The organism is Gilliamella sp. ESL0405 (assembly GCF_019469205.1).
Lineage (GTDB): Bacteria > Pseudomonadota > Gammaproteobacteria > Enterobacterales > Orbaceae > Gilliamella.
In genome coordinates this window covers 2,595,215-2,652,885 of record NZ_CP048265.1, presented here as the reverse complement: position 1 = coordinate 2,652,885, position 57,671 = coordinate 2,595,215, and the positions used below count along the sequence as shown (strand labels likewise).

52 protein-coding genes (2 of these 52 running past the window's edge) are annotated in these 57,671 nt (G+C 38.2%); 28 read left to right on the top strand and 24 right to left on the bottom strand.

Translation table 11 applies throughout. The annotated features are described in order from the left end of the window. Positions 1 to 442, bottom strand: partial view of a flagellin gene (locus tag GYM74_RS11535; protein WP_220218346.1) — the 5' portion only. The gene continues 371 nt to the left of window position 1, outside the view; only the first 442 of its 813 coding nucleotides appear in the window; it begins with the start codon at positions 440 to 442; the stop codon falls past the left edge of the window. A 325-nt stretch (positions 443 to 767) separates the two neighbouring features. On the opposite strand from GYM74_RS11535, the gene fliD reads away from it, so the two are divergent. Genes fliD through GYM74_RS11520 form a run of 3 tightly spaced genes read left to right on the top strand, consistent with a single transcriptional unit; the run spans position 768 to position 2,957 of the window. Continuing rightward, a complete protein-coding gene (gene fliD / locus GYM74_RS11530) occupies positions 768 to 2,201 on the top strand; it encodes a flagellar filament capping protein FliD (RefSeq protein ID WP_220218345.1) in 1,434 nt (477 codons plus the stop codon). Positions 2,202 to 2,215: 14 nt separating this feature from the next. After that, positions 2,216 to 2,596 (top strand): flagellar export chaperone FliS, encoded by a 381-nt coding sequence (fliS, locus tag GYM74_RS11525; protein WP_220218344.1) that lies wholly within the window; start codon positions 2,216 to 2,218, stop codon positions 2,594 to 2,596. A gap of 13 nt (positions 2,597 to 2,609) precedes the next feature. Then, a complete protein-coding gene (locus GYM74_RS11520; protein WP_220218343.1) occupies positions 2,610 to 2,957 on the top strand; it encodes a hypothetical protein in 348 nt (115 codons plus the stop codon). Positions 2,958 to 3,110: 153 nt separating this feature from the next. On the opposite strand, the gene fliE is transcribed toward GYM74_RS11520, so the two are convergent. After that, entirely contained in the window at positions 3,111 to 3,422 is a 312-nt protein-coding gene (gene fliE, locus GYM74_RS11515) for a flagellar hook-basal body complex protein FliE (RefSeq protein WP_220218342.1), read from the bottom strand. A 178-nt stretch (positions 3,423 to 3,600) separates the two neighbouring features. Between fliE and fliF the strand changes: the two genes are divergently transcribed. From fliF to GYM74_RS12430, 15 genes are all read left to right on the top strand, one after another. Further along, complete coding sequence (gene fliF, locus GYM74_RS11510; protein WP_220218341.1) at positions 3,601 to 5,307, top strand: flagellar basal-body MS-ring/collar protein FliF; 1,707 nt, start codon at positions 3,601 to 3,603, stop codon at positions 5,305 to 5,307. Then, positions 5,304 to 6,305 (top strand): flagellar motor switch protein FliG, encoded by a 1,002-nt coding sequence (fliG, locus tag GYM74_RS11505; RefSeq protein WP_366915682.1) that lies wholly within the window; start codon positions 5,304 to 5,306, stop codon positions 6,303 to 6,305. Before fliF ends, fliG begins: the two co-directional genes overlap by 4 nt. After that, complete coding sequence (locus GYM74_RS11500) at positions 6,298 to 7,062, top strand: flagellar assembly protein FliH (protein ID WP_220218339.1); 765 nt, start codon at positions 6,298 to 6,300, stop codon at positions 7,060 to 7,062. The genes fliG and GYM74_RS11500 overlap by 8 nt, the downstream gene beginning before the upstream one ends. Next, the gene (fliI, locus tag GYM74_RS11495) at positions 7,046 to 8,425 is read left to right on the top strand and encodes a flagellar protein export ATPase FliI (RefSeq protein ID WP_370634012.1); all 1,380 of its coding nucleotides are present in this window, start codon (positions 7,046 to 7,048) and stop codon (positions 8,423 to 8,425) included. The genes GYM74_RS11500 and fliI overlap by 17 nt, the downstream gene beginning before the upstream one ends. Positions 8,426 to 8,446: 21 nt before the next feature. Then, complete coding sequence (fliJ, locus tag GYM74_RS11490) at positions 8,447 to 8,911, top strand: flagellar export protein FliJ (protein ID WP_220218337.1); 465 nt, start codon at positions 8,447 to 8,449, stop codon at positions 8,909 to 8,911. Next, positions 8,901 to 10,085: a flagellar hook-length control protein FliK gene (locus tag GYM74_RS11485; protein ID WP_220218336.1), complete on the top strand. Its 1,185-nt coding sequence runs from the start codon at positions 8,901 to 8,903 to the stop codon at positions 10,083 to 10,085. Before fliJ ends, GYM74_RS11485 begins: the two co-directional genes overlap by 11 nt. Positions 10,086 to 10,265: 180 nt before the next feature. Then, entirely contained in the window at positions 10,266 to 10,733 is a 468-nt protein-coding gene (locus GYM74_RS11480) for a flagellar basal body-associated FliL family protein (protein ID WP_220218335.1), read from the top strand. A 77-nt stretch (positions 10,734 to 10,810) separates the two neighbouring features. After that, positions 10,811 to 11,776 (top strand): flagellar motor switch protein FliM, encoded by a 966-nt coding sequence (gene fliM / locus GYM74_RS11475; protein WP_370634073.1) that lies wholly within the window; start codon positions 10,811 to 10,813, stop codon positions 11,774 to 11,776. Further along, the gene (gene fliN / locus GYM74_RS11470) at positions 11,769 to 12,149 is read left to right on the top strand and encodes a flagellar motor switch protein FliN (protein ID WP_366915680.1); all 381 of its coding nucleotides are present in this window, start codon (positions 11,769 to 11,771) and stop codon (positions 12,147 to 12,149) included. Before fliM ends, fliN begins: the two co-directional genes overlap by 8 nt. After that, positions 12,149 to 12,565: a flagellar biosynthetic protein FliO gene (gene fliO, locus GYM74_RS11465; protein ID WP_220218332.1), complete on the top strand. Its 417-nt coding sequence runs from the start codon at positions 12,149 to 12,151 to the stop codon at positions 12,563 to 12,565. Before fliN ends, fliO begins: the two co-directional genes overlap by 1 nt. Before the next feature lie 6 nt (positions 12,566 to 12,571). Beyond that, positions 12,572 to 13,312 (top strand): flagellar type III secretion system pore protein FliP, encoded by a 741-nt coding sequence (gene fliP, locus GYM74_RS11460; protein WP_305054781.1) that lies wholly within the window; start codon positions 12,572 to 12,574, stop codon positions 13,310 to 13,312. Positions 13,313 to 13,335: 23 nt separating this feature from the next. Next, complete coding sequence (fliQ, locus tag GYM74_RS11455) at positions 13,336 to 13,605, top strand: flagellar biosynthesis protein FliQ (protein WP_220218331.1); 270 nt, start codon at positions 13,336 to 13,338, stop codon at positions 13,603 to 13,605. A 5-nt stretch (positions 13,606 to 13,610) separates the two neighbouring features. Continuing rightward, on the top strand, positions 13,611 to 14,399 hold the full coding sequence (fliR, locus tag GYM74_RS11450; protein WP_220218330.1) for a flagellar biosynthetic protein FliR: 789 nt from the start codon (positions 13,611 to 13,613) through the stop codon (positions 14,397 to 14,399). Between the two features lie 86 nt (positions 14,400 to 14,485). Beyond that, complete coding sequence (locus GYM74_RS11445; protein ID WP_220219666.1) at positions 14,486 to 14,659, top strand: flagellar biosynthetic protein FliR; 174 nt, start codon at positions 14,486 to 14,488, stop codon at positions 14,657 to 14,659. A gap of 94 nt (positions 14,660 to 14,753) precedes the next feature. Next, complete coding sequence (locus tag GYM74_RS12430) at positions 14,754 to 14,918, top strand: hypothetical protein (RefSeq protein ID WP_220219665.1); 165 nt, start codon at positions 14,754 to 14,756, stop codon at positions 14,916 to 14,918. 198 nt (positions 14,919 to 15,116) lie between these two features. On the opposite strand, the gene GYM74_RS11435 is transcribed toward GYM74_RS12430, so the two are convergent. The 3 genes from GYM74_RS11435 to GYM74_RS11425 all read right to left on the bottom strand — a co-directional run bounded on the left by GYM74_RS11435 (position 15,117) and on the right by GYM74_RS11425 (position 16,798). Continuing rightward, a complete protein-coding gene (locus tag GYM74_RS11435; RefSeq protein WP_220218329.1) occupies positions 15,117 to 15,452 on the bottom strand; it encodes a zinc ribbon domain-containing protein YjdM in 336 nt (111 codons plus the stop codon). Positions 15,453 to 15,677: 225 nt separating this feature from the next. Continuing rightward, positions 15,678 to 16,442: a class I SAM-dependent methyltransferase gene (locus tag GYM74_RS11430; protein WP_220218328.1), complete on the bottom strand. Its 765-nt coding sequence runs from the start codon at positions 16,440 to 16,442 to the stop codon at positions 15,678 to 15,680. 20 nt (positions 16,443 to 16,462) lie between these two features. Continuing rightward, the gene (locus GYM74_RS11425) at positions 16,463 to 16,798 is read right to left on the bottom strand and encodes a cupin domain-containing protein (protein ID WP_220218327.1); all 336 of its coding nucleotides are present in this window, start codon (positions 16,796 to 16,798) and stop codon (positions 16,463 to 16,465) included. A gap of 161 nt (positions 16,799 to 16,959) precedes the next feature. Between GYM74_RS11425 and GYM74_RS11420 the strand changes: the two genes are divergently transcribed. Beyond that, positions 16,960 to 17,679 carry a Crp/Fnr family transcriptional regulator gene (locus tag GYM74_RS11420; RefSeq protein ID WP_220218326.1) on the top strand — a complete coding sequence of 240 codons (720 nt, stop codon included), beginning with the start codon at positions 16,960 to 16,962 and terminating at the stop codon, positions 17,677 to 17,679. 63 nt (positions 17,680 to 17,742) lie between these two features. Here GYM74_RS11420 and GYM74_RS11415 read toward each other — a convergent pair whose 3' ends face one another. From GYM74_RS11415 to rpsL, 5 genes are all read right to left on the bottom strand, one after another. Continuing rightward, positions 17,743 to 19,812, bottom strand: a complete 2,070-nt coding sequence (locus tag GYM74_RS11415; RefSeq protein ID WP_220218325.1) for a TonB-dependent receptor domain-containing protein — start codon at positions 19,810 to 19,812, stop codon at positions 17,743 to 17,745. 517 nt (positions 19,813 to 20,329) lie between these two features. Beyond that, positions 20,330 to 21,514, bottom strand: coding sequence for an elongation factor Tu (gene tuf / locus GYM74_RS11410; protein ID WP_220218324.1), 1,185 nt, complete (start codon positions 21,512 to 21,514; stop codon positions 20,330 to 20,332). A 69-nt stretch (positions 21,515 to 21,583) separates the two neighbouring features. Further along, positions 21,584 to 23,686 (bottom strand): elongation factor G, encoded by a 2,103-nt coding sequence (gene fusA, locus GYM74_RS11405; RefSeq protein WP_220218323.1) that lies wholly within the window; start codon positions 23,684 to 23,686, stop codon positions 21,584 to 21,586. Between the two features lie 109 nt (positions 23,687 to 23,795). After that, a complete protein-coding gene (gene rpsG, locus GYM74_RS11400; protein ID WP_034883788.1) occupies positions 23,796 to 24,266 on the bottom strand; it encodes a 30S ribosomal protein S7 in 471 nt (156 codons plus the stop codon). A gap of 100 nt (positions 24,267 to 24,366) precedes the next feature. Further along, positions 24,367 to 24,741, bottom strand: a complete 375-nt coding sequence (rpsL, locus tag GYM74_RS11395; protein ID WP_034883792.1) for a 30S ribosomal protein S12 — start codon at positions 24,739 to 24,741, stop codon at positions 24,367 to 24,369. Positions 24,742 to 25,176: 435 nt separating this feature from the next. Here rpsL and GYM74_RS11390 point away from each other — a divergent pair, with 435 nt between their 5' ends. After that, positions 25,177 to 26,370, top strand: a complete 1,194-nt coding sequence (locus GYM74_RS11390) for a DNA-binding transcriptional regulator (RefSeq protein ID WP_220219664.1) — start codon at positions 25,177 to 25,179, stop codon at positions 26,368 to 26,370. 75 nt (positions 26,371 to 26,445) lie between these two features. On the opposite strand, the gene GYM74_RS11385 is transcribed toward GYM74_RS11390, so the two are convergent. From GYM74_RS11385 to parE, 10 genes are all read right to left on the bottom strand, one after another. Further along, positions 26,446 to 27,681, bottom strand: a complete 1,236-nt coding sequence (locus GYM74_RS11385) for an MFS transporter (protein ID WP_220218322.1) — start codon at positions 27,679 to 27,681, stop codon at positions 26,446 to 26,448. 18 nt (positions 27,682 to 27,699) lie between these two features. Next, positions 27,700 to 29,346, bottom strand: coding sequence for a family 43 glycosylhydrolase (locus tag GYM74_RS11380; protein ID WP_220218321.1), 1,647 nt, complete (start codon positions 29,344 to 29,346; stop codon positions 27,700 to 27,702). A 375-nt stretch (positions 29,347 to 29,721) separates the two neighbouring features. Further along, a complete protein-coding gene (gene xylB, locus GYM74_RS11375; protein ID WP_220218320.1) occupies positions 29,722 to 31,179 on the bottom strand; it encodes a xylulokinase in 1,458 nt (485 codons plus the stop codon). Between the two features lie 76 nt (positions 31,180 to 31,255). Further along, the gene (gene xylA, locus GYM74_RS11370; protein ID WP_220218319.1) at positions 31,256 to 32,575 is read right to left on the bottom strand and encodes a xylose isomerase; all 1,320 of its coding nucleotides are present in this window, start codon (positions 32,573 to 32,575) and stop codon (positions 31,256 to 31,258) included. Positions 32,576 to 32,905: 330 nt separating this feature from the next. Further along, positions 32,906 to 34,216 carry an NCS2 family permease gene (locus tag GYM74_RS11365; protein ID WP_220218318.1) on the bottom strand — a complete coding sequence of 437 codons (1,311 nt, stop codon included), beginning with the start codon at positions 34,214 to 34,216 and terminating at the stop codon, positions 32,906 to 32,908. Positions 34,217 to 34,722: 506 nt separating this feature from the next. Beyond that, positions 34,723 to 36,291 carry a TerC family protein gene (locus GYM74_RS11360; protein ID WP_366518726.1) on the bottom strand — a complete coding sequence of 523 codons (1,569 nt, stop codon included), beginning with the start codon at positions 36,289 to 36,291 and terminating at the stop codon, positions 34,723 to 34,725. A 488-nt stretch (positions 36,292 to 36,779) separates the two neighbouring features. After that, positions 36,780 to 38,222 carry a TrkH family potassium uptake protein gene (locus tag GYM74_RS11355; protein WP_220219663.1) on the bottom strand — a complete coding sequence of 481 codons (1,443 nt, stop codon included), beginning with the start codon at positions 38,220 to 38,222 and terminating at the stop codon, positions 36,780 to 36,782. A gap of 14 nt (positions 38,223 to 38,236) precedes the next feature. Continuing rightward, positions 38,237 to 39,073: a co-chaperone DjlA gene (djlA, locus tag GYM74_RS11350; protein WP_220218316.1), complete on the bottom strand. Its 837-nt coding sequence runs from the start codon at positions 39,071 to 39,073 to the stop codon at positions 38,237 to 38,239. 1 nt (position 39,074) lies between these two features. Beyond that, complete coding sequence (parC, locus tag GYM74_RS11345; RefSeq protein ID WP_220218315.1) at positions 39,075 to 41,303, bottom strand: DNA topoisomerase IV subunit A; 2,229 nt, start codon at positions 41,301 to 41,303, stop codon at positions 39,075 to 39,077. Between the two features lie 27 nt (positions 41,304 to 41,330). After that, entirely contained in the window at positions 41,331 to 43,220 is a 1,890-nt protein-coding gene (gene parE / locus GYM74_RS11340) for a DNA topoisomerase IV subunit B (protein WP_220218314.1), read from the bottom strand. 235 nt (positions 43,221 to 43,455) lie between these two features. On the opposite strand from parE, the gene GYM74_RS11335 reads away from it, so the two are divergent. From GYM74_RS11335 to GYM74_RS11310, 6 genes are all read left to right on the top strand, one after another. Beyond that, positions 43,456 to 45,903: a DMSO/selenate family reductase complex A subunit gene (locus GYM74_RS11335; protein WP_220218313.1), complete on the top strand. Its 2,448-nt coding sequence runs from the start codon at positions 43,456 to 43,458 to the stop codon at positions 45,901 to 45,903. Positions 45,904 to 45,924: 21 nt separating this feature from the next. Continuing rightward, positions 45,925 to 46,539: a DMSO/selenate family reductase complex B subunit gene (locus GYM74_RS11330; RefSeq protein WP_267338058.1), complete on the top strand. Its 615-nt coding sequence runs from the start codon at positions 45,925 to 45,927 to the stop codon at positions 46,537 to 46,539. A gap of 1 nt (position 46,540) precedes the next feature. After that, positions 46,541 to 47,380, top strand: coding sequence for a DmsC/YnfH family molybdoenzyme membrane anchor subunit (locus GYM74_RS11325; RefSeq protein WP_220218311.1), 840 nt, complete (start codon positions 46,541 to 46,543; stop codon positions 47,378 to 47,380). 35 nt (positions 47,381 to 47,415) lie between these two features. Continuing rightward, on the top strand, positions 47,416 to 47,991 hold the full coding sequence (locus GYM74_RS11320) for a molecular chaperone (RefSeq protein WP_220218310.1): 576 nt from the start codon (positions 47,416 to 47,418) through the stop codon (positions 47,989 to 47,991). 184 nt (positions 47,992 to 48,175) lie between these two features. Next, positions 48,176 to 49,006: a 4-hydroxybenzoate octaprenyltransferase gene (gene ubiA / locus GYM74_RS11315; RefSeq protein ID WP_220218309.1), complete on the top strand. Its 831-nt coding sequence runs from the start codon at positions 48,176 to 48,178 to the stop codon at positions 49,004 to 49,006. Between the two features lie 700 nt (positions 49,007 to 49,706). After that, positions 49,707 to 51,197 carry a hypothetical protein gene (locus GYM74_RS11310; protein WP_220218308.1) on the top strand — a complete coding sequence of 497 codons (1,491 nt, stop codon included), beginning with the start codon at positions 49,707 to 49,709 and terminating at the stop codon, positions 51,195 to 51,197. A 197-nt stretch (positions 51,198 to 51,394) separates the two neighbouring features. Here GYM74_RS11310 and folP read toward each other — a convergent pair whose 3' ends face one another. From folP to rlmE, 3 genes are all read right to left on the bottom strand, one after another. Then, positions 51,395 to 52,231 (bottom strand): dihydropteroate synthase, encoded by an 837-nt coding sequence (gene folP / locus GYM74_RS11305; protein WP_220218307.1) that lies wholly within the window; start codon positions 52,229 to 52,231, stop codon positions 51,395 to 51,397. Between the two features lie 182 nt (positions 52,232 to 52,413). Then, complete coding sequence (gene ftsH / locus GYM74_RS11300) at positions 52,414 to 54,291, bottom strand: ATP-dependent zinc metalloprotease FtsH (protein WP_370634010.1); 1,878 nt, start codon at positions 54,289 to 54,291, stop codon at positions 52,414 to 52,416. A gap of 76 nt (positions 54,292 to 54,367) precedes the next feature. After that, complete coding sequence (rlmE, locus tag GYM74_RS11295) at positions 54,368 to 54,994, bottom strand: 23S rRNA (uridine(2552)-2'-O)-methyltransferase RlmE (RefSeq protein WP_220218305.1); 627 nt, start codon at positions 54,992 to 54,994, stop codon at positions 54,368 to 54,370. 97 nt (positions 54,995 to 55,091) lie between these two features. Here rlmE and yhbY point away from each other — a divergent pair, with 97 nt between their 5' ends. After that, complete coding sequence (yhbY, locus tag GYM74_RS11290) at positions 55,092 to 55,385, top strand: ribosome assembly RNA-binding protein YhbY (protein WP_220218304.1); 294 nt, start codon at positions 55,092 to 55,094, stop codon at positions 55,383 to 55,385. 65 nt (positions 55,386 to 55,450) lie between these two features. Here yhbY and greA read toward each other — a convergent pair whose 3' ends face one another. Continuing rightward, positions 55,451 to 55,927: a transcription elongation factor GreA gene (greA, locus tag GYM74_RS11285; protein WP_220218303.1), complete on the bottom strand. Its 477-nt coding sequence runs from the start codon at positions 55,925 to 55,927 to the stop codon at positions 55,451 to 55,453. Between the two features lie 244 nt (positions 55,928 to 56,171). Between greA and GYM74_RS11280 the strand changes: the two genes are divergently transcribed. Beyond that, positions 56,172 to 57,671 carry the 5' portion of a hypothetical protein gene (locus GYM74_RS11280; protein WP_220218302.1) on the top strand. The gene runs 108 nt beyond the window's last position, so the window shows 1,500 of its 1,608 coding nt (coding positions 1–1,500); the start codon lies at positions 56,172 to 56,174; its stop codon lies beyond the right edge, outside the window.

Genomic DNA, 57,671 nt, shown 5'->3' with positions numbered 1-57,671 from the left:
CTTGAATTTTAAGTGTTTTATCTGCTGATAATACTTTAGAACCATTGAAATCAGTTTGTTTAGATACACGGTCAATCTCTTCTAAACGTTGATCGATTTCGTTTTGGATTGACTCTAAATCGCTTTGAGAGTTAGTGCCGTTTGCTGCTTGAACAGTTAGTTCACGGATACGTTGAACGTTGTTGTTAATTTCGTTTAATGCACCTTCAGTTGTTTGCGCTAAAGAGATACCGTCGTTAGCATTACGAGCTGCTTGAGTTAATCCTTTGATGTTTGAAGAAAAACGGTTAGCAATAGCTTGACCTGCCGCATCATCTTTAGCACTGTTAATACGCATGCCTGAAGAAAGACGCTCAATAGCTGTACCAAGAACGCTTTGAGAATTATTAAGATTATTTTTTGCCATTAAAGACATAGTATTAGTATTAATTACTTGAGCCATTTTTATCTCCTTAAATATGATTAGTAAAATCAACGATATATTGAAATAATCTTCAATATCCTTGCTGATAGTTAATGTATCGGTAGTAAAAAAAGAAACTTTAATTTTTTTAATTATTAAGTTGTCGAAGTGAGCAAGTTAATTAGAATGTTCGATTTATATGTTGATATTAATCATAATGTTATGATTGGTTTTCTAATTTTATTTAATTAAAAATAATAATGTCCTTATGTGCCTATAATAAAGATCATTGTAAATCGTTAAACTTTTTGCTCAATTGGCCGATATACAAAATATTGAATAAAGACAAAAGATGGGTTTAGTTATGTCAATGAGTATTTTGGGAATAGGTTCAGGCATTGACCTTAATGAAGTTTTAAATCAGTTAGAAGCAGTTGAAAAAGCACGTTTAACCCCTATTGCTGCTCAACAAAAGGCGATTAATGCCAAAATTAGTGGTTTTGGTAAATTAAAAAGTGCATTAACAACTTTTAATACTGCCACTCAAAAGCTTCAAAATAAAGAACTCTTTAATAGCCGAACAGCAACCGGTAATGACAATTTCTTTACCACTAATGTAAATAGCAAAGCTATCTTAGGCAACTATGCAGTTAGTGTTGACCAATTAGCCACCGCTCATAGTGTGTCAACAACGGCAGTTAATGATAAAAATAGTGCTTTAGGTAACGGCAATCAAACACGAACAGTTACCATTGAACAAGCAAATGGCAAAAGCCTGAGTGTTACTTTAAATAATGATGAAACATCGCTTGAGTCAATTGCTAATGCCATTAATCAAGCCAAAGTAACTAATGAGGACGGTAGCCAAACTGACTCAACCATGAATGCTTCAGTGGTACGTTCGGGAACAGGTAGCTATCAATTGGTTATTACCTCAAAAGAGACAGGTGAACAGCAGACAATTACCTCGATTTCATCTGATGATGAAGTATTAAATAATACTATTGGATTTGACATTAATCAGCCTGAAGCGTCAAGCATGACACAAGTTGCAAAGGCGCAAGATGCGAAATTTACCTTTAATGGTGTTGCCATTACCAGTGCTTCAAATACGGTTAAAGAAGTTGTTGCTGGTGTGGATATCACGTTAAAGGCGACCACAACAACCAGTCAAACGTTAGCTATCACCGCCGATAATGAAAAAGCGCAAGAGGCAATTAAACAATGGGTTGAGGCATTTAACCAATTACAATCCACCATTTCAACTTTGACGCAGTTTACGGCTAAAGACGGAAATTCAAGCGAATTAAACAATACAAATGGCCCACTTATTGGTGACTCGACATTGCGTAATATTGATCAAAGTATCCGCTCAATATTTGCAAAAGGACAATCGGGCGAATTTTCTGTTTTAGCTCAAATTGGCATTAATATGGATAATAGTGGCACTTTAACCATTAATCAAAATCAACTACAGAAAGTACTCAATGAAAATAGTGACGCAGTGGCGGGCTTATTTATTGGTGATGGTGAAACAACCGGTATTGCCAATGAAGTTTTCGCTAAAGTAAGTAGTTTTATTGATAGTGATGGGATGATTGATTCTGCCACTAATGGTTTAAATTCAACATTAAAATCATTGGATAAACGCTATGAACAGGTCAATAATTCAATAGAACAAACAGTTGAGCGTTATCGAGTTCAATTTACAAAATTAGATGTATTAATCAGCTCTTTAGATAGCATGAGTAACTATTTGACCACACAATTTGAAATGATGGCAAATTTGAAAAAATAAAGTAAGGAATAAAGATGTATAAAGTTGGCTCTCAAGCATATCAGCAAGTTAATTTAGAAACCTGTGTTAGTCAAGCCTCACCTCATCAACTAATCGTTTTATTATTTGATGGGGCACTTAATGCCATAAAGTTAGCTAACTTATATATCCAAAAAGGCGACATTGCCGGTAAAGGTAAAGCGATATCCAAAGCGATTAATATTGTCGATAATGGTCTTAAAAGCGCTTTAGATCTTGAACAAGGTGGTGAAATTGCCGAAAACTTAGATCGTTTATATCACTATATCAGTCAACAATTAGTTTTAGCCAATCTACATAATAGCCAAGATAAGCTACAAACTTGTTATGATTTGTTAAACAACATTGCTGATGCTTGGCGTGAGATTGCAAAATAAAAAGGAATTTATTGTGAACACTACTGCATTATTAGAAAAATATGAACAGTTTAATTATGTCATTGAACAGATGTTAATTAATGCGCGTAATAATGATTGGGAATTATTATTAAGTTGGCAACCAAAATATGTTCAACTAGCCAAACGTATTATGTTCAACGAAGATTTAACTGAAATTGATAAAATACCGCAACAACATCAAGATATGGTGAAAATGTACGTTAAAAATATATTTAGCTATCAACAACAATTAACTCAACTGGTTATCACTCGCCATACTCAGCTCAAAGAGTTGATTGGTGAACAGGTTGATTATCAAAATAAAATAAGTCGTTATCAAGAAATTGCCAGCTTAATGTAAGTCGGGCAATAGCGTTGATAAAATCCTACCACTAAACTGTTGAAGCTGATTTTTGCTTATTAGCTGCTGCGATTAGCAATAAATTGGCTTTTACATCAAATCAGCAAATACCTAAAAAACAAAAAGTTAATTATTGATAATAAACATCAATAATTAAACATTCATATTCATTATCTCTTGATATGCCGAAACCAGTTTATTACGAACTTGAATACCAAATTGTAACGATACTGAGGATTTTTGGAGATTGACCATAACTTCATTCAATGAAATATTGGGCTCTCCCATTTCGAAAGCTTTGGCTTGATTATTTGCCAAAATTTGTGCATCACTAATTTTGTTTAAAGCTAAATTTAAATGCGCAGCAAAACTTTGATTATCTGACAAAGGTTGTTTCGAGAAGGTATTGGTTGCTGGTGATAATGCTATTAGCTGAGGAGGATTAAATGTATTGATTGTATTCATTGATAGGCAAAGTACTTTTGTTGAGCTTAATTGACGTGGTAATGAAATTATCATATTGCTAAAAATTTAAAAGGGATAACTAAGGGGAAAAGGGTCGGCTTTTTTAGCTATTGAATTTTCTAAATAGACTGATAATAGAGCATAGAATTAATCTGATCAGTTTAGAATTAGGATATTTATGGATAGCCAGACTGTTGGTAATAAAGGCAAGTCTTTATTTAATAAGTTACCTTTTATCAATCAATTCAAACAAAATCGTAAAATGCTATTGCTTATCATTGGGGTAGTGATAGTGGCAATAAGTAGTATCGCCTATTTATGGCTTAAAGATGATAATTATGGGGTTTTGTTTAGCAATCTAAATGATAAAGATGGCGGTGAAATCATTAGCCAACTTGATAAAATGAATATCCCTTATCAATTTTCATCATCTGGCTCAACCATATTAATACCTGAAGATAAAATTTATCAGACCCGTTTACGTATTGCTCAGCAAGGACTGCCAAAAGGTGGGGCAGTTGGATTTGAATTGCTCGACAAAGAAAGTTTTGGGATGAGCCAATTTAATGAGCAGATTAATTATCAACGAGCGTTAGAAGGCGAGCTATCAAGAACGATTTCAATTATCAGCAGTGTTGATGATGCTAGAGTCCATTTAGCTATGCCTAAACCTTCATTATTTGTCAGAGAACGAAAATTCCCGTCAGCATCGGTTGCTCTCACTTTATTACCCGGACGAAGTTTATCACAAGGTCAAATTGATGCCATTATTCATTTAATTTCAAGTAGTGTACCTGAATTACAAGCGGATAAAGTCACGATTATTGATCAGCGTGGTCATTTATTAACGGGTGAAAAATACCGTGACAGTAATGTTAATGTTGCACAGTTGGAATTTAGTGAACGAATCGAAACCGGTATTCGTGAGCGGGTAGAAAAAATTATTATTCCTATCTTAGGTAAATCAAATGTCATGGTACAGGTTAATGCGGAAGTCGATTTTAGTCGTCAAGAATCCACATCAGAAACCTTTGACCCTAATAGTGATATGGCTAATCAAACTGTTCGCAGTAAGCAACAAGTAGAAAATCGGCAATTAGCTGCTAACAGTGGTATTGGTGGTGTGCCGGGTGCTTTATCTAATCAGCCGGTACCTAATTCAAGCGCCCCTATTGATGAACAAAGTGATAAAGAAGATAAAAACAATAAACAACAAAACTACAACTTACAAACCAATAATACATTGAACTTTGAAGTTAATCGTCAAGTTGTTCACAGCAAAATACCGGAAGGACGCATTAAACGTTTATCGGTTGCTGTTTTGGTCAATTATAAGTTTGTCAATACAGAGCAAATTGAAAAAACGGATGACAAGCAAGATGACAGCGCAAAAGAAGCGACAGAGCAGTGGGTAAAGCTAGATAAAGATGAACTTGCCAATATAGAAGCATTAGCTCGTCAAGCTATGGGCTTTTCTGATCTACGAGGCGATAGTCTGACCGTGGCCAATCTAAAATTTACCGATCAGGTTGATGATGATAATCAAACCTTTGCTTTTTTAAATTCGTATGAATTTTATGATTTGCTCAAAATGGGCATTAAATATCTGATTTATATTTTAATTGCATGGTTTGCGTGGAAGAAAATGTTACGTTCATTATGGATAAAATTACAGCGACAGTTATTGCATTCGACTAATCAATCTTCTGATGCTTCATCAAGTGGAGAAGAGAAATTAGATTACAAAGCACACAGTAAACAACAACAGAAAATCTTTGAAGATAACATGCAGCAGCAACAATATATTCGTAAGATTGTCGAGAAAGATCCTCGTGTAATGGCGTTAATTATACGTGGTTGGTTAAATAATGAGGGCTCCGAATAATGACCTTAAGTCAATCCCAAAAAGCAGCGACAGTTTTAATGGTGTTGGGTGAGGATCTTGCCTCTCAGGTTATGCAGTACCTCAGCCCAAAAGAAGTACAACAAATTAGTAGCGCAATGATGTCTTTGCCACAATTTTCGCAAGATCAATTAAAAGGCATACTTAATGAGTGTCAAGTCACACTTGAAGAGTGTGCGGTATTAAATACCGATACCAACGGCTATTTGCGTTCAATACTCGAAAAATCGATTGGTAGTGAAAAAGCCGGCCGATTACTTGATGAATTGTTGAAAACAGACCGTGAGGAAGCAACAGACGGGCTTGAAATGCTTAATTTTGTTGATGCAGCACGGGCAGTTGATTTGGTGAAAAAAGAGCACCCACAAATTATTGCAACCATATTAGTTCATCTCAATCGTGATTTAGCCGCTGAAATATTAAATCTATTTGATGATGAGTTGCGTAATGATGTGATGTTACGTATTGCAACCTTTGGTGGTGTTGAACCTTCAGCATTACAAGTCCTGTCTACTTCGTTATCAACCTTACTACACGGACAAAATATTAAATTGAACAATCTTGGTGGTATCCGCACTGCGGCTGAAATCATTAACTTGATGAAATCACAGCAAGAAGAGCTGGTTATCAACGCATTGCGTGATTATGACGGTGAGCTTGCACAGAAAATTATTGACGAAATGTTCTTATTTGAAAATCTGGTTGAAGTTGATGATAGAAGTATCCAACGTTTACTCAAAGAAGTTGATAACGAGACATTAATTATTGCATTAAAAGGCGCATCACTCTCATTACGTGAAAAATTATTAAGTAATATGTCGCAACGTGCTGCATCTATCTTGCGTGAAGATTTAGAAAATCGACCGCCTGTTAGATTGTCACAAGTTGAAACTGAACAGAAGAAAATTTTGGTTATTGCACGTAGGTTAGCTGAAACCGGTGAAATGATCTTAAGTAGTGGTGATGATGAATATGTCTAATCATTCAAATGCGATAAGTTGGCAACCGCTAAATTTTCAAGATTTATCCGCATCAGAATTATCACAATTAACAAAACCAATACACGAGTTAGACATTGTCGAACTGGACTCGCTTGCAGAAGTTGAAGCTGAGCCGGCTGTTATGCAAGTCGATCCGCTGGAAATTGAGCGAGAGTTGGAAAATATTAGGCAGCAAACCAAAGAACAAGCTTATCAAGAAGGATTTAATTTAGGCAAACAAGAGGGGATTAACGTTGGTCATCAAGCCGGTTATGAGCAAGGTTATCAACTTGGTCAACAAGAAGGGCGAGCCCAAATTGAGGAGCAGCTTAATGATGAAAAATTAAATGCTGTTAAATCAATTAGCAATTTAGTAACCAATTTTCAGCAAGCTATCGATGATATTGATGCACTAATCGTACCTAAATTATTTGATTTGGCCTTAGTTGCTGCCGAAAAAACAGTTGGCTCTATCACCAAAGTGCGGCAAAAACAATTAATGCAGACAATTAAAGCGCTAGTTCAAGAGTGTTCAATGTTATCCAAACCGCTGTCATTGCATCTTAATCCGAGTGATTTGCAATGGCTAGAGCCTCTGTTGAATGAGCAAATTAATCAAAATGAATGGCAAATTGTTCCAGATGCCAGCATTGAGCCGGGTGGGTGCAAGGTATTTACTGATACCAATGAAATTGATGCATGTATTGCCGAACAATGGCAAATAATGTCTGAATGTATACATGGGGATAAGCAATAGCGTGGCGTTTGGTTCTCAATGGATGGCTAAGATTGATCGGGCAACAACGCAACTGCAATCTTTATCTTTGATTCGGCAATATGGGCGATTAGTTAAAGCATCCGGATTAGTCTTAGAAGCGGTCGGATTAAAACTACCGTTAGGCTCAAACTGCTTTGTAGAGCGACAAACGCATGGAAAAATTGAAGCGGTTGAGTGTGAGGTTGTTGGTTTCAATGAGCAAACACTATATTTAATGCCTTTTGAATCAACTGACGGTATTTTGCTTGGTGCCAGAGTATATACCTCCCAATACGATTTAGCCCATTTTAGTCATAAAGTTTTGCCAATTGGTATGGGCTTATTAGGGCGAGTGGTTGATGCAATGGGTAAACCACTTGACGGAAAACCGTTGTCAGAACATATCGAATATGAAGGATTAGCCAGTAAATCACTCAATCCACTACAACGCACGCCTATTAGTCAGGTGTTAGATGTTGGCATTAGAGCTATTAATGCTTTACTTACTGTTGGTCAAGGACAACGGATGGGATTATTTGCCGGTTCCGGTGTGGGTAAAAGTGTATTACTGGGCATGATGGCTCGTTATACAAAGGCCGATATTATTGTTGTAGGATTAATTGGCGAACGTGGACGAGAAGTTAAAGATTTTATTGAAAATATCCTTGGTGAAGAAGGACTTACCCGATCAGTTGTGGTCGCCGCTCCTGCTGATGTTTCGCCTTTACTGCGCTTACAAGGTGCAACCTACGCCACCAAAATTGCCGAAAACTTTCGAGAACAAGGATTCAATGTGTTACTCATCATGGATTCTTTAACCCGTTATGCCATGGCGCAACGAGAAATCGCTTTGGCAATTGGTGAACCGCCTGCTACTAAAGGGTATCCACCGTCCGTCTTTGCCAAACTACCGGCCTTAGTTGAGCGAGCGGGTAATGATGCGCAAGGTAAAGGTGCAATTACCGCTTTTTATACGGTATTAACAGAAGGCGATGATCAGCAAGACCCAATTGCCGATTCGGCAAGAGCAATTTTAGATGGTCATATTGTATTGTCACGCCAGCTTGCAGAATCAGGGCATTACCCTGCTATTGACATAGAAGCGTCGATCAGCCGTGTAATGACCGATTTGACTGCACCGGAAGATGAACGAAAATCACGTTTATTTAAACAACTTTTTTCCAGCTTTCAGCGTAATCGTGATTTGATTAATGTGGGGGCTTATGTATCGGGCACCGATCGATTATTAGATCAAGCAATCAAGTTGTTTCCGGCGATGCAGCATTTTTTACAACAAGGGATTGATGAGCATTGTAGTTATCAAGAAGCTTATCAGCAGTTGTTAAGTATAGTTGGTTCTTAAGTTGTCAGTTAGGAAATAATAATGAATAAGCAAAATCCGGGACAATTTGCATTTTTAACGTTAAAAAAATTAGCCCAAAAATCGGTTGATAACACATTAATAAAATTGAAACATGCTCATGATAATCAACGTAATGCGCAGTCGCAGCTTAATGTATTAAATGATTATTATACCGAATATCAACAACGATTAAATGATGCACTATCAAACGGCATTAAAGGGTGTGAGTTAAGTAATTTTAATGCATTTATTTCAGCAATTGAACATGGTATTGAACAACAAAAAAAGTTGTTATTAACGTTGGATATCAAACAAAAAAAGATCACCAATGAACTTAATCAATCGCAAAAAAATTTAAATACTTTTACAACGCTGCTCAATAAACAACATCAAAAATATATGCAACAGCAAAGTCGTTTACAGCAAAAAATGACCGATGAATTTGCCCAACAGCAATTAGCAAGGAGAGCATTGAATGAATATTAATCTCACCAGTGATATATCATTAAACACATCTCAACAACTAGAATTTAATCAAACCGATCCGTCGTTTGCTGACGGTGAGTTATTTCAGCAACTTTTAGCGCAAAACCAAAAGCAAATAGTTGCCACCGAAAATGGTCTAACGGCTGAATCTGATATTGCCGATAAATATGATGAAGGTGATGTCAGTGATATCTTAATCGCAATGGCTAATCCATTAGATACGTTTAACTTACAACAAACGAGCTTAACAATTGATTGCTCATTCAATCAAGGTGAAATGGGTGAAGATCACATCTCGACAATCAATACTAAATTGACTGATTCGTTGATGTTAGATAGGGTAGTTGAAGATAGTGGCGAGCAATATGCGGCGATTGACATTCGATCAGCTCAACGATTACTTATTTCAATTAATGAAAGCGAGCAATTTTATAGTAAAACTTCGGTGAAAGATCAGGTGACATACTTATCAAATTCAAACAGCGACGAGCAAACTATCGAGCATGCCAACGTTGATAAAGTACAAAGTTATCTCTCACCTTTGCAAACTAGTATCAATACTCAAAATACGACACCGAGTTTTAACTCTATTGTTGAGCAAATGGAACAGCTCAATAATATTGAAAACATAAGCCCAATTAATTTAGAGCAATCACCCTCTTTTTTTAATGTGGTTGACGGGCAAAATTTTCTGACTACTTTACTGCCGTCTACGATGTCTAATTCGGAAGTTTTTGCCATGAAACTTCCGATGCCGATTGATGTCTCAAAATGGCAAACATCATTAACTGAAAAAATCACTATGATCTGTCGTCAAGGTGTACAAAATGCTGAAATTAAACTACATCCGGAAACATTAGGATCGTTACATATCAAACTTGCTATGATTGATGATAAGCTTAATCTTCAAATGCTGGCTGCACATAATGCCGTTAAAGGCGTATTGGAGTCCGCATTACCCTATCTTAAAACTTCGCTTGAAGAGCAAGGGATGACATTACAGCATACCGATATCAGAGAGTTTTCAATGAAGAATGATTCAGAACCATCATCCAGTGATTCCCAACATAAAGAATTTATGGATGAATTACTACCAGATGATTTTGATGAATCAATCGAGCAATCTCATCAAGAAAAGATATCGACTTATTCCGGGCTCAGTATCTTTGCTTAAATAGTGATGATGTTAATAATCTAATGTCTGTTATCAATAAAAGCTGAAAAGGTCGAATAGGTGGTATTTTTATTGCCTATTCTTCAAATTAATTCTTTTTGCATGATTTATTATTTTTATAATTTTTTGCTATTTATTTAGCTATAAATTTTCTTTATTTTTATTGAGATAATAATAATTATGCCAACTACACAAAAAAAAATAAGTGTTTTTAACTTAATACTTATTCTCATTACTTTGTTAGCCTTAGGTGCTGCTGCTTATTTGTGGTTACAAAATAAATCCAAAAATACCGTCCAGGCTCAAGAAGAGGTGGAAATTGTGTCACCGGTTTTTTTAACATTAAAACCTTTCACTATATCACTACCAACCTCAGAAGAGAGTGTTGATATTAATAAAATTCTCTATGTTGGTATGGTATTACGCGTTGCTAATGAAGAGCAAAAAACGGTGTTATTAGAATATCTACCGGAAGTAAGAAGCGATGTATTACTTTTAACTTCTAAGCAGTATGTCAGTGATCTTAAAAAAGAAGCCGGCAAAATCGATTTACAAGAACAAATTAAGACAGCTTTATCACGCCAATATGATGCAAAACATAAGGTAAAAATTGATGAAGTATTATTTACTGATTTTATTATACGGTGATTTCTATGTCCGATAAGTTCAAATCTACTGTCAATAATAGTGAGCCTTCCGATACCGAGTTATTGGATAGTTCATCAATGAAAAAAAATGATAACGGATTTGATACTCAAACCCTACAAGGTAAAAAAACCGAAGTAAAACCTTATGATTTATCGGTTAAACATAGTTTTATTCCTGAGCGTTTAACGGCATTAGAAATTATTAATGAACGTTTTGCCCGGCAATTTAGGATTGGTTTATTCAATTTATTGCGCCGTAATACTGACGTGATTGCTTCGCCAATTGAAACACAAACGTTTAAAGAATTTTCAGAAGTTTCATCTACCTATCATTTAAATTTAGTTCACCTTAATCCTTTACGGGGCACAAGTTTATTTTCATTTTCACCTGAAATTGTTTTTATTGTCGTCGATACGCTATTTGGTGGTGATGGGCATGCCGCCAAAGTGGAAACCGAAGGGCGAGAATTTACCCATACTGAGCAACAGATTATTAAACGGGTATTAGAGCTTGCATTAACGATTTATCAAAATGCTTGGACAGATATTTACACTATTGAAACAGAATATATTCGATCAGAAGTACAAAGCAAATTTACTAATATCACCAGCTCACCTGACGATGTGGTTTTAGCCACAACGTTCAAAGTGGAGATTGGAAACAGTAAAGCTACGTTTTGTATCTGCATTCCTTATGCAATGGTTGAACCTATCAAAGAGTTATTAATTAAACCACCGATTGAGCAACAAACTTATCAAGATGACAATGTTTGGATGAGCTCTTTAACCAGTGGTATTAAACAATCAACCGTTGAATTAGTCGCCAACTTCACTCAAATTCAAACGACTGTCGCAAAACTATTGGCATTAAAAGTCAATGATATTTTAGATATAGAAAAGCCTGATAGCCTTGATGTCACAATTGGCGGTGTGCCGGTATTAAAAGGGCATTATGGTCGAGTGAATAAACAATATGCAATTCAAGTAGAACAGGTAAGTAATCCTGTATTAGAACAATTGAATGAAGGAGTGTTCAATGACTGATATCAAACAAAATAGCGATGATACTCAATCTCAAAATGAAACAAATGATAAGCCAACCACACAAGATGTGATCTTTGAAACATTATCACCACAACAATCCGAAGTGAAAAAACAAGATATAAATCTTATTTTGGATATTCCGGTTAACTTAAGTGTCGAGCTTGGCAGAACTAAAATGGCAATTAAAGATCTATTAAATCTAACACAAGGTTCAGTGATTGCTTTAGACGGATTAGCCGGTGAGCCATTAGATATATTAATTAATGGTTATTTAATTGCTCAAGGTGAAATTGTGGTGGTCGGTGATAATTATGGCGTACGCATAACCGATATTATTACGCCTTCAGAACGTGTACGCCGATTGAGTCGCTAATGAATAACATAACAGCGCCAACTATGGCAAGTACCAGTTCAACAACAATGCCCTCTGATATGAATTTTTATTCACAAGTCGGCTCATCGTTCGCAATTTCATTAATCGGTGTGATAGCAATGATTGTGTTGTTAGCTTGGTTGGTTAAACGTATTAACTGGAAAAAGCGTGGCGGACAACTTATGGAAGTTAAAGCTACTTTCAACATTAGTCCTAAAGAACGGGTTGTTCTCATTTATGTCGATCATAAACTCCTTGTTGTGGGTATCACGCCACATCAAATGACACTACTGCATACGATCAATGAGCAGCGAACCGAAATGCTGTTAGCCAAACCACCCGAAACGAATGAAAGTGAAAAAGATAGCTTGTTTCACCAACTATTACAGTCAGCGTTAAAATCTAAAAAGGAGTAACAAATAGTGTGGTCAAAATGGGTTATTTTGCTCAGCTTATTGTTATTTAGTTTCTATAGTTCTGCTGATGTCACGCCGCTGTCGATTATGACTCAGACATCATCTAATGGTGTACAAAGTTGGTCACTACCTGTTGAAACTTTAGTGTTTCTGACTTTACTGACATTCATACCGGCTATTTTGTTATTGATGACGAGTTTTACACGCATCATCATTGTTTTAGGTTTATTACGTAATGCGCTGGGCACTCAGTCAGCCCCGCCTAATCAGGTTATTTTAGGTATTGCACTGTTTATGACTTTTTTTATTATGTCGCCAGTGACCGATAAAATCTATCACGATGCGTATCTTCCTTATTCACAAAATCAAATTACCATGCAAGAGGGGTTAGCCAGCGCCAGCAAACCACTACGTGAATTTATGTTAAGCCAGACACGTGAAAACGATTTAGCACTGTTTGTTAATATGTCGCATGCTGGTGATATTCAAACTCGTGACGATATTCCATTAACTGTGCTTGTACCGGCTTTTGTGGTCAGTGAATTAAAAACCGCATTTCAGATCGGATTTACCTTGTTTATTCCTTTTTTAGTCATAGATCTAGTGGTTGCCAGCACCTTAATGGCGCTAGGGATGATGATGGTTCCTCCGGCAACGGTTTCCCTACCATTTAAAATAATGTTATTTGTGTTAGCAGATGGTTGGCACCTGTTATTAGGCTCTTTAGCACAAAGTTTTTTTAGCTAATAGCGATTTGATTAAGGAACGATATGCCCTCTGAATATATTAGCACGTTAGCCATGCAAGCGATTAAAGTTGCCGCTTCATTGGCTGGTCCAATACTGTTAGCTGCTTTAATTACCGGTTTAATTATCAGTTTATTGCAGGCAGCAACCCAAATTAACGAAATGACGTTATCATTCATTCCTAAAATTATAGCGGTTATTGTGGTGTTAATCATTTTAGGCCCAACAATGCTTTCGACAATGATTGACTATATTCGGATTGTTATTACTGATATTCCTAATTTAACCAGTTAAGCGTTATGGATATTCAGACGCTTTTCAATATCGATTTCTTCTCTTGGATTAAAGGTTGCTTCTTTCCCTTTGTGCGTATTTTGGCTTTGATTATGGTTGCGCCCATTACTGGTGAAAAAGAGGTGCCTAACCGTGTAAAAATAGCATTAGCCTTAATCATTGCGATGCTGTTGCCGTCTCCACCGCTTAGTGATGACTTATCGATATACTCTTTAACTGCGATTTGGGTGATTGCTCAGCAAATTATGATTGGTGTGATGATTGGTTTTGCTATGCAGTTAGCGTTTATCTCTATGCGGTTTTCCGGCGAATTGATTTCTATGCAAATGGGATTAGGCATGGCAACTTTTTTTGATCCCATAGGAGGGCCTTCCACATCTGTGTTATCAAGATTAATTAATGTAATCGCCTTACTGATTTTTTTAAATCTCGACGGCCATTTATGGTTGTTGTATGGCTTATCAAATAGCTTTAATATTATTCCAATAGCCGCCGATCCTTTAAATCACAATGGTTATTTAACCGTCATCGAGATCAGTGGTTTGCTCTTTATCAATGGTTTAATGCTAGCATTACCATTACTGACATTACTATTGATAGTCAACTTAGCTTTAGGGCTATTAAACCGAATCACACCGCAACTCTCCATTTTTGTAGTCGGTTATCCGATGACCCTATTATTAGGCTTAGCAATGTTAACCTATTTAATTTCCACGCTACCACATTTTTCAGAGCTTATTTTTGAACAGATGTTTGAGCATATTTCAGCTATGTTATGGTTTTTTGTTAATTAAAAAATAGAAAAATGAAAACAGATGTTTAAAGTTTAAAGAGATTTTTTGTCAAGAACTTTCAGATTTTATAGGTGTTTAAGTAAAAAATTAATTCAATCACACCGCAACTCTCCATTTTTGTAGTCGGTTATCCGATGACCCTATTATTAGGCTTAGCAATGTTAACCTATTTAATTTCCACACTACCACATTTTTCAGAGCTTATTTTTGAACAGATGTTTGAGCATATTTCAGCTATGTTATGGTTTTTTGTTAATTAAAAAACAGAAAAATGAAACAGATGTTTAAAGTTTAAAGAGATTTTTTGTCAAGAACTTTCAGATTTTATAGGTGTTTAAGTAAAAAGTTGATTCAATCACACCGCAACTCTCCATTTTTGTAATCGGTTATCCGATAACCCTATTATTAGGCTTAGCAATGTTAACCTATTTAATTTCCACACTACCACATTTTTCAGAGCTTATTTTTGAACAGATGTTTGAGCATATTTCAGCTATGTTATGGTTTTTTGTTAATTAAAAAACAGAAAAATGAAACAGATGTTTAAAGTTTAAAGAGATTTTTTGTCAAGAACTTTCAGATTTTGTAGGTGTTTAAGTATAAAATTGGCTTAAGATGTTATTTAAAGAGAAAAACAGAGATGACAGTTAATGAAAACGTATGCATAACAGCAGTGATACTTAATGCTGGTAAAACCAGCATTAAACAGCGGTGGGATTAAGCTTTTTTTACAAAACAAGCTTTTAACATGATTTTCATGCCATCGATTTTACAATCAATTTCATGATCACCGTCAACTAAACGAATACCTTTCGCTTTGGCACCTTTTTTAAGTACAGTAGATGAACCTTTTAATTTAAGATCCTTAATTAAAATAATATCATCACCGTCAGCAAGTAAATTACCATTACTGTCTTTTACTTGTCGTTCGTCTTCAGATGAGGCTGTTTGATTCGGATCCCACTCATGAGCACACTCAGGGCAAACGTAAAAGGTGCCATCGTGATAGGTGTGTTCAGATTGGCAAACTGGGCAATTAGGAATAGTTTCCATGGGTTATGATTAATCCAAGTTAAATAAAATGGTGTTCACTATAGCAAAAAAATGCTATGAAGTCATGATATTCCCCGTCAACTTGCTTGCCTATTGCTGAGTGATTAGGGATTTTATCGTTTTGGGTTTTGGCAGATAAAAAAATAGGGTTATGGCATTAACCATAACCCCAAGTTCCAAAGGACTATTGTTGGAAATAAACATGTATCTCAATTAACTTGTTGATTAAGCTTTAGTGCTACAAACTGCAATATAATTAAGTTGGTCATGATGATGTTTAAACGTCTTAAACATTTTAAAAAATTGTGCGCGATTTTGTTTGCGCAAGGCGTTGCGAATGATTTTTAGTGTGCCAAACAGACCTTCGTCGTATAACATCCCTTTTGGCGACATCAATGTCATTGCATTATGCTCGGATTTAATATCAACAAATCCGGCATCGTTAAATAATTGATACCATGATTCAATGCTGGTTGGTTGAGCATTAACATTGATTGCATGACGAATATGCTTGATAATTTGCTCAGACTGTTTTGGGTTAACCAGCATAATATCATGGGTAAGTAATTTCCCACCTGGCTTTAATACACGATAATACTCTTTTAATAGATGATTTTTGGCTTTATCGGCATACATTGTAAGCATCGCCTCATTAATCACTATATCAAAGCTGTTATCCGCAAACGGCAGTTTTGATGCATCAGCTTGCTGGATGTGGATTAAGTGGTCTAATTTATTTTTTCGAATATTTTCCTCTGCTTTTGCTAAAGCCAACTTATCCATATCAATACCTGTAATATGGCAGCCAAAACGCTTAGCAATCTCCATAGAGGTTGTGCCCATATTGCAAGCAATCTCAAGTACCTGCATTTGTGGCGTAAAGAGCGCTTGCTTAAATAACCACTCGGTGGCTTTTTTACCTCCCGGGCGTAATCGGGTTTTCCCTAATTTAGCAAGGAATTTATGCCCGGCTTCTTTATTGCTGTTCATCTTTATTCCTTAATTGTCGTTTAATTGATTTCTCTTAGCATGACTAAAAGCATTTTCGCCGCTTGTGGCGCTTCAACGGCATGAGGAATATTGGCTGGCATTCTGACAATAGTGCCGGGTTTTGCTGTAACAGGTTGTCCATCAATCGTTAATGTCAATTCGCCTTCGATCACCATAACAATTGCATCGAAAGGGGCGCTATGCTCAGATAACCCTTGTCCTTTATCGAAAGCAAATAACGTTAAATTACCGCCTGTTGTTTTTGCTAAAACACGGCTTGCAATGCCTTGTTCAGTTGGCGTAATTAATGAATTGAGTTCAAGTGCTTGAGCGGGGGTAATCGTGTTGTGTGACATTGTATACTCCTATCGAAAGTCGAACCTTGTACTTTAAATTGTTAGTGATTATTTTTAATAAACCCATATATTTCATGGGGTTATTAAAAAGTTAAGTGTTGAAATAAGAATTGTTATCAACTATATTAAATTTATTTTAAAAGTATCTTTAGGTAAAACCTATGACATTTGTCAAAAATAGACCCACCGAACAACAAATTTTTGATTGGTTAAGCCAAGTTAAATTATTTAATGGATTAACCCATGGCGCTTTGTTGCCAATCATTGAAACTGCACAGTATATGGAACTTGATATCGGTGATATGTTTGGGCATGAAGGGATGCCTTTATCGGGATGTGCTCTGGTGATTAGGGGGCAAGTTGAAGTATATCGAAATACTTATCTCGGTGAAGAAAAAATTTTCGGTATATTCTCAAGTTATCAATTGGTCGCCATTGCCGCAATTTTTATGCCACATAACCGTTTTCCAATGACGATTCGAGCTAAAACCGACTGTTCTTTACTCTTGATTGATAAGAGCAGTTTACTTAAAGTTTGTCATGATCACCCAATTATTATGCAGCGCTTACTGGTTAATTTTAGTGCTAAATTATATGAACAGATTAATAATATTGATTGGTTAACATCAAGCTCAGCAGAGCAAAGATTAGCGGCTTATTTTTTATCGTTATGTACTAACCCAACAAATACCTATCAATTTGTATTACCAATATCACGCAGTCAGTTGGCAACTAAGTTGGGTATGCGTTATGAGACATTAAGCCGTCTTATCTCTAGTTGGCGAAAAGATCAGATCATCAAAGTTGAGAATCATTCTATTAAAGTATTAAAGCCGGCCTACCTGAAGGGGTTAACGCTACCTTCCAAGCGTTCATTTTAATTGTTATCTCATCTGACAACGACACCATAGTTATCCTGTCAGATGATAATATGTAGGTAGCGATTAAAAGTGATAAACAATCCCACCATTAAGATTAAAGCCCATTGCACTAAATAACGTCATGTCATTTTTTGATGCAACTACGTGATTAGCAACTGATGCACTTGCATAACGTTTGTTGGTTAGATTATCGGCAATTATGTAACCTGACCAGCCTTTAGGGTTTTGATAATTTATCTTAAATCCAAAAACAGCATATTGATCACGGTACTGAATATGCATATTGTTAGCGTGATCAACCGGCGTGTTAGTCGGTGACCAGTGTAAATTAGGGCCAAACGTCCAGTTATCTATTTTATAGAGTAATTCAGCATTGATGATATTTCTCGGAATGCCTGCAATATAATGATGATTATATTGCCCGCCTTGAAAACGAAAATCGCTATAAGTCCAAGATAAACGATATTCGATATCCCCCCTGTTTAAGACTGAAGGTAACAAGCCTTTTATACCCGCTTCAATGCCTTGATGACGGGTTTTACTGCCATAATTGGATATGCCTACGGTATTGCCATTAGCATCATAAGCAGAAATATATTCATCTTTAATAATGCTGCGATATAAAGCTACATCCCAATTTACATTCTCAATAATTTTACCGCTACCGCCAATTTCAGCGGTGATACCTTTTTGGCGATCAAGCTTATTTAGTTGTGCTTTTCTTCCATTGCTGGTAATAATTTCACGAAATGATGCCGGCTCGTTACTGGTACTTAAGTTGCCATAAAAGCGGTTATCACTTGTCGGCGTCCAAATTATCCCAATTTTGGGTGACCAAAATGTCCATGACTGATTGAGCTTATTATTGCTATGGCGAGTATCGACATTTCGTTTGGCGTGCGTAACTTTGGTATCTAGGTTTAACTGCCAAGCGTCATTAATATTCCAAGATGTGCCGATTGCACCATTCATGTTTTCTGCAACGGCTGTATAGTTACCAAGCAGACGTTTAAACATTGGTGTATTACGTCGATTCATCAATAACTTGCGATCCAAATTTGTTTTATCCCAAGCAAGAGCGCTATGAAACGTAATGTCGTTAAATTTGGATTGATAAGCCAGCTCAGTACCGGTGGTGCGACTATGACTTAATGTGTAATCGGCTGGTGTAATAAAATTATCATGAGTTTGCTGGTGCCAGACACCGAGTTCAAGAGATTGATCGCCAAAAGTCCAATTAGTCCGATTAGCTATACGGGCTTGCTCGGTATGGCGATGCGGGTCGGTTAGCGTGATAATGTTTTCAATTGCCCTAGGAGAGTGTTTTGATTTACTTTGCGAAAGTGGTCCAGGAATATTAAAGCGTACATCTGTCCAACTCAGCCATGTGCGGTTTTCAACATTATCAGAAGTAAAGCCAAAATTCGCTCGAGCTGTTTTACGCTGTGAGGTTGAATGATGACGGTAACCGTCGAAATGGTCATAAGATAAACTCAATCGGCCGTCAATACCATATGACTCACTACTATTGCCTATAGCAATTTGAGTGGCTTGTCGACCATATGCTCCATATTCATAGCGAGCAGTACCATTATCATCTTTTCCTGTGAACGAGATAAAATTCAGCTCTCCCCCTAAACTATTACTTTGTGGATGACTACTGTTGGCACCGCGATAAATAGAAATCAATCGGGCATCTCGCATATCGAGCGTACTGATATTGAAATCGCCGTCAGCATCATTAATAGGCAAACCGTCTTGCAATAGTAAAACACCCCGTGAAAGAGGCGTACTTTGAACGCCAGAACCGCGAATATTCAATCGTGGTTGATCTATCCCACCAAAAAAATTCTGAATAATAATACCGGGTTGATAATCCAATGCATCTTGCAGAGTCGATAGCCTATTTTCTTGATCGGGAACAACAAGATTCGTTGCGCCAGCAGTTTGATTTAATTTGTTCTGTTCCTGCTGGTAACTGGGTGACAATGCACTATGTTTAGATAATTCATTATTTGGTGTGACTAATATCACATCAGGCCTATTGTCTGCTAACGAGTATTGACTCAATACCATGGTTGAACAAAGTGAAGTCAGTATTGTTTGTTGAGCGATTTTCTTGAACTTACACATAATATCTTCTTTCCCAAAAAAATAAATGATAATGATTATTATTTGCGAAATAGCGGTATTATCCTATGACATTTATCAAAATTTGGTAAAAAATAGCGTTAATTTAAAATTCTATTATTGCCAACCTAAAGTAATAATTAATTAAATAAAAATAAATAACGCTTTGATGCTGTTTAGGCGTGGAATGATGCTCTTTTTTTTATAAATTTAACTAAATAACTGACAATATCAATTGTGATGAATATTTTTTGTTTAACTGTGGCGTAAAGCTAGCAATTGCTGATTTCTTGGATGTAAAAGTATTGGCAGCGGCGAGTAGAGAAGCTGAGATTGCATTTTGCAATGGTGTTACTTTGAATTTGGCAAATGATAGCCATTTATCTCAGTAAAAAGGTTTAAATTTAAATTACATGTTAAACAGCTGTATTAACGTTATAGAAAATAAAAAAGGCGCAAATATATGCGCCTTTTTTGCTGAGATAAAGCGCATTACGATGCGCTTTATAGTTAGCTATAATTATTTGATAACTTTAGCAACCACACCAGCACCAACAGTACGACCACCTTCACGAATCGCAAAACGTAAACCTTCTGCCATTGCGATTGGGTGAATTAATGATACTGTCATTTTGATGTTATCACCTGGCATTACCATTTCTACGCCTTCTGGTAATTCAATAGTACCCGTTACGTCAGTTGTACGGAAGTAGAACTGTGGACGGTAGCCTTTGAAGAATGGAGTATGACGACCACCTTCATCTTTGCTTAGGATATACACTTCTGATTCAAAATCTGTATGTGGAGTGATTGAACCTGGTTTTGCTAATACTTGACCACGTTCGATTTCTTCACGTTTTGTACCACGAAGTAATACACCTACGTTCTCACCAGCACGACCTTCGTCTAGTAATTTACGGAACATTTCAACGCCAGTACAAGTTGTTTTTGTAGTTGGTTTGATACCAACGATTTCAACTTCTTCACCAACTTTGATTACACCACGCTCTACACGACCTGTTACCACTGTACCACGTCCTGAGATTGAGAACACGTCTTCAATTGGAAGTAGGAATGGTTTATCGATATCACGCTCTGGTTCCGGAATGTAGCTGTCTAAAGCTTCAGCTAATTCAACAATTTTATCTTCCCATGCTGCATCGCCTTCTAACGCTTTTAACGCTGAACCACGAATTACTGGAGTGTCATCACCCGGGAAGTCGTATTGAGATAGAAGTTCACGTACTTCCATTTCAACTAATTCTAATAACTCTTCATCATCAACCATATCACATTTGTTTAAAAATACGATGATGTAAGGAACACCTACTTGACGTCCTAAAAGGATGTGCTCACGAGTTTGTGGCATTGGGCCGTCAGTTGCTGCTACTACTAGGATAGCGCCGTCCATTTGAGCCGCACCAGTGATCATGTTTTTAACATAGTCAGCATGTCCCGGACAGTCAACGTGTGCATAGTGACGAGTTGGTGTGTCGTATTCAACGTGTGAAGTGTTGATGGTGATACCACGTGCTTTTTCTTCAGGTGCGTTATCGATTTGATCGAATGCACGAGCTTGACCGCCGAATTTTTTAGCAAGTACAGAAGTAATTGCAGCAGTTAAAGTTGTTTTACCGTGGTCAACGTGGCCGATTGTACCAACGTTAACGTGGGGTTTTGTACGTTCAAATTTTTCTTTAGACATCTTAATGTTCCTTTATTAAATCACTTCCCTTTATCTTAAAAGGGAAGTGTTACTTTATTTATGTAAAAATTATTTCGCTTTACGAGCTTCAATAATTGCTGTTGCAATATTTGTTGGTGCTTCATTGTACTTCAAGAACTCCATTGAGTAAGAAGCACGACCTTGTGTTTGAGAACGTAGGTCTGTTGCATAGCCAAACATTTCAGAAAGTGGAACTTGTGCTTTAACTGTTTTACCAGTTGCAGTATCTTCCATACCTTCGATCATACCGCGACGACGGTTTAAGTCACCGATAACATCACCCATATAATCTTCAGGGGTTTCAACTTCTACTTTCATAATCGGTTCTAAAAGCACAGGTTTAGCTTTCATAAAGCCTTCTTTAAATGCCATTGAACCGGCAATTTTAAATGCCATTTCTGATGAGTCAACATCATGGTAAGAACCATCAAAGATAGTGACTTCAACATCAACAATTGGGTAACCAGCAAGAACACCGTTTTTCATTTGTTCTTGACAGCCTTTATCAACTGCCGGGATGTATTCTTTAGGAACTACACCACCAACAATTTCATTGTTGAATTTGTAACCTTCGCCACCAGCTTCCAATGGTTTGATTTTTAACCATACATGACCATATTGACCACGACCACCAGACTGACGAACAAATTTACCTTCTTGTTCAACTTCGTTGCGAATTGTTTCACGGTATGCTACTTGTGGTTTACCAACATTTGCTTCTACTTTAAATTCACGTTTCATACGGTCAACGATGATTTCTAAGTGAAGCTCACCCATACCAGAAATAATAGTTTGTCCAGATTCTTCATCAGTGTGAACACGGAATGAAGGATCTTCTTGTGCTAAACGACCTAAAGCAAGCCCCATTTTTTCTTGGTCAGCTTTAGTTTTAGGTTCAACTGCAACAGAGATAACTGGTTCAGGGAACTCCATTCTTTCAAGAATGATTGGTGCGCTTTCAGCACAAAGTGTATCACCAGTTGTGACATCTTTAAGACCGATTGCAGCAGCGATGTCGCCGGCACGAACTTCTTTAATTTCTTCACGTTTATTAGCATGCATCTGAACGATACGACCAAAACGCTCTTTTTTGTCTTTAACAGAGTTAAGAACAGTATCACCAGAATTAACCACACCCGAGTAAACACGGAAGAAGGTTAAGTTACCAACAAATGGGTCAGTGGCGATTTTAAACGCTAATGATGAGAATGGTTCATCATCACTAGAGTGACGCTCAGCTGGTTCACCGTCTGCTAGTTCACCTTTAATTGCTGGTACATCAGTTGGTGCTGGTAAATATTCAATTACCGCATCAAGCATAAATTGAACACCTTTGTTTTTAAAGGCACTACCACAAGTTACTAAGATGATTTCATTAGCAAGTACACGTTCACGTAATGCTAATTTAACTTCTTCTTCAGTTAACTCTTCACCACCAAGGTATTTTTCCATTAACTCTTCGTTAGCTTCTGCAGCAGCTTCCATTAAGTTTGCACGCCATTCTTCGACTTGCTCAACCATGTCTGCTGGTACATCTTCATAAGTAAATGTTACGCCTTGATCAGCATCATTCCAGTTAATTGCTTTACGTTTAAGTAAATCAACAACACCGGTAAATGCTTCTTCAGCACCGATTGGTAGAACTAAAGGAACTGGCACAGCTGCTAAACGCGTTTTGATTTGATCAACAACACGTAAGAAGTTAGCACCCATACGGTCCATTTTGTTTACAAATGCGATACGTGGAACTTTATATTTGTTTGCTTGACGCCATACTGTTTCTGATTGAGGTTGAACACCACCAACTGCACAGTAAACCATTACTGCACCATCTAAAACACGCATAGAACGTTCAACTTCGATTGTGAAGTCAACGTGTCCCGGGGTGTCGATGATATTGATACGGTGTGGTTCAAATTGTTGTCCCATACCTGACCAGAATGCAGTTGTCGCTGCTGAAGTGATAGTAATACCACGTTCTTGTTCTTGTTCCATCCAGTCCATGGTAGCTGCGCCATCATGAACCTCACCAATTTTGTGACTTACACCAGTATAAAACAAAATACGTTCGGTAGTTGTTGTTTTACCTGCGTCAATATGTGCACTGATACCGATATTACGGTAGCGTGCTATAGGGGTTGTACGAGCCATATTAATCCTCTATTTAGAATCGTTTGCTTAATAAAATATCATTTAGGTTGACTGACAGTAGATATGTGCTGTCAGTCTAATTTCAAGCCACTTAATAGCAGTGGAAAGATTACCAACGATAGTGTGCAAACGCTCTATTAGCTTCAGCCATACGATGAACATCTTCGCGTTTTTTCACAGCGGTACCTTTGTTTTCAAAAGCATCCATAAGTTCATTCGCTAGGCGTAAAGCCATTGATTTATCGCCACGTTTACGTGCTGCATCTACAATCCAACGCATTGCAAGTGCATTACGACGAACTGGACGCACTTCAACAGGAACTTGGTATGTAGAACCACCAACGCGACGCGACTTAACTTCTACAGTTGGTCTTACGTTATCTAGTGCAACTTCGAAAGCTGCTAAGTGGTCTTTTCCACTACGCTCAGCTAATTTATCAAGAGCTGAATATACGATTGATTCTGCGATAGATTTTTTACCATCTATCATTAAAATATTTACAAATTTCGCCAGTAAATCTGAACCGAATTTCGGATCAGGTAAAATTTTTCTTTGACCGACAACATGACGACGTGGCATTGGAATACTCCGTTTATATGTTATAAATTTTCAGGTTTACCCAAAACTCAAATGAGTTAAATGGAATTATTATAGTTTGGCCTTACTTAACGGAGTTCCATTAAGCTTTAGGTCGTTTCACACCGTATTTAGAACGGCTTTGTTTGCGATCTTTAACACCTGCGCAGTCTAATGCACCACGAACAGTGTGATAACGAACACCAGGTAAATCTTTAACACGACCACCGCGGATTAAAATCACGCTATGTTCTTGTAAGTTATGACCTTCACCACCGATATAAGAAGTTACTTCAAAACCGTTGGTTAAACGTACACGGCATACTTTACGTAATGCTGAGTTTGGTTTTTTCGGTGTAGTAGTGTAAACACGTGTACAAACACCGCGTTTTTGCGGGCATGCTTCAAGGGCAGGAACGTTACTTTTCGCTTCCTTTAGCGCTCTTGGTTTGCGTACCAGCTGATTAATTGTTGCCATTAATAAGCTCCTGATTAATTAAAATAAATTTAAAAATTGCTTTTTAGATACGTAATTAATAACTGTAGCCCAAAGCCTATGGATATAAGTTTTGGGTCGCAAGATTCTAGACCTCAACAGGCATAATGTCAAGTATTACCACAAGTTCATTATGTTATTTAATTAAACTATTTTTGGTTATCAAGCATCATCTTATTAAACAAAGTTTATCTTTTATTGATAAGTTATTGCTGAGGTTTTATGTATCACTTTTATCCCAATGATTATCCAATGCCGTAGATTGCCTAAGCAAATATTGAGTAACAATGTAGCTTAGGCATAGGGTAATGGTCATTAAGATAGGAGGAGACAAACGTTAGAAATTTAAGCTAAATTTTTATCAAAAAAAACGGTAATATGATACTGGTTATTGGATAAATGTTGTGCGTAATTGTGATGAATGTAAAAAATGAACCTTATAAAGTTGTATTGTTATTTAATGCTAATAATATTTACGATCGTCAAATCTTAAAAGGTATTGGTGATTTTTTAAAGTCACATCATATTCATTGGAATATTTATATCTCTGAAACGCTGCGTTATGACACGACCACCTCTTTTCGTTTTGACTGCGATGGGATTATTGCTAATTTTGATGATCCGGATATTGCCGATTTGCTTAAACATGTTCAAATTCCAATAATTGGGGTGGGTAGCTCTTATCATGGTACATCGAGCTATCCTAATGTGCCTTATGTTGCTGCTGATAATTTTGCCATTATTGAAAGTGCATTTAATCACTTGTGCGCTAAGGGGATTAGTCAATTTGCCTTTTACGGTTTGCCTTCTAACCGATATTGTCGTTGGGCTGGGGTGCGAGAAGACATTTTTAAGCAAATTTTAGCCCAAAAGGGGTATGAAGGGTTTATTTATCAAGGCATGTCTACTTCGCTTGATAATTGGCAAGAAGGCTTAGATAAGCTCTCTAAATGGTTGCTCTCTTTGCCGATTAATACCGGTATTATTGCCGTCAATGATGCCAGAGCACACCATATTTTACAGGCGTGTGATAGAGCAGGCATAAAAATACCGGAAGAGTTATGTCTAATTGGTATTGATAATGAGGAAGTCATCAATGATTTATCAATGGTATCGTTATCGACCGTTAAGCAAGGTACGGAAGAGATGGGATTTAATGCGGCAAACTTGCTCCAAAAACGCTTTATGAAAGGTAACGTGCCGGTTTGTCCTTTACTTATAGCTCCTAAAAAAGTGATTGCCAGACGTTCGACAGATTATCGATCGATTCAAGATCCCTATGTTATCCAAGCCATTCACTATATTCGTGATCATGCCTGTAAAGGAATTAAAGTGGAGCAAGTAATTTCACAAATGCAGATATCACGCTCTAATTTGGAAATTCGATTTAAATCGTCATTAGGTAAAACCATTCATGCCGTTATTCATGAAGAAAAATTTAATCAGGCTAAATACCTTCTGCTTGAGTCATCCTTATCCATTCAAACCATTTCTCAGCAATGTGGTTATCCGTCAGTTCAGTATTTCTATTTTCTGTTTAAGAAACGTTATGGTATGACCCCTAAAGATTTTAGACGGCAATTTACCACACTTAAGTCGGCGCCACTTTAACGTCATGAATAATAGGTAACATAAACAAAAAGGAAAAAGCTTAAATAATATTTTTCCTTTTCCTTTTTGATGCGTTTATTTGTCAACTGAACGAATTAAAAGTATGGCCGTGCCGCCAATCATGGCAAACACAAAAGAGACAATAAAAATAGCTGAAAAGCCCCAAAAAAGGATCACATATGCGGTAATAATTGGTGCAATTGCTTGAGTTATTGTGTTACCGAGATTATAGAACCCTAAAAAAAAGGCTACTTGATTCTTATTGGGGATGACTTGTAAATTCAATAAATTGTCGAGTGAATTCCATATTCCCATGCCGATTCCTGCGGAAAATGCATAAATTAACACGCCTATTTGATTTGGGCATAGCAATAAGCTTAATGCACCAATGCCTAATAAGAGGGTAGATAACCCAACCGGTAGTTTAAGCACTTTTAATTTATCGCAGATTGGACCGGCAATAAATCCCATTAAAATGCCAAAAATTAACATAATTAAATTAAGGAGCTGGATGGCATTTTCTGTTTCAGATGGATTGCATTGTATAAAATCGGTCAAAATAAACAGTATGCAACCGATGATAGTAAAGTTACTGATGCCTTGAAAAAGTTTCCCAATTAATGCCAAATAATAGTCTCGCCCGATTTCCCATTTGGGAAAGATATCCAATGTATCTTGGAATTTTTTATCGCTTTTGGATAATTTGTTTTCCCTCGTTTGGTTAAGGTTTGAAGGCTCTTTTACAATCAATACCGACAGTAATACGCCAATGAATGTAATAATACCAAAAACGATAAAGCCAAATCGAAAGTTGCCTAGAAACATCGCAGCAAGTATTGTAAAACCGTTGTTACCTAACGCCATACCTAGTCCGCCATAAGCGCTCGAGGCCGTGCCTTTTCTCTCTTCAGCGGCAAAGTCTATCCAGGCTACCATAGGAGCAACAATAAAGTTTAAAGCAACTTGGCCGAGTAACCAACTACACAACAAAAAAGGAATACTATTGGCCATTGAAGCTAATATCATGGATAACATAAAGGCGACAGCGCCGGCTACAATCCAAGGTGAGCGATTACCGAATTTGGAGCGTGTTCGATCCGATAAATAGCCTGCAAGCATATTTGACATCGCCGCAGCTATCATACCACTAGAAGAAAATAGCGCTAATAATTGGAACTTACTGTTTTCATCAATTTGTTGAATTAGCGCCGGTAAAAAGAGACTTGATGCGGCAATATAGGGACCTAACCACGATGCCGGGCCGATAATTAGTCCGGGAATAAGTCGAGTTAATGGAATTGTTGTTTTCATAATACTTTACCTAAAATATTAACCATTGTTGATCACGTAGTAATAATCAAAATCGGCATAAGATTGATGTTGGTAGCTATCGACAGCTGCAATAAAATTAAATAAGCCGGTAAATCCACCTATTTCCCCCGGTTCGCCATTGACGCCTTCATCCGATAAATAAAGGACATCTAGTGCTTGCATAATTGGCATCCATACGTCATCGAGTCGGTAAAGTAGCGCAACTTTGCCATGTTGGTAGGATAATTTTAGTTCCACAACTCCGTTTGGGATAGCAATACGGTGATTGACATATTCGATTCTGGTACCCAGTTTTGCTTGTAGTAGGGTTAAAACCGGGGTCTTGAGATGTTCACTATAAGTTAAATGTAAATAGAGCCAATTATTGGAGTCATAATAAAGACCAACACCGGCGGTTTGTGAGTAGTGTTCCGGGTGGAATTCAACTTTAGTTTGAACGTAATAGTCAAACGAAGTAGCCCGAGTTGCCATAATTGACGGCGTCACTTGAGAAAATAGCGAGTTTTGTCCATAAATTCGCAAATGACTCTGGCGTTCATGGGTATTCACCCATTGGCTGGATTGATGTTGATAAGGCGTCATAAACGCCAATTGATAGCCATGGTCGAACTCGTCAATCACGTCATGACTTATTTCGCCTTCTAGCGGTAACGAAGAATCAAATTCCATTTTGGCTAAATTAGAGCCGTCTGCCATAACTAGCCAACCGTCATCCGTCCACTGCATTTTTTGGATTGAGGTTTCTCGACCAAGCGGATTGAGTAGTGTGTCTTTTATTGGTCTGGACATCAAATGGGCAATATACCAATCGCCGTTTTGACTCTCAACAAGTGAGCCGTGTCCCGCTTTTTGCATCAGTGAATTAGGATTGAACATTTCAAAATGGCCGGCATCGGGATCGCCTAATGAAAATAGATGATTAGGTGAGGAGGTGACAATCGGCTCACCGGACGGGTGGGGCTGATAAGGACCATAAATATCTTTAGCTCGACCGATTTCAATACCGTGCGCATAGCCCGTACCACCGGCGGCTATTATCAAATAATAGTTATCAAGCCTTTTATAAATCTGCGGCGCTTCAGCGCAACCTCGAGTTGTAAAACCTTGCGTTAATCGATGCCACGGGCTGACGAGCTTTCCTTCAGCAAGATCGACTTGAGCAATGACAATATGCCCTGGTGCTTGATAACCTTGTCGGGTTTCCCACTCTAAAATAGTTAAATAATGTTTACCGTCATCATCATGAAACAGCGCCGGATCGAAACCGATAGAGGTAAGATAAATTGGCGCTGACCAAGGCCCGTTAATATCCTCAGCGCAAATGGCATAAGTGTCAGCATTAAACTCTCGCCCGGCCATGTTTTTCATATGCGAGTATATTAGCCAAAATTTTTTATTTATCGAATCATAAGATAAATGCGGTGCCCAGACACCGGCGGGGGTATTTGTTCCGGATAAATTGACTTCACCATGTTTAAATACATAATCAATGAGTTGCCAATTAGCGAGGTCTTTTGATTGAAAAATTTGAATGATTGGATTCCAATGAAAAGTGGATGAGGCGATATAGTAAGTATCGTTAACACGAATGATTGACGGATCAGGAGACATGCCCGGTATCACCGGATTTTTTATTTTAGGCATTTTTATTTTCTCTTAATGTTAGATTACGGATAAAAATACTTATCAAAAAAATAAGTTTTAAGGTTGTTTTGCCCAATATAATTTATCTATGCCGATAATGTTATTATCAAATTTGGTTTCAAATTTATGAAATCTTATTAATGAGATATGTGTCACACTCTGAGTAATAAAATTTTCCGATTCAATTAACATAATTAGAAAAAGAGGGGTTAGCCTAACAAGTCATCTATTGGCTAATGCGCGTTATTTTTAGAATGGCAAAGAGAAATAGTGATAAATTGTTTAATATCGTTAAGAAGGCAAAGAAAGCAAAAAAGCAAAAAGGGCAGGGTAACAGGTGCAGAACACCCTAACAGGGTATTCTGCAAGTCATAATTATGACATCAATGGTTTAAGTTGCTGATAAATATCTCTAAAAGTAGTGCGTTGTTGCTGATAATATTGGTAGAGATTGCGATCGGGCTGATGCGTTTGAACAATTGGCAATGGCGCAAGCAGTTCGCTTATCGCCGTATTGGGATGACAAGCGATTTGCGCCAGTTTTGCTGCCCCTAATGCCGGACCCACTTCGCTACCTTCACAATATTCAATGCGATAACCAGAAACATCGCTCAGCAATTGTCGCCAATAACGGCTGCGGGCTCCGCCACCAATGACCAAAATTTTATCGGGTGTGACGCCAGTTTGATGAACTGCATCGATGCCGTCGGCAAGGGCATAGCTAACCCCCAGTAATACCGCTTTTGCCAGATCGACTTTGTTGTGTTGATAAGTTAAGCCAAAAAATACACCTTTAGCTTCGGGATTATTGTGAGGTGTTCTTTCACCGGATAAATACGGTAAAAAATAGACCGAAGGTTTGTCATCGATCGGTTGCGCTTCAATTAGAGTCAGTAAGGTTGGGACATCTTCAATGTCCAGTAACTGACACGCCCAATCGAGGCAAGAAGCACAGCTCAACATTACCGACATTAGGTGCCAGCGGTTTGGTAAGGCATGGCAAAAACTGTGAATGGCTTGCTCGGGGTTGCTAATAAACTGATCGGTCACGGCAAAATAGACGCCTGAAGTACCCAATGAGAGCATCGCTTGCCCCGATTGATGTAAACCTACCCCAACCGCACCGGCTGCGTTATCACCACCGCCAGCAATCACCGCAATCTGATTAATGCCCCAACGTTTAGCGATTTCATCGGTCACATAACCGGTGATCTGATTGCCTTCAAATAGCGTTGGCATATGGTGTCGTGTTAAGCCACAGGCTTTTAGTAGTTCATCATTCCAATCACGCTTTCTTACATCAAGCCACATGGTGCCGGCTGAATCGGACATATCTGAAGCAAATTGATTGGTTATTTTAAAACGCAAATAATCTTTGGGGAGCAATACTTTATCGATCTGAGCAAAGATGTCCGGTTCATGCTGTTGTACCCATTTAATTTTAGGGGCGGTAAAACCTGCCATCATTAAATTACCGGTAATTTGGCGGGAAGTGGGCACCTGTTGTTCTAGTTGGTGGCACTGAATATCACAGCGTCCGTCATTCCAAAGTATTGCAGGTCTTAATACTTGTGATTGCTGATTGAGTAATACCGCACCATGCATTTGACCACTTAAACCTATGGCTTTTACCGATTGTAAATTATGTTGCTCACTAAGCTCACGCATTGCCGTATCGGTTGCTTGCCACCACTGCTCCGGATCTTGCTCTGACCATAATGGATGTGGGCGGGACACGGTGAGTGGTTTGGTTAATGTTGTGACAATATGTTGTTGTTCATCCATTAAAATCACTTTGACACCCGAAGTGCCTAAATCAATACCAATATACATACTCTTCTCCATTTTACTGCTGACTACCAAGGTTAACGATACCGTTAACCTGATTAGTTTACAACCAACATTTAGCTTAGCCAAAGATTAATCGATTAACTCGATTTTCTAACTTCTCTTGTTCACCACTGCAAGGTTTTGGTTGTAGATTATTGGCTAAACTATACTGGGCAATGTCTTGTAGCGTCATCTTGCCTTGTAGGATTTGTTGACCTAAGTTTTCGTCCCAAGCGGCATATCGTTGCGTGACTTTTTGCTCAAGAACGTTATCTTCAATTAGTTTGGCTGCGCACTTCAATGATAATGCCATGGTATCGATTGCGCCAATATGCCCGTAAAATACATCATATTTATCAACACTTTGACGACGAATTTTGGCATCAAAATTAAGTCCACCGGTTTTAAAACCGCCACTTTTGAGAATTTCGTACATGACAAGGCTATTTTCTTCTACACTATTTGGGAATTGATCGGTATCCCAACCTAGTTGCGGATCGCCTCGGTTAGCATCAAGTGAGCCAAAGATATCAAGTGCGATAGCTGAGGCAACTTCATGTTGGAATGAGTGACCGGCTAATGTTGCATGGTTAGCTTCGATATTAACTTTAATCTCTTTTTCTAAGCCAAATTGTTTTAAAAAGCCATAAATGGTTGTGACATCATAATCATATTGATGTTTGGTTGGCTCTTGCGGTTTTGGCTCAATAAGTAACGCGCCTTTAAAACCGATTTTATATTTGTTTTCAACCACCAGTTGCATAAACTTGCCAAGCTGTTCACGCTCTTTTCTCAGATCAGTATTTAACAGTGTTTCGTATCCTTCACGTCCGCCCCAAAGGACATAATTTTGCCCACCTAATTGATGTGTTGCATTCATGGCGTGGACAACTTGTGTTGCTGCACAGGCAAATACTTGCGGATCGGGATTAGTGGCGGCGCCGGCAGCATATTTAGGATTGGTAAAGCAGTTGGCGGTGCCCCAAAGTAAGTTAACGCCGGTTTGTTGCTGTTTAGCCAGTAAAATATCAGTCATGATTGCTAAATTATTGATATATTCTTGGATTGAATTGCCTTCGGGTGCGACATCGACATCATGAAAAGCATAAAAAGGCACATTCATTTTATAAAAGAACTCAAAGGCTATATCGGCTTTCGCTTTTGCATTAGCTAATGGATCTGAGCCAGTTTGCCATGGATAGTGAAATGCGCCTGAGCCAAACATATCTGTCCCAGCCCAACAAAAAGTGTGCCAATAACAAATTGATAAGCGTAGATGTTCCGCCATGGTTTTACCCAAAATGATTTGGTTGGGATTATAGTGCCTGAATGCAAAAGGATTGTCTGTTTGTGTGCCTTCGTAGTTGATGCGTTCTATTTTGTCGTAATAATGACTCATAATTTACCTCTAAATTTGGTTAATAAGTTGTTGATTAATCGTTATTTCTTTAAATCCATTTTTAGATAGGCTATCAATGGCTTAAGTGCTGTCATCAATATGCATGAATTTTTAACGCAACAACAATTATTAAATTTTGTACTATTTTTATGTTTTTTGGTTTTTGTGATGTAGATCAAACTCTATTGGTGAATTATTGGAATTGGAGATGAGCTGATGAGTGCAGAGCCTTGTTATGGCATGATGAAGAGAATTGAAATAGCGGAAAATAATTGGCAATCAGACAAAACCACCTCTACCGCTGAGCACGGTAGAAGTAGTATTCAGCCATTAATGATGATCAATAAAAATAAATTTCAGTGCAAATAACACGGCAAAAATAATGACACATAGGTTTAACTCTTTAAATTTACCGGTGAAGGTTTTTAATACCACATAAGAGATAAAACCGAGCGCCACACCTTCGGTGATAGCAAAGGCAAACGGCATCATTAAAGCAGTAATAAAAGCCGGTGTCGCATCGGTTAAATCTGACCAGTTAACTTTAACCAAACTTGATACCATTAAAATACCGACAAATATCAGGGCGCCAGAAGTAGCGTAACTTGGTACTAAGTGAGCTAATGGCGATAGGAATGTCATCATTAAAAATAAAATACCCACAACCACAGCGGTTAAACCGGTGCGACCACCCACTGAAATACCCGCCGAGCTTTCAATGTAGGTTAAAACTGAAGAGGTACCAAATAGTCCGCCAAGTGACGAGCTGAAACTATCGATTAATAACGCTTGACGCATTTTAGGAAAACGCCCTTTTTCATCACAAATACCTGCTTTATCGGTGAGTGCCAAAATTGTGCCGGATGAATCAAATAAGCTGACAATCATTATTGAAAAGATAACGCCCATAATGCCCACATTTAGTGAACCGGCCAGATCGACATGACCAACAACACTGGTAACACTAGGTGGTACTGAAGCAATGCCTTGATAGGTGATATTAGGATCAAGCCAAAGTGCCAATAGTGTGACTACAAAGATTGAAATTAGCACGGCAGCATGAAAGTTGCGAGCGGCTAAAATAATAATGATGAAAAAGCCTAATGAACCAAGTAATACTTTTAGCGATAAAATATTACCTAAGGTTAAGAGTGTTGCAGGCGAGCTAACTACAATGCCCATATTTTGAAAGCCCATAAACGCAATAAATAGTCCAATACCTGCACTGATACCGACTCGTAAACATTGCGGAATATGCTCAATTAGCCAATGGCGCACTTTAAATAACGATAATGCAAAAAAGACTAACGATCCCCAAAAGATTGCCCCCATACCAACTTGCCATGAGTAGCCCATTGCGCCACAAATACCATAGGCAAAAAATACATTAAGCCCCATAGCCGGTGCTAATGCGATAGGTAAGTTTGCAAATAAGCCCATTAAAATGGTTGCAAACGCAGTAACAACACAAGTTAACACAAATACGGCTGAGGTATCCATGCCGGTTGCCGATAAAATGGAAGGATTGACAAAGATAATATAGACCATAGTAAGGAAGGTGGTGCATCCAGCAATAATTTCGGTACCAATGGTGGTTTTCTTTTCTTTCAATTGAAATATTTTTTCGAATATTGAATTCATAAGTTAAGGCCCAATTTTGGTTATTAAGAATGATTGTTTATCTAATATGTTGCTGTTATTTTTACCCGCATCAGTGACAGATAAAAATAGAAAAGATGTCGCGAGACAGCGCGACATCTTACAATAAACAGATATCTCACTGCGTTATTATTGCTAGTTATTCAGTTTGGTCAAGCGTTATTCTAAAGGTTTGCGATTAACGATTCGAAGATTAGTAACTATGGGACTATCATTTTCGACCTGCTTTCAATTATTTGAAGGTGATGTTTTGATTCTATTTGAAATGGTGTTTTTGGCGATATTTTTATCTTATGTTTCAATATTGAGTGGTAGCTAAATCGATTTGCTGATGTTGGCTTTCTCGGTTAAGCGCACCTAGAGGGGCTTGTTTGATGAAGTCATCAATAGGGTTTTGCTACTAGCAAACTTTGTATCTTGTTTTGACGAGGTAGGATAAATTTTGCTTTTTAGCTCACCTTAGTGAGCTAAAAAGGCGGTGAAAGTGCTTAACCTAAATCGAGTTTGTTTAAGGTAATTTTCACTTTCAAAATCCGGTGACTTTCGATCTGTGCAATTTCAAAAAGATAATCACCAATTTGCATGGTTTCACCCACTTCGAGTAGATGCTGGGCTTTTTCCATTAATAATCCGGCTAAGGTGTGATATTCACGTTTATCATCAATTGGAATAGGTACAAATCGGACTAGTTCCTCGACCGGGATATAGCCATTGGCAATCCATGTATGGTCTTCAAGGCATTGAATGTCATGTTTGGCATCGATTTCCTCTTCTTCCGTCGGAAAATCACCGGCAATGGTTTCAATGATATCGGTGACCGAGACTACCCCTTGCATTGAACCAAATTCATCGACAACAAAAGCAAAATGGGTTTTCGCCTTTTTAAATTGCTCTAACGCAACCAGTAAAGAGACCGTTTCAGGAAAAATGAGCGGCTGTTTGATCAGTGATGCAATATCAATAGGCTCTTTGTTTTGGATGACGTCTTTTAACAGATCGTTAACTTGTATGATACCCAAAGGTTCATCAATCGAATCGTTATCGGTGACCACCAAACGAGAGTGAGGATTGTCGAAGATCTCTTTTAGTATCACTTCACGGTCATCATTAATGTTGACCATATCGACATTTAATCGTGAGGTCATAATACTACTGACTGAACGTTGAGCTAATCCTAACACACGTTCTACCATGCTAAGCTCTTGATCATTAAAAACCGACTCTTTTTTGTTGTTATCTGAATCATCATCTATCGAGCTGTTATCTGAATCTTCTTCAGTATCACCTTTTAATAAGTGTAAAATCGCTTCGGCAGTCCGTTCCCGCAATGGTTTTTTGTTGAGTGCTTTTTTACGGTTAAAGATTGCCAACTGATTGAAGAACTCTATCATTATTGAGAAGCCAATAGCAGCATATAAATAGCCTTTTGGTATGGCAAAGCCAAATCCTTCTGCCACCAGACTAAAACCAATCATTAATAAAAAGCTTAAACAAAGAATAACAATGGTTGGATGGGAATTAACAAAATAAGCCAGCGGTTTACTGGCAACCATCATGATGCAAATTGCAATACACACCGCAATTATCATAACCGGAATATTTTCAACCATGCCAACGGCGGTAATGACTGAATCGAGCGAGAATACCGCATCAAGTACCACAATTTGAGCCACGACTGTCCAAAAGTGCGAGGTCTTTTTTGGCTTACCGTCTTGATGAGAGGCGCCTTCTAACCGCTCATTAAGCTCCATTGTCGCTTTGAACAGTAAAAATATCCCACCGATAAGCATAATCAATTGACGAGCATTAAAACTGATACCGGAGAGTGAAAACAGTGGGGTCGTTAAGGTGACTAACCAACCGGTAAACATTAATAGCACAATTCGCGTAATTAAAGCGAAAGCAAGGCCTGTGACGCGTGCTTTATCTCGTTGGTTGGGAGGAAGTTTCTCGGCAAGGATGGCAATAAAAACAATGTTATCTATACCAAGGACGATTTCAAGTACAACCAGAGTGGATAAACCAATCCAGATTGTAGGATCCATGATCCATTCCATATGTCAGGTGATTACCTCTAATAAACACAGCACATGCTGCCCGATAATTCTGTCTGTAATTGGCTAAATAATCAATAAAATATTTGTAATTTTTAATTATTTTGACAAGAAGTTTCAGAAAATACCCATGTTTTAGTATAAAAACAGCTTATCTATTATTTAAAAAAGATAGCAAATCCAAAGCTATTGCTCAGCATCAATTACACTAAATCGCTCGCTATTTGTTAGTGATAAAAAATCACTATTAAATGAGTTTTCAACAATGTTGATAATCTTTTGACAAGAAGTTTCAGAAAACACCTATGTTTAAGTATAAAAAGTTTATCTATTATTTTAAAAGATACCAAACCAAATCTATTACTCAGCATCAATTACACTAAATCGCTCGCTATTTGTTAATGATAAAAATCACCATTAAATTAGTTTTCAATAGTATTGATTATCGTTTGACAAGAAGTTTCAGAAAACACCTATGTTTTAGTATAAAATTAACTTCGCCAGAAGGTTGGGGTAAATAACACCAGGAGTGTGAAGATCTCCAGTCGGCCAAATAACATATCCACCACCATTACCCATTTCACAGGATCGCTGACATTGGCAAAATTATCGCTAACGCTACCAAGCCCGACGCCTAAATTATTGAGAGATGAAGCGACAATATAAAATGAGTCCGTTGCATCAATACCGGTTGCCATAATAATAAAAAGGCTGACTAAAAATACCAGCGCATAGGCAGAAAAGAATCCCCAAACTGATTCAATAATGCGTTCGGGTACTACCCGATTATTGAGTTTTAAGGTGTAAATGGCATTAGGGTGAATAAGGCGTTTTAGTTCTCGCGATCCTTGCATAAATAACAGCAGTACCCGTACCACTTTTAAACCACCACCGGTTGAACCGGCACAACCGCCAATAAATGAAGCACAAAGTAAAAATAGCGGTAATGAGGAAGGCCAGGTATTGATATCATCGACAGAAAAGCCAGCGGTTGCGGAGATAGACACCACTTGCAAGACAATTTTATCAATGCTCAGTCGATGTGGCTTATAGAAAAAGATAACAAAAGCGCAGATAGCAATGAGTATCAGCAAAATAAAAAGAAACGTTCTGAACTCCTGATCACGCCAGTAAACCTTGAGTGAAAACCCATTAAAGGCGGCAAAGTGGAGGGCGAAGTTACAGCCGGATAAAATAAGGAAAATAGTAACGATATAGTTAATTGTCGCACTATTAAAGTAAGCAAGGTTATCATCGTGGGTGGAAAATCCGCCCATAGAAATGGTTGAAAAGCTATGGGATATGGCGTCAAAAACATTCATGCCGGCAAACCATAAGCTTACGGCGCATAATGTGGTTAGTAGGATATAAATAGACCACAGCGTTTTGGCTGTTTCGGCAATACGTGGGCGCATTTTACTGTCTTTTTGTGGTCCGGGAATTTCAGCACGATATAGCTGCATGCCACCAACCCCTAATAATGGTAATATGGCAACAGCTAACACGATAATACCCATACCACCGAGCCACTGGAGTAATTGCCGATAAAACAGTAGTGCTTTAGGTAAGTGATCGAGTTTGACAATGGTTGTTGCGCCAGTTGTGGTTAAACCGGAGAACGATTCAAAAAACGCAGTACTTAAATTGAGATTGATATGATTGTCAAAAATAAAAGGGAAAGCGCCAATCGTCCCTAACACTAACCAAAACAGGACAACAACAAAAAAACCTTCTCGGGTATTGAGCTCATGGCGATGATTACGATTAGGCCACCATAATAGGCAACCGAGTATCAAAGCTGCAAAAAATGAACGAACAAAAATCGCACCAGCGCCGTCACGATAAATTAATGCCACTAGAGCCGGCAGTAACATAAAGACTGACAGTAGTGCAATAAGTAGACCGATAATTCGAATAATTGAGCGCCAATGCATCATTGTTTTAATCTCTATTTAAATCCACGAGATGCTTTTATCAGATCATAAGCAGCTTGAATTTCTTGAGCTCGCTTTTTGGCTGCTTCAAGCATCGCTTTGGGTAAACCTTTTGAGACTAATTTATCCGGGTGATGTTCGTTCATTAATTTACGATACGCTCTTTTAATTACGGCTATTTCGGCATTCGGTTCAATGCCTAACGTTTTATAAGCGTTTTGTAAATCGGACTGCGCCGAACGTCCCTGATAACCACCATAATTATTGCTTTGTTGATATTGATTTTGCTGATCATAATAATTTTCTTGACGAAAATGATAACTGCCCATCATCATTTGAATATACATTGCCATTTGTCGGCGTGGAATGTTGAATTCATCAGCAACAATAAATAAGATTTGTGACTCTTTTTCGTCTAAAGTGCCGTCGTTCAAGGCTGCTTGTATCAGTTGTTCACAAAAGATATTAAGTACATTTCGTCGATAACGGTATTGCGTATATAACTCCCGTAAGCGTGATCTAAGTGGGTAATCACTTGCTTTGCCTCGATTGAATGACTCTTGCGCCAGTTGACGGCTGTTATTATCAAGCTGCAATCTGTCCATAAATTGGCGAGCAAGGTTGATGTCATCTTGGGTGACTACACCTTTAGATTTACTTAAATGACCCAATACTTCAAATACAACTGTCAAGTATAGGGTTGGATTGGCTTGAGTTCTTTGTTCAGTCAATTTATTACAGAATGCTTGATATAGCATTGGGCCAACAAAAAAACCGAACACATAGCCCCAACCTGATTTGAGTATACTGCTTAATATAACACCAGTAATAATAGCCCAAATTAAAGACATATTATTCGTTCACCTCTATTTTATCTATCTTTTGCAGTCCGCGAGGAAGAGACGTCCCTTTACGTGCTCGCTCTGCTCTAAATTTTTCTAAATCAGCCGGATAAAGTGTCAGTTTGCGTTTACCAACATATAGGGTTATCGACGTTTCCGGCGTAATTAACTGCAAATAAGCTAGGCTATCGTCAGCCCCGGACAGGGAGATTATTTTATTTCCTTTGCCTTTCGCCAGTTCCGGCAGATCTTTTACTGGGAATATTAGCATCCGACCAGCTTTAGAAATCGATAACAATAAGCTATCTTCATTGGTGATCTCAACTGGATCAAGCACATTTGCGTTATTTGATAGGTTGATAATCGCTTTACCGTTTCGGTTACGGGTTACTAAATCACTAAACCGACAAATAAACCCATAGCCGGCACTTGAGGCCAGTAAGAATTTCTGATTATCATTGGCTGACATAAGTACTTTTTCAACGGTAGCACCTGCCGGCAATGCCAGTTTACCGGTAAGTGGCTCGCCTTGACCTCGTGCCGATGGCAAGGTGTTTGGCTCTACAGCGTAACTACGGCCGGTTGAGTCAATAAACACAACCGGTTGATTACTCTTACCTTTGGCTGCTGCCTTAAAGCTGTCGCCGGCTTTATAACTTAACCCGACTGGATCGATGTCGTGACCTTTTGCCGCTCTGACCCAACCCATTTCAGATAAGACAATGGTAACCGGTTCAGACGGTATTAATTCTTGTTCGGTAATTGCTTTAGCTTCGCTACGTTCAACAATTGGCGAACGGCGATCATCGCCATATTTTTCCGCATCTTGTTGTAACTCTTTTTTGATAAGGTTACTGAGTTTTCTTGGCGAAGATAACAGTGCTTGCAGTTGATCACGCTCTTTTGCCAGCTCACTTTGCTCACCTTTGATACGCATCTCTTCTAATTTGGCTAAATGGCGAAGTTTTAACTCTAAGATCGCTTCAGACTGGATTTCACTTAAATCGAAACGGCGCATCAGTTCGGCTTTGGGATCATCCTGATAGCGAATAATTTCAATCACTTCATCAATATTTAAAAATGCAATAAGTAGACCGTCTAAAATATGAAGGCGCTTTAACACCTTGTCTAAACGATAGTTTAAACGTCTGGTTACGGTATTGCGACGATAGGCTAACCATTCGGTTAAGATCTCAACTAAACCTTTAACCGACGGGCGATTGTCCAGCCCAATCATGTTCATATTGACCCGATAGCTTTTTTCCAGATCGGTGGTGGCAAATAGGTGGTTCATTACCTGTTCTAAATCAACACGATTTGAACGAGGCACAATGACCAGTCGAGTTGGGTTTTCATGATCCGATTCATCCCGTAAATCTTCAATTAACGGTAATTTTTTGGCTCGCATTTGCGCCGCAATCTGCTCAAGAATTTTGGCACCGGATACTTGATGCGGTAAATCGGTAATGACGATGTCGCCGTCTTCTTTTTTCCACACCGCTCGCATTCGAATGGAGCCACGACCTGTTTTATAGATTTTTTCAATATCTTGTGGTGGGGTAATGATTTCCGCTTCAGTAGGGAAGTCCGGCCCTTGTATGTGAGCCATTACTTCAGTTAAAGTCGCATTTGGATTATCTGCTAACATAATAGCAGCGTTTGCCACTTCACGAATATTATGTGGTGGTATGTCCGTTGCCATACCGACGGCAATACCGGTGGTGCCATTTAATAAGATATTGGGTAATCTTGCCGGTAACATTTTCGGCTCTTGTAACGTTCCGTCAAAGTTAGGCGTATAATCAACAGTACCTTGCCCAAGCTCGCCTAATAGTAATTCAGCATATTTCGATAGGCGTGATTCGGTATACCGCATGGCGGCAAAGGATTTTGGATCGTCCGGCGCCCCCCAGTTACCTTGACCGTCTACTAATGGATAACGGTAGGAAAATGGCTGTGCCATAAGTACCATTGCTTCATAACAGGCGCTATCACCATGTGGGTGATATTTACCTAATACGTCACCGACTGTACGAGCAGATTTTTTAAATTTAGCCTGAGCATTAAGCCCCAATTCAGACATGGCATAAACAATACGGCGTTGCACAGGTTTTAAACCGTCACCGATAAACGGCAGTGCACGATCCATAATGACATACATTGAGTAGTTTAAATATGCGCTCTCTGTAAAAGTACGTAGCGACTGAACTTCTACTCCGTCATGAGTTATCTCACTCATTATTGTTCCTCTAAATCATTCTTTATGTTAGACATCAAGTTGGACTTGATCACCTTTTTCTTGCAACCATTCACGGCGATCTTCTGAACGCTTTTTAGCAAGTAACATATCCATTAACGCCATCGTTTCTTCTGAATTATCCAATGATAACTGTACTAAACGGCGAGTATTGGGATCCATGGTGGTTTCACGTAATTGCAGTGGATTCATTTCACCAAGACCTTTAAAACGTTGGACATTCGGTTTGCCTTTTTTCCGTTTTAGTTGATCTAAAATCCCTTCTTTTTCTTCTTCATCTAAGGCGTAATGCACTTCTTTACCCAGATCGATTCGATATAGTGGTGGCATAGCAACAAAGACATGCCCATGTTCAACCATGGCTTTAAAATGACGCACAAATAGCGCACAAAGAAGTGTAGCGATATGTAAACCGTCAGAATCGGCATCGGCTAATATACAAATTTTACCATATCGTAATTGGCTTAAATCATCACTATCCGGGTCAATGCCTATGGCAACAGAGATATCGTGGATCTCTTGTGAGCCTAATACTTCGTCTGATGAGACTTCCCAAGTATTTAAAATTTTACCTTTTAACGGCATTATTGCTTGATATTCCCGATCGCGTGCTTGTTTAGCTGAACCGCCCGCAGAATCTCCTTCCACTAAAAACAGTTCTGTTCGGCTCAAATCTTGTGATGAGCAGTCGGCAAGTTTGCCCGGAAGCGCCGGACCACTGGTCAATTTTTTACGGATAACTTTTTTTGAGGCTCTAAGCCGTTTTTGTGCGCTTGAAATCACCATTTCAGCCAGTAATTCAGCGACTTGTACATGTTGATTTAGCCAAAGGCTAAAGGCATCTTTAACAATGGCTGAAACAAAAGCCGCACTTTGTCGTGATGATAAACGTTCTTTGGTTTGTCCGGCAAACTGGGGCTCTTGCATTTTTACTGATAATACATAAGCACAACGTTCCCAAATATCATCGGCAGTGAGTTTTAAGCCTCGTGGTAACAAGTTGCGAAATTCACAAAATTCTCGCATTGCATCAAGTAGTCCTTGACGTAGACCATTAACATGGGTACCACCTTGCACCGTTGGGATTAAGTTAACATAGCTTTCCGTTAACAGCTCGCCTCCTTCCGGTAACCAAAGTAGTGCCCATTCAACTGCTTCGGTGTCGCCAGTATGGCTTCCGGTGAACGGCTCTTGAGGTAGTAGTGTGTAACCACTCACGGACTCCATGAGATAATCTTTTAAGCCATCTTGATAACACCAGCGTTGTTCGGTGTTGTTGATTTTATCTTTAAAGATAATCTCCAGTCCCGGGCAAAGCACCGCTTTAGCTTTAAGCAGATGAGATAAACGAGGCACCGAAAATCTTGGCGAATCAAAATATTTTTCGTCTGGCCAAAAATGGACTTTAGTACCGGTATTACGGCGACCACAAGTACCAATGACGTGCAAATCTTCCACTTTATCGCCATTTTCAAAAGCGATTTGGTACACTTGTCCGTCACGGTTAACCGTTACTTCAACGCGTTTTGATAAGGCATTAACCACCGAGATACCCACACCGTGAAGTCCACCGGAAAATTGGTAATTTTTATTCGAAAATTTACCACCAGCGTGCAAACGGCAGAGTAATAACTCAATTGCCGGCACACCCTCTTCGGGGTGAATATCAACCGGCATGCCTCGTCCATCATCAATCACTTCCAATGAATTATCTTCATAAAGCGTGACTTTAACTTGACGAGCATGACCTGCTATCGCTTCATCGACACTGTTATCAATAACTTCTTGCCCTAAATGATTTGGGCGAGCTGTGTCAGTATACATACCCGGACGATGACGAACGGGATCGAGTCCTTTAAGGACTTCAATATCAACGGCGTTATAAGTGGATTGTGACATAATTTTTCTAATTATTCGATTAAATGGGCTTATTATACCAATGTTTCATTAAGATGTATGAATTTAAATTTATAATGAATGACAAATCAGCTGTAATGATCATCCATTAATTGATAATAATTCTTATTTCATTAATTTATTTTAAGTTAATGGCAATTTTTATGGTTTTTTAAGTTTAATTATTGTAACGATAGTATTATCATAACCCTATCCCAATAAGAAATAAGGGAACCAAATGAGCAAGTCAGAACATAAGATAACACGTCGTGATTTTTTACAAAAATCAATCGCTATTGGTAGCGTAGCTGCACTAACTAATACGATTCAATCGCCTTTCGCTTATGCCGAACCAAAGTTGGATGATAACAGTAACACGCCTAATCCCACCAATAAAGAAAAAATTTTTTACAGCGCCTGTTTAGTCAATTGTGGTAGCCGCTGCCCACTAAAAGTCCATGTTAAAAACGATATTATTACTAAAATCTCATCCGAAGACGGTATTAATGATCCTATCTTCGGTCAACATCAAATTCGCCCATGTTTGCGAGGGCGAGCGGTACGCTGGCGAACTTACGATCCGGAGCGTTTAAAATACCCTATGGTGCGAATAGGTAAGCGTGGTGAAGGTAAATTTAAACGTATTAGCTGGGATGAAGCAATAAATTTATTGGCGGATAAACTTAAATACACCATTAATCGTTATGGCAATGAAGCTATCTATTGTCAATATGGAACAGGTACCACCGGCGCAAATATCGCCGGGCGCAGTGCTTGTAGACGGTTTTTAAGTACTATCGGTGGTTATCTAAATTATCATGGCGATTACTCAAGTGGACAGATAACTGCTATTCAGCCTTATATTTATGGCAATGCTAAAGAGTCACTTATCGATCAAATTAAACATTCAGATTTGGTTGTTATGTTTGGACATAATGTTGCAGAAACGCGAATGTCAGGCGGTGGGCAAGTAACGGAACTGTTTCATGCTTTAGCGCAAAGTAAAGCCAGAGTGATTATTATCGATCCTCGGCGTAGCGAAAGTGTAGTTGGCTATAATGCCGAGTGGATCCCGATTATTCCCGGTACCGATGCGGCGTTAGTTGCCGCAATTGGCTATGCTTTACTGGAAGAAGATAAAATTGATGAGGCAATGCTTAATCAATATTGTGTGGGTTGGAATGCTGATTCATTGCCGGATAGCGCACCCCCTTTTAGTGATTATAAATCTTATATTTTAGGTTTAGGTGATGATAGAACACCGAAAACGCCGGAGTGGGCTGCAAAAAAAACCGGTATTCCCGCTAAACAAATTCGTAAACTTGCCTTAGATATTGTCAACGCTAAAGCAGCATGGATTTCGCAAGGCTGGGGAGCACAACGTTGGCAAAATGGTGAGCATACTACAAGAGCAATTATGATATTGCCTATTATCACTGGTCAATTTGGTAAACCGGGCACCAATATTGGTACTTGGGGCGGAAGCGTGACTTATCCGGTTCCGGGTCTGAATTTATTAAATCCGATTAAAACCAGTATTCCATTTTTTTTATGGACTAAAGCGATCGAATCACCGCAGAGCATGACCGCGAAGAATGCTTATATACTCGGTAAAGATAAATTGGATGTCGGTATCAAGTTTATCTGGAGTTACGCCAGTAATGTAATTGGTAATCAGCATGCTGATCTCAATCGAACACACCAAATTTTACAAGATGAATCTCAATGCGAATTTATCTTAGTGTGGGATACTCATATGACCGCATCAGCACGCTATGCTGATCTGTTATTACCGGATGTGTCATCAGTGGAAAGTAACGATTTAATTAATAATTCTTATGCATCCGGCGCTTACCATTATGTTATTCGTATGCAACGGGCTATTAAGCCGCTTTGGGAAAATCGATCGTCTTATGATGTGTTAACTGAGTTATCAGAAAAAATGGGCGTGAAAGATAAATTTACTGAAGGGCGGACGCAAGATGAATGGATAGCGTATAGCTATGAAAGAATGCGCAAGCAAAATCCTGATTTACCGCCTTTTGCTGACACTGACGGTAAAGGTATTGTCGATCGTAAGTTAGCGGATAGTGATGCGCAAATTGCCTTAAAAGCATTCCGGGATGATCCGATTAATCAGCCATTAAATACCCCGTCCGGCAAAATTGAAATTTATTCAGAAGCGCTGGCAAAAATAGCGGGTGAATGGGAGATTGAGCCGGACGATAAACTCTACCCAATTCCTGCTTATTTGCCAGCTATTGAAGGGAGTGAGGATCAACAAAAACGCGATAAATATCCGCTGCAAATGATTGGATTTCATATTAAAGGGCATTGTCACTCCTCTTATAGTAATCTTCCCCAACTACGAGAAGCTGTTGCCAGTAGCGTTTGGATTAACCCAATTGATGCTGAACAAAGACAAATAAAGCATGGGCAATTAGTTGAAGTATTTAATGATCGTGGTCGGCTTTATATTCCGGCTAAAGTCACGCCTCGTATATTACCGGGCGTGATCGCTATACCTCAAGGGCTATGGGCAAAAACTAATGCTGCTGGTGTGGATATTGGTGGTTGTATTAATCGTTTAACCTCATTGCGCCCGTCAGTGTTAGCGAAGTCAAATTCGCAGCATACTAATTTGGTTGAAATCAAACCATTATCAACTATGCCAGCGGCATCATAATTAAAAAGGGAGATGATTAAAATGCAATATGGATTCTTTATTGATTCTTCCAAATGTACCGGGTGTAAAACCTGTCAGTTGAGCTGTAAAGACGAAAAAGATAATGCGCTGGGCGTGCATTTTCGCCGAGTTTATGAGTATGGTGGTGGATCGTGGCAACAAGTGGACGGGATTTGGCAAAATGATACTTTTACTTATTATTTGTCAATCTCATGTAATCATTGTGAGCAACCAACTTGCGTGCAAGGTTGTCCAACTGGTGCGATGCATAAACGCCAACAAGACGGCTTAGTGGTTGTTAATCAAGATGTGTGTATTGGTTGCCGCTATTGCGAAATGCGCTGTCCATATGGTGCGCCACAGTTTGATCATCAAAAGCGGGTTATGTCAAAATGCGATGGTTGTTATGAGCGTGTAGCCGAAGGCTTAAAGCCTGTGTGCGTCGAATCTTGCCCACAGCGTGCTTTAGACTTTGACGAGATAGGGAAATTACGTGAGCGTCATGGTGATGAACGTAATATTGCCCCTTTGCCTAATGCAGAGTTGACTAAACCGAATATTGTTATCAAACCACATGCTTTGGCTAAAAGCTCAGGCGATACACAAGGAAAAGTGCTCAATCCGGAGGAGGTATAATATGCATGAATTACCATTGGTTTTTTTTACGGTATTTGGGCAATTATCTGCCGGAATGGTGCTGTTAAGCAGCTTATCTTGCTTAATGAATTGTTCACAAGCTAATCCCATTATTCGTCAAAAAATTAATCTGTTAGCACTGGTTTTTATGGCTATTGGTATGCTGCTTGCCTCATTCCATTTAGGGCATCCTTTGCGGGCGTTAAATGTGATCTATGGGATTGGACGTTCGCCGATGAGTAATGAGATTTTCACTTTTGGTGTGGTATTTGGTGTTACATTCGCCTCAGTATTAATCCACTACTTTTCTCTCAATCCGGATAGCCAAAAACTGAAATTGATTAAACCGCTTTGTTTAAAGATTAATCGCCTTCCCTATATCAACCAGCTGATAGCCATCATCTTAATCCTACTGAGTTTAGTTTTTGTGTGGACGATTGTTCTAACTTACATGCTACCAACAGTGAAAACATGGGATACCAACTACACTGCAATTCAAATGTATACAGCGATGCTGGCGTTGGGTGGAATTGCTAGCGCAATGCTTGGGTTATATCGTTTAGGCAATGCAGCTTTTCTTATTGGTAGTCTATTGATTATATTATTAAAAATTCCCTATTATAATTTAATGACGACCATAAGCCCGGAGCTGGCTTGTGCGCAAGCAAGTTGGATGATTGCCGAGTGCATGTTAATCATAGTGGCACTACTATTGGTTGCTTTTAACATTTACCGAGCCAAACATAATGCAATAATTTATCTTACTGCTTTTGCTTGTGTGTTTATTGCTGAAGTTTGTGGCCGTATTGCCTTTTATAATTTATGGATGATACCGCTATAATTAACAATATAACTGATCGACAACAAGTAACGTCAATGAATAAAGAGAAAAGATTCGATAATCTCACTTGTGCGACCCTGGCAAAAGTACTGGGTGCTTTTTTTTATTATCCACCTAATAGCCAAACCGTTGAGCCGCTGCTTGAGGCTCTATTGCATATTGACCAACTGGCGGATTGGCAAAATCCTGAACTTATTAGCCAGCAATGCCAGATATTGGCAACCCAAATCAGCCATGTCGATCTGGATTATCAATTCTCGTTATTGTTTGAAGGGCAAGGCAAAATGCCCGCCCCGCCATGGGGGTCAGTCTATTTGGATCAAGAAAAACTATTAATGGGGGAATCGCAAGAGCGCTATCGTCAATTTTTACAGCAGCATGGTTTAACGCTTAATACCGGTATGAATGAGCCGGAAGATCAGTTTGGTTTAATGTTAATCGCTTATGCGATATTGCTGGAAAAACAAAAAACGCAAGCGGCGAATCAACTGATAGATGAACATTTAATGACTTGGTCATCAGCTTATCTGGATCAATTAAAACATAATCAAGTTAGCCAATTTTATCGGGCGTTAGCCGTGGTGGCAGAGCAGTATTTACTTTTGTTGTAACGCTTTATTACCACAATTAATCGCTTTAGTGAGATTAACCGTTTTGGATGTGACACGTATTAGGTAAATTGATTTGATTGCTTACACATCCAGCAGCGCCAAATAGAAACGGTATTTATCCGCATTGCAGCTTTAACAAGATCAGGTATAATCCGCCCATAATAATTGAGGACAGATATACGTTATGTTAGCTTATATACAACTGATGCGATTAGATAAACCTATCGGCATTTTACTGCTACTTTGGCCGACTTTGTCGGCAATATGGCTTGCTGATCCTCATCCTTCGGTTGGGCTTGTCGTTATTTTTGTGCTAGGTGTCATTGTTATGCGATCAGCCGGTTGTGTGATAAATGATTATGCGGATCGCCATTTTGATGCGCATGTCGAGCGAACGCAAGATCGTCCATTGGCACGTGGTGCCCTGACAGCCAAAAACGCCTTATATACTCTTTTGATATTGTTGTTAATTGCGGCCGGTCTATTGATGACATTAAATAGGCTGTCATGGCTTATTGCCGGCTTTGCCTTGTTAACCGCCATGATCTATCCGTTTATGAAACGTTATACTCACTTTCCGCAAATTATTCTGGCAATTGCATTTAGCTGGAGTATTCCAATGGTTTATGCGGCAACTATTGCTGAGTTTCCGTTAACTTGCTGGCTACTATGTTTAGCAAATATTTGTTGGACTATTGCTTATGATACTGAGTATGCCATGGTTGATCGAAGCGATGATATGAAAATAGGCATTAAATCAACCGCTATTTTATTTGGTCATTATGATACCTTAATCATTGGTATATTACAGATAGTTGCGGTTTCTTGCATGGTGATACTTGGTTTAACAAACGATTTTAATTCAGTCTATTTTACCATTTTATTGATTGCTTCATTGCTGTTTATCTATCAACAATGGTTAATTAAAGACCGTGATAGAGCGAAATGCTTTAGAGCCTTTATGAATAATAATTATGTTGGATTTTTTGTGTATTTGGCAATATTGATAAAGTAAATTTGGAATATGCCTAGTCATCAAAAGCCAGCTAATTTTAAAAATCTTGTTAGTTTAATGATAAACAAATCTACTTGTTACTTTTCTAGCCTAATCTGCTTTAACCGATTGATATAAAATGGCGCTTTGCTGAAAAATCATCGTTTTTATACTCAAACGTATACATTTTCTGAAACTTTTTGACAAAGCTGTGGCGCTTACCCAATTCATTATTCTCCTATTTGCTTAAGTGATGACTGTACGCTAATCGCCCGTCATGGCTGAGGCAGTTTGCCTAAGGCAATGGCCTCAAGTGATATGTCACAGAGATTCACTATTAGCGATAAGTCACCGGTGTGCGACGAAGAAGTCCGCATTGGTATATATGACAACAACAGGGAAAGCATCAAAACTTCTCCACATCCCATCCGGTTTGCCTACTGTAACAACTCCAGAATGAGTAATAAGCTAAGCCATGAAACTGTGTAAATAAACCAGAAAAACAGCGCTTAAAAAGGCCCAAAAAATCAGTAACTATATGGAAATATTCAATGATTTTGCTTTTCTTGTTTACCTTTCTTAACAAATTTTTCAGCTAAAAAGTTCGGTAATTTTTTTAAAACATTATATCATTAAAGTTGTAACGGTTTAGCTGTAAAAATAGCAGGCAGTTATATAAAAAGGAATAAAAACAATAAATTACACGAATATAGGGATTGCTATGCAATATCATAATGAAAACTCGAAGACGCCTTTCTTAAGTTCTCTTAATCGTCGCCTTAATCAGAACAATAACTTAAGCTTAAATTCACCGACAAATTTTAACTCAAATAACGCTAATAAGCCGCATTTTTTCAAAAAAACATTAACATGCCTATTAATGTTACCTTTGATGTATGCATTTAATGCACAGGCATTAACATCAAACACCACAGCTCAAGCAATCAATGGTACAGCACCTTATTTAACTTTTGATAATGGTCAAACTAAGAGTGATAACACCGGAGCGTTATTATGGTTGCGTTTTAATGATGGTAACCAAGAAGTCAAATATGATGCTCCTCCTAAGGATGGTGATAATCCCGTGGTTATAGATATTCCAGCGACAGTGAACACCTTTGAAGATATCCAAACAGTTGTGCCAGCTAATACCCCTAGTATTGATAATGTTCAATCAATTGATTTTAGCACAATACTACAAGATCCGAATAATTATGCCAGAGATGATGACGGTGACGTGGTTGTTTCAGCAACGGGTAAAATAGCGATGACTATTTTAGACTCGACAGAGCAGAAGATTAGACGGACAGATACTGTCGATACCTGTTTGGCACCTTATACTATCAATCTGAAAATAGATGACAGTGAAATTAAAACACAATATGGTATACCTAATTCGACAACCTATAGTAAGCTTGAAGATAACTATTACTTAGGTGTTGATTCTAATACTATTTATACTTGCTTTGTACAACCACTAACGATGTACCATGATAATGAATCGGGAGTGTCTGGGCAGTGGGATAATGATAAAAAAGTATTTTACATGCAAAGCCTCAATCAACCTGAATCAAACTTCCCGGCAACGGGGGCGGATGGTCTTTACTTCAAGTTAATGGTTGCCGGAATTAAAAATTATAAACAACTCAGTTATTCAAAAGAGCCGAGCAATTCAAATGTTGATTTAGCGTTTGGAGAGACGGTAAAGAAGATTCCGACAGTAATATTAAAGGGACCAACCTCCAATTCTTCACCATCGAAACTTCGTTTTGTTCCAACAACATTTACCATTTATGCTGACACAGCAAAAACTAAGCCTATTTATAGCTTTAAATTAGAACACTGGTTTATTCCTCACACGGATATATATGGCTACCCATATATAGAAAATAATCATGATAATGCAGTAAATTATTGTTCCACTTTATCGGGTTATCGAATGCCAAATGTATCTGATCTGACTAATGCTAATGGTTGGGGAATAAATGGCCATCCAAATGCATCTTCGACCGCATTAAGGCAAATAAACGGGGGATTGATTTCAGAATGGGGTGGCGGGCTTAAAGACTATTCTAAACAATGGGATGTATTTTCCATTTGGACTAATACTCCAAGCATTTTATCGGGGCACTACTATTCTGTAGCTTCGAATAGTGGTACCATTTTTCATATCAAAAGGGAATATACTCAAACCGCCTGTGTAATGCCTTAATCGCCATTAAATATTATCAATTAAAGTGTGATTGAGGTAAAAACAAAACTATAACTGGGGCTCAATATTGAGCCCTTAATTATATAATTATTAATCTAATATTCTTCTTTAACCTGCTTTAAAAAGCTTTTTCTACAATTATCCAGAGTAGGTTGATATGCAATGGTTAGATAAGCTGCTTTTTTCAGATATTAATTTCAACCTTGTTCAGCTAATGTTGCTTGCACAATCCGTAGGGCATCAAATGTCTGTTTAACATCATGTACCCGTATAATGTGTGCCCCTTTCATCGCCGCAATGACAGCGCAAGATACACTACCAAGCATTCGTTCTTGCGGCGGAACATTTAATACTTGTCCAATCATGGATTTACGGGACATACCAACTAATAGCGGTAAATTGAAATGATGAAATTTTTCCAAAGTTGCCAGTAATCGGTAGTTGTGTGATAGTGTTTTACCAAAGCCAAAACCTGGATCGAGTATGATTTTTTCACGATTTATACCGGCTTTAATGCAGCGATTAATATGTTGGTCAAAAAAAGTGTCTACTTCTTGATAGATATCTTGATTGTAGTGTGGTGCATTTTGCATGGTTTGAGGATCGCCTTGCATATGCATAATACAAACAGGCAGTCCGGTTTTTGCCGCAGCGGTCATTGCGCCGGGCTCAGTTAGTGCTCGAATATCGTTAATCAAGTGGGCGCCGGCTTTCGCCGATTCAGTCATTACTTCAGGTTTAGAGGTATCTACCGAAATCCATATATCAAAATAACGGGCAATTTTTTCAACTAAAGGTATTACCCGTTCTAACTCCTCTTCAACCGACACTTCAGCTGCGCCAGGGCGAGTTGATTCTCCACCTACATCAATAAATGTGGCACCGGCTTGAATCATACTATCAACTCGACGCATTGCATCATCGAGGTTGTTGTATTTACCGCCGTCGGAAAATGAATCAGGTGTCATGTTCACAATGCCCATAACTTGTGGAAAAGAGAGATCCATAACTTGATTTTGAAAATGAATTTCCATAAGGGTAGTCCTATTTGATAAACAGTTTTTAAATTAATGCATTAGCTATTTAATTACGGTTAAATTTTAACTTAGCCGTAAAGGTTATATTTACCACTGAGTCTAATTATGATTATGATGAGATTATATCTTCATTTTGTCGATAAAAAACGCGCCGAAGCGCGTTATTTATTTATATCATTTTAATCGTCTGATTGAGGCGGAATATCCGTTCCCTCATTTGGAATCTCTTGTGCTGCTTTTTCGTCACTCTCTGTCCAGTCGTCCGGTGCATTGATAGGTCGACGTGCAATTAAGTCCGCTACTTGATTTGCACCAATGGTTTCATATTTCATTAGCGCATCTTTCATTGCATGAAGCACATCCATATTTTCCGTCAAAATTTTACGTGCTCGTTCAAAATTGCGGTCAATAATCGCTTTAACTTCTTCATCGATAATGCGAGCAGTTTCATCTGAGATATCTTTAGGACGGCCATAAGCTGAATTATCATCCATTTCATAAAATAGTGGTCCTAGACGTTCAGAAAAGCCCCATTGGGTAACCATAGCTCTGGCGTATTGCGTGGCAACCTTAATATCATTCGAGGCGCCGGTTGATACTTTTTCAGCACCATAGATCAGTTCTTCCGCCAGTCTTCCACCATAAAGGGTCGCAATATCGCCTTCTAGTTTTTCACGGCTTTCACTCACTCTGTCGCCTTCAGGTAAGAAGAAGGTGACGCCTAAAGCACGTCCGCGAGGAATGATTGTGACTTTATGAATTGGATCATGATCAGGCATTAAATAACCAACAATAGCATGACCGGCTTCATGATAAGCAGTTGATATCAATTGTTCTTGGGTCATCGTCAATGAGCGTCGTTCAGTGCCCATGTTGATTTTATCTTTGGCTTCTTCAAACTCATCCATTGTCACTAATCGTTTGTTACGACGAGCCGCAAATAACGCCGCTTCATTGACTAAGTTTGCTAATTCAGCACCAGAATAACCCGGTGTGCCACGTGCTAAGACTGACAAATTAACATCAGAGCCCAAAGGTACTTTACGGACATGAACAGCAAGAATCTGCTCACGACCTTTCATATCTGGTAGGCCAATTTGTACTTGGCGGTCAAAACGGCCGGGGCGCAGTAATGCCGGATCTAAAATATCAACCCGGTTAGTGGCTGCAATAATGATTATTCCGCTATTCGCTTCAAAACCATCCATTTCAACTAGCATTTGGTTCAAGGTTTGTTCACGTTCATCATGCCCGCCCATTGAACCGGCGCCTCGTTTACGACCAACGGCATCAATTTCGTCAATAAAGATGATACACGGTGAATGTTTTCGAGCTTGTTCAAATAGATCACGTACACGTGAGGCACCCACACCGACAAACATTTCAACAAAGTCAGAGCCGGAAATACTGAAAAATGGAACGTTAGCTTCACCAGCAATCGCTTTTGCCAGTAGGGTTTTACCTGTACCCGGTGGTCCAACCATTAAAATCCCTTTTGGAATACGTCCACCCAATTTTTGGTATTTACCCGGATCGCGTAAGAAATCAACCACCTCGGTAACTTCTTGTTTCGCCTCTTCGCTACCGGCGACATCGGTAAATTTTGTTTTAACTTGATCAGGGGTTAGCATTCGAGCTTTACTTTTACCGACCGACATTGGCCCGCCTTTACCACCACCTTGCATTTGGCGCATAATAAAGATCCAAAAGCCAATGAGTAAAATGATAGGGAACCAAGAAACTAAAATCGCACCTAATAAGCTCGGTTTTTCATCAGCAGTACCATAGACAGGTACTTTATGACTTAATAAATCATCAATGAGTTTTTCATCAAAATAAGGGATATAAGTTACGTAATTGCTATTATCGGTTCTGGTAGCAACTATTTCTCGTCCGTTAATATGCACTTCTTTGAGCTTGCCATCGGCGATATCTGAGTTAAATTTATAATAATCGATTTGAGGGCCGCTAGATACTGAGCTGAATTGATTAAATACCGCAATCAATACTACCGCAATTATTCCCCATATCAGTAGATTCTTTACCATGTCGTTCAAAAGAAAAACCCCTCATAAAAATTAACAGTTACGACTAAAATTAACCAAGTATGGTACTACAAAATTATACAACTGGCTACTTCATCCCCATAGCAACAATATAAACTTCTCTTGACCTTGCACGTGAAGCTTCCGGTTTGCGTATTTTGACCGTTTTAAAAAGTGATCTTACTGCTTTAAGATACTCTTCAAATCCTTCGCCTTGAAAGACTTTCACAATAAAATTGCCATTCGGTGCCAGAACATCTCGGCACATATCTAATGCCAGTTCAACTAAGTACATGGCTCTAGGAATGTCAACCGCCGGTTGTCCACTCATATTAGGCGCCATGTCGGACATAACCACTTGCACTTTGTCTTCTCCAACACGCTCGAGGAGTGCATTGAGCACAGCTTCATCTCGAAAGTCACCTTGCAGGAAATCTACCCCAACAATAGGATCCATTGGGAGCAAATCACAAGCGATGATCCGGCCTTTATTGCCGATAAGTGATGCGACATATTGTGACCAACCCCCAGGCGCCGCGCCTAAATCGACAACGGTAATACCGGGTTTAAATAGTTTGTCACTTTTTTGAATTTCTTCTAATTTGAACCAAGCTCGCGATCGTAGACCTTTTTTTTGTGCTTGTTGCACAAAGCGATCTTTAAAATGTTCATTAAGCCAACGCGTCGAGCTAGCTGAGCGTTTTTTGTTACTCACAGCGAATAAATCCTTAACGTAAAGAGTTCACTTCATTGATTAGTCATATATATAAGGGTAGAATAGCAAAATTACAACTTAATGTGATAAAAAATTAATGAATTTATCGAATAAACAAAAACAGTACCTAAAGGGTGAAGCTCATCACTTAAAACCAATCGTGATGATTGGTGCTAATGGGTTTACTGAAGGCGTTTTAGCTGAAATTGAAAATGCCTTGAACTTTCATGAGCTAATTAAAATTAAAGTGTCTGCTGAAGATCGCGAAACAAAAAAACTTATTTGTGATGCGATTATTCGTGAAACTAAAGCGATACCTGTTCAGCAGGTTGGCTCTATTTTTACGGTGTTTAGACCGAGTGAAGAGAAAAAAATCTCTTTACCAAAATAATCAATGAAAAACAGGGCATATTGCCCTGTTTTTTTATCGAGAGTGATTATTGATGCAAATTGACATTAAATATAGTCAACTTTAATGATATCAAACTCAACATCACCACCAGGCGTTTTAATTTGAACAGTATCACCGTCTTCTTTACCAATTAAACCACGGGCAATTGGTGAGTTAACTGAAATTAAATTTTGTTTGTAATCGGCTTCATCATCACCAACAATACGGTAGGTTGTTTCTTCGTCAGTATCTACATTTACAACGGTGACAGTGGCACCAAAAATAATTCTTCCGGTATTTTTTACTTTGGTAATATCAATGATTTGTGCTTGCGATAATTTACTTTCAATTTCCTGAATGCGACCTTCACAAAATCCTTGTTGTTCTCTTGCGGCATGGTATTCGGCGTTTTCTTTCAAATCTCCGTGCGCTCTTGCTTCAGCTATAGCTGCTGTAATTTGAGGTCTTTTGACATTCTTCAGTTCTTCAAGTTCGGCACGTAACAATTCGGCTCCCTTTACCGTCATTGGGATTTGTTTCATCTCTGTTTTTTCCTATTTATCTATCGTAAATAAAAAAAGAATAACAATCCTTCATCTTAATCAAAAGAGAGGGCGTAATTAATTCAATTTGTTATTCTAACGTCATAATTTTGGCTTGTTATATATTAACTGGAAAATCGGTTTAACAACAGATCATTTATATCAAAATCGAGTGCTATTTTAGTTAAAATCGGTTATCGTAATGTAATATCTAATTATTTATTGTTACTATTTAGTTTTTGTTATGCGAACGATTCGATTATTACTGATTACTTTTTTAACAATTGTCTGGATTTTAATTTTGCTGGCTTACTTTGCTGTACAGACTAATTACGGCGCTAAATTTATTAGCCAACAATTATCAAAATTAAGCTCATATTCTATTTCAATCGGTAAAGTTAATCATTCTTTAGCTAACTTTTATGAAATATCTGTTGAAGATCTGACGATCAAAGATGAAAATCAACATGTTACTAAAATTGCTAAATTGATAATTGGATTTGATAAAAACGATTTGTGGCAGCTAAAGCATTTCAATTATATTGTTGTGGTCAATGGTGAGTTAGACGGTAGCAAAATTGAACAAGCTTCTATTTCAGCTAATGTCCTTAAATTGGTTGATTCGACCGTCAACGTTTCACTTAATGACGGAAAAGATTCGTTAACTTTTCGGCAAATAAATGGTGGCATTAAACCATTTAATGTATCTGATCAACAGTCGTATCAATTTGAATTATCATCACAGCAAGTTTCGTTTAATCATTTTCTGGTCGATAAAGTGTTGCTTCAAGGTTTTCAACGTGAAGGTACCATTTATATTACAAATTTAGGTGGTAACATTAATGACGGATTTTTTGTCAGTAAATTAAAAATACTAGCGGATAAGAGTTTGGATGTTGAGCAATTGAAACTTAATAACATTCACGTTCAATCTAAAGATAATCAATATTTTGCGCAATATCTGGATAAATTACCCAAAACGACTTTTCGTCAACTTTCCATGCTGAATAGTAGTATCCAATTGCCTGACTATACAATTGAAAAAGGCAATATTGAAACAACCAATATTATTTATGACAAGCAGTGGCACTTTAATCAAAGTGCGTTAGTTTTTAATGCCGATAATATCGTATGGAATGAGAAACCGTTTTCTTCTGTTTTGCTGCAATTAATGCTTAAAAATGAGCATGATATAGCCATTGAAAAAGCTATCGGTATTTGGAATCAAGGGCGATTAAGTTTAAATGGAGATTGGAAAGATAATAATTTGCATATAGATAAATTATTAGTGACCGAAATTGATTTTAAGCTACCTAAGAAAATTGAACAGATTGTACTGCCTGAATCGTTAAAACAGATTGATATTGATCGATTATCGATTTTGAAAGGTGGAATAATTAATACCAATCCTGACTATCCATTTAATTTTGTCGATTTTCAAGCCTCCGGTAGCAAATTGCGTTTGGTTGAAAATAGAAAGTTAGGGCTGTTTAATGGCCAATTATTTGTTAAAGCCAATAATGGAACAGTTAATAAAATTGGAATGATTTATCCTGATTTTTCCGTTAAATTTAATGAACAGCATCAAGCCTTATTGGCGTTTACTGCATTAGTTAATGGTGGCATGCTTGAATCGAATGCAATTGTCAATCCTTCGCTAGATAAATTAGAATCATTACATCTTAAGGCCTATGGGGTAAGTAGTATCTTTCTTGAAAAGTGGAAGTTAGTGAAACAGCTTCCT

Excerpts from the sequence above, each read along its gene's own strand:
- fliD (WP_220218345.1), top strand. The coding sequence starts at position 768 with ATGTCAATGAGTATTTTGGGAATAGGTTCAGGCATTGACCTTAATGAA.
- fliS (WP_220218344.1), top strand. The coding sequence starts at position 2,216 with ATGTATAAAGTTGGCTCTCAAGCATATCAGCAAGTTAATTTAGAAACC.
- fliE (WP_220218342.1), bottom strand. The coding sequence starts at position 3,422 with ATGAATACAATCAATACATTTAATCCTCCTCAGCTAATAGCATTATCA.
- fliF (WP_220218341.1), top strand. The coding sequence starts at position 3,601 with ATGGATAGCCAGACTGTTGGTAATAAAGGCAAGTCTTTATTTAATAAG.
- GYM74_RS11500 (WP_220218339.1), top strand. The coding sequence starts at position 6,298 with ATGTCTAATCATTCAAATGCGATAAGTTGGCAACCGCTAAATTTTCAA.
- fliI (WP_370634012.1), top strand. The coding sequence starts at position 7,046 with ATGGGGATAAGCAATAGCGTGGCGTTTGGTTCTCAATGGATGGCTAAG.
- fliJ (WP_220218337.1), top strand. The coding sequence starts at position 8,447 with ATGAATAAGCAAAATCCGGGACAATTTGCATTTTTAACGTTAAAAAAA.
- GYM74_RS11485 (WP_220218336.1), top strand. The coding sequence starts at position 8,901 with ATGAATATTAATCTCACCAGTGATATATCATTAAACACATCTCAACAA.
- GYM74_RS11480 (WP_220218335.1), top strand. The coding sequence starts at position 10,266 with ATGCCAACTACACAAAAAAAAATAAGTGTTTTTAACTTAATACTTATT.
- fliM (WP_370634073.1), top strand. The coding sequence starts at position 10,811 with ATGAAAAAAAATGATAACGGATTTGATACTCAAACCCTACAAGGTAAA.
- fliN (WP_366915680.1), top strand. The coding sequence starts at position 11,769 with ATGACTGATATCAAACAAAATAGCGATGATACTCAATCTCAAAATGAA.
- fliO (WP_220218332.1), top strand. The coding sequence starts at position 12,149 with ATGAATAACATAACAGCGCCAACTATGGCAAGTACCAGTTCAACAACA.
- fliQ (WP_220218331.1), top strand. The coding sequence starts at position 13,336 with ATGCCCTCTGAATATATTAGCACGTTAGCCATGCAAGCGATTAAAGTT.
- fliR (WP_220218330.1), top strand. The coding sequence starts at position 13,611 with ATGGATATTCAGACGCTTTTCAATATCGATTTCTTCTCTTGGATTAAA.
- GYM74_RS11435 (WP_220218329.1), bottom strand. The coding sequence starts at position 15,452 with ATGGAAACTATTCCTAATTGCCCAGTTTGCCAATCTGAACACACCTAT.
- GYM74_RS11430 (WP_220218328.1), bottom strand. The coding sequence starts at position 16,442 with ATGAACAGCAATAAAGAAGCCGGGCATAAATTCCTTGCTAAATTAGGG.
- GYM74_RS11425 (WP_220218327.1), bottom strand. The coding sequence starts at position 16,798 with ATGTCACACAACACGATTACCCCCGCTCAAGCACTTGAACTCAATTCA.
- GYM74_RS11420 (WP_220218326.1), top strand. The coding sequence starts at position 16,960 with ATGACATTTGTCAAAAATAGACCCACCGAACAACAAATTTTTGATTGG.
- GYM74_RS11415 (WP_220218325.1), bottom strand. The coding sequence starts at position 19,812 with ATGTGTAAGTTCAAGAAAATCGCTCAACAAACAATACTGACTTCACTT.
- tuf (WP_220218324.1), bottom strand. The coding sequence starts at position 21,514 with ATGTCTAAAGAAAAATTTGAACGTACAAAACCCCACGTTAACGTTGGT.
- fusA (WP_220218323.1), bottom strand. The coding sequence starts at position 23,686 with ATGGCTCGTACAACCCCTATAGCACGCTACCGTAATATCGGTATCAGT.
- rpsG (WP_034883788.1), bottom strand. The coding sequence starts at position 24,266 with ATGCCACGTCGTCATGTTGTCGGTCAAAGAAAAATTTTACCTGATCCG.
- rpsL (WP_034883792.1), bottom strand. The coding sequence starts at position 24,741 with ATGGCAACAATTAATCAGCTGGTACGCAAACCAAGAGCGCTAAAGGAA.
- GYM74_RS11390 (WP_220219664.1), top strand. The coding sequence starts at position 25,177 with ATGAATGTAAAAAATGAACCTTATAAAGTTGTATTGTTATTTAATGCT.
- GYM74_RS11385 (WP_220218322.1), bottom strand. The coding sequence starts at position 27,681 with ATGAAAACAACAATTCCATTAACTCGACTTATTCCCGGACTAATTATC.
- GYM74_RS11380 (WP_220218321.1), bottom strand. The coding sequence starts at position 29,346 with ATGCCTAAAATAAAAAATCCGGTGATACCGGGCATGTCTCCTGATCCG.
- xylB (WP_220218320.1), bottom strand. The coding sequence starts at position 31,179 with ATGTATATTGGTATTGATTTAGGCACTTCGGGTGTCAAAGTGATTTTA.
- xylA (WP_220218319.1), bottom strand. The coding sequence starts at position 32,575 with ATGAGTCATTATTACGACAAAATAGAACGCATCAACTACGAAGGCACA.
- GYM74_RS11365 (WP_220218318.1), bottom strand. The coding sequence starts at position 34,216 with ATGAATTCAATATTCGAAAAAATATTTCAATTGAAAGAAAAGAAAACC.
- GYM74_RS11360 (WP_366518726.1), bottom strand. The coding sequence starts at position 36,291 with ATGGAATGGATCATGGATCCTACAATCTGGATTGGTTTATCCACTCTG.
- GYM74_RS11355 (WP_220219663.1), bottom strand. The coding sequence starts at position 38,222 with ATGCATTGGCGCTCAATTATTCGAATTATCGGTCTACTTATTGCACTA.
- djlA (WP_220218316.1), bottom strand. The coding sequence starts at position 39,073 with ATGTCTTTAATTTGGGCTATTATTACTGGTGTTATATTAAGCAGTATA.
- parC (WP_220218315.1), bottom strand. The coding sequence starts at position 41,303 with ATGAGTGAGATAACTCATGACGGAGTAGAAGTTCAGTCGCTACGTACT.
- parE (WP_220218314.1), bottom strand. The coding sequence starts at position 43,220 with ATGTCACAATCCACTTATAACGCCGTTGATATTGAAGTCCTTAAAGGA.
- GYM74_RS11335 (WP_220218313.1), top strand. The coding sequence starts at position 43,456 with ATGAGCAAGTCAGAACATAAGATAACACGTCGTGATTTTTTACAAAAA.
- GYM74_RS11330 (WP_267338058.1), top strand. The coding sequence starts at position 45,925 with ATGCAATATGGATTCTTTATTGATTCTTCCAAATGTACCGGGTGTAAA.
- GYM74_RS11325 (WP_220218311.1), top strand. The coding sequence starts at position 46,541 with ATGCATGAATTACCATTGGTTTTTTTTACGGTATTTGGGCAATTATCT.
- GYM74_RS11320 (WP_220218310.1), top strand. The coding sequence starts at position 47,416 with ATGAATAAAGAGAAAAGATTCGATAATCTCACTTGTGCGACCCTGGCA.
- ubiA (WP_220218309.1), top strand. The coding sequence starts at position 48,176 with ATGTTAGCTTATATACAACTGATGCGATTAGATAAACCTATCGGCATT.
- GYM74_RS11310 (WP_220218308.1), top strand. The coding sequence starts at position 49,707 with ATGCAATATCATAATGAAAACTCGAAGACGCCTTTCTTAAGTTCTCTT.
- folP (WP_220218307.1), bottom strand. The coding sequence starts at position 52,231 with ATGGAAATTCATTTTCAAAATCAAGTTATGGATCTCTCTTTTCCACAA.
- yhbY (WP_220218304.1), top strand. The coding sequence starts at position 55,092 with ATGAATTTATCGAATAAACAAAAACAGTACCTAAAGGGTGAAGCTCAT.
- greA (WP_220218303.1), bottom strand. The coding sequence starts at position 55,927 with ATGAAACAAATCCCAATGACGGTAAAGGGAGCCGAATTGTTACGTGCC.